We start from the raw sequence: 48,948 nt of genomic DNA, 5'->3' as shown, positions 1-48,948 counted from the left end.
TTTTGAGTAGTTTATTAGAAAAAATGTATGATTTCGTTTGGTTGTTTTAAGAAATATGCTCATATTTGCACCGATATTTCAACCCGTTACCTACAAAGTAACAGAATAAAAATCAAGCACTTACGCCGACCACAGATCGTTTTATAAAATCAAGTACCTGCATATTTGCTTCATCAATTTTCTTATTTCGGAAAGGCTTCAAATAAGTTTCTGTCACGGTGATGGACGAATGTCCCATCGCTTCGGAAATAATACCCGGATGAATTTCGCAATAATACGCAGTCGTAGCCCAGGTATGGCGGGCGGTGTACGAGCTCAACCGGTCTTTGAGTCCCAATGCCTTTCCTAATAATTCCAACTGATAATTAAAATTGCGCAATGCCAGTTGATATTCCCTATACGCCTTTGGCGAACCTTCGTCACTATGAAGAATCGGGAACAAATAAGGCGACTGTTCCTCCCGATTCATATACTTTTGCAAAAGAAACATCGCTTCCGTCGTCAACGTCACAGACAACGGACGTCCCGTTTTACGACGACGATAACTAATCACATTTCCCCGGAGATCACTCTTGCGCAAATAAGCCAAGTCGACAAAAGGCAGTCCCCGAAGCAAGAACATAAGAATGAACAACTCCTGCGCCCCCTTCATGGCAGGAGTGATGGCGTCCGACTGCAACAGACGGGCAAATACCTTCTTCATATCCTCCATATCCAATGCCCGACGGCGGTCTGCCCGCGTACCTGTATATACGGAGCGAAAAAGATGCGGCACGTATGATGCCTTCCGAAGATCGACAGCGCGATTGTAAACCGCACGCAACGTGCGAAGATACGTAGACACCGTATTCCAACTACACCCACGTGCACGAAGACTACCCTCAAAATGCTTCAGCCACTCCGGAGTGATTTCCCGAAACGACAAACGATCGGAACCCTGAAAAGTAAGAATCGCATTCAACGTACTTCTGTATACATGAGCAGTCCCTAAATTTCCACTCTGCTGCAAATCAACAGCCACTTGTTTCATAAACAAAGTAAAACTTTCCTTTTTCATTAAAAATAAATTAATAATTAATATTTACTTTTCCCACATTTTACTTTAGTAAAATACAAAAATATATCTTCAAAAATTTACATACATAAAATCTAAAAAATAAAAACTAAAACATTTACATTAATCATCAAAGTAAATTTCATACATTTGCGCAATTTTTCAAACAACATATTATTTTAACCATTTAAAGTATAAAAAAATTATGAACAACAATGAACCAGCTGCCGAACGCTACAGCATTAATGGATTCAAGTATTTCTCCGAATTGGCGAAGGAGTATTTTCCCGATCTGGCAAACGCTTCTTCCGCCAGCAAAAAAATGCGCAAACGCATTAAAGCAAACAAGACATTGAACGAACAACTGGTTGCTGCGTATTACACCAGCCAAACAATCGATGTCAGTCCTGAAATGCAGCTAATCATCTACCGACACTGGGGACCTCCCCACATTGACTTGCCGACAAACGTTTAGCGCGTAACAGAAAACGAAAACACGGACAAGAAATAAAAGGAAAATCGAACTATATATTTTTAAATATATCATTTATCTTTTATTGTTTATTATGTATTCCACTTTGCGTTCATCACTTTTTTTCAAAACGAAGATAACTACCAATCATACAGCTATTTACAGAAAGAAAAAAGCGTTCCACAAAGCGTTCGGCAAAAATGACCGTTTTTTCACTACAAACAAGACCTTCGAATCCCCCCAAACGAAGGCTTTGTTTTTTCTCCAACAGAAGCTCCACCAGTCACAAACAGAAGCTCCACCAACCACCAACAGAAGCTCCGCCAACCACCAACAGAGCATTCGTTCCATCCCCACTCCTTCCCCGGCTTCATGAAAGAAGAAAAAAACAGCCATTTGCGCATCGCGGCACCCTTTATTCATCCACACCCGTCCGCACGGAACCACACCCCTTGCGCATCGCACAAGAACGGCGTACCTTTACAGAAATTTAAAACGATAACCCAATGAACAATTTCAATTTTGAAGCCATGATGGAACATGGTTTTCTCATTATCCCCAAAGCCCTGCTACAACAACAGATAGAAGACCCGAACATAGAAGCCGGAGAAATAGAAGCGCTCCTGAAAATCCTGATGAAAGTAAACTATTCGGACACGTTATACAGCGACCGGCAGCACAAAGACTACCTGTGCAAAAGAGGCGAAAGCATGTTCAGCTACCGCGACTGGAGCCGCATTTTCCGCTGGTCTGTCGGAAAAACCTTCCGATTCATACACGCCCTTGCCATCCTGGGGATCATCGAAATCGTCCCCCATCCCAACAACTCGTCCCTGCATATCCGTGTCGTCGAATACGACAAATGGGTAGGAGCCCCCGACAGCGGCAAGCAGAAAAAGAAAGCCGTCAACGAGAAGTTCCGCCTGTTTTGGAATGAGTTTCACAGCATCACGCAGCTTCCCAAAGAAAACATCGCCAAAGCGCAACGCGAATGGAAAAAATTAAGCGACAAGGAACAGCAACTCGCCATCGACAAGGTAGAAGATTATTATTTCCACCAAACAAACATCAACTACCTGCTCCACGCCGCCAGCTATTTATCCAACAAAGCTTTCCTAAACGAATACTGATAAAACGAATCCCAATTAAACGAAGACTGATTAAACAAACACTGATTATGAATACCGAAAACAGAGTTTCACCACAGGCTCCCGAAATAGAAGAAGCCATCATCGGCGCCTGCCTGATAGAGCAGAGGGCTATACCACTGATAGCCGACAAGCTGCGCCCCGAAATGTTCTACGTCCTGCGCCACCAACTGATCTACGCCGCCATACTGGCTATGTACCACGCCGGAATGAAAATAGACATCCTCACCGTAAAAGAAGAGCTTTCCCACCGCGGAAAGCTCGAAGAGGCGGGCGGAGCGTTCGGCATCACCCAGTTGAGCAGCAAAGTGGCGACTTCCGCCCACCTCGAATATCACGCGCAGATCGTACACGAGAAATATCTACGACGCGAAATGACCTTGGGATTCAACAAACTACTCGCCTGCTCGCTAGACGAAACGATGGACATCGACGACTCGTTGATGAACGCGCACAACCTGCTCGACCGTCTGGAAGGCGAATTCGGCCACAACAACCACATGCGGGACATGGATGAACTGATGACCGCCACCATGACCGAAGCCGAAGGACGTATTGCCAACAACATAAACGGAGTGACCGGCATCCCTACCGGACTGGCAGACCTGGACCGCATGACGTCCGGACTCCAAAACGGCGAACTAGTGGTAATCGCCGCCCGTCCCGGCGTAGGAAAAACGGCATTCGCACTACATCTGGCACGAAACGCAGCCATGGCAGGACATGCCGTAGCCGTCTACAGCCTCGAAATGCAAGGAGAAAGACTGGCCGACCGATGGCTGACAGCAGCCAGCGAAGTCAGTGCCCGCCATTGGCGGTCGGGAACCGTCAGCCCGCAAGAGCTTGCAGAGGCACGCACGGCAGCCGCCGACCTCAAACGTCTGCCGATACACGTAGACGACAGCACCTCGGTCAACATGGAACACGTACGATCCAGCGCGCGACTGCTGCAAAGCCAACATGCGTGCGACGCGATCATTATAGACTACCTGCAACTCTGCGACATGACAACCGGCCAAAACAACCGCAACCGCGAACAGGAAGTGGCACAAGCCACCCGCAAAGCGAAGTTGCTGGCCAAAGAGCTAAACGTACCGGTGGTACTGCTTAGCCAGCTAAACCGCGAATCGGAAAACCGCCCCGCAGGCCGCCCCGAACTGGCACATCTCCGCGAAAGTGGCGCAATCGAGCAGGATGCGGACGTCGTGATATTACTCTACCGCCCCGCCCTCGCACGAATAACAACCGACCGCGAAAGCGGTTACCCTACCGAAGAACTAGGCATAGCAATCATAGCCAAACAACGCAACGGAGAGACGGGAAACGTATACTTCAGGCATAATTCGGCAATGACAAAAATCACCGAATACGTCCCACCGCTGGAATACATGCTGAAACATGCTAAATAGATACAGATTCACCCCGATTCCATACAATTTTATATTACAATATATAGCTGTATGGAATTTCTTTTTTTATTTCATTATTGATATAAAATAAATAGCAAAATACTTGACTTTCCCTTTCAAATTTCGTATATTTGTAATGTCAACAAGGACAGAAAATATTATTACTTAAACCTTAACTTTTTTAATTGTATGAATGTATTAGTGGAGCGCTATCAGCGCAGAAAGTATGTGAATCAGCCGGATTCACAGATGTTGTATTATGTACGCCAGAAATCGGGTACAGTGAGAGTGATGGACATCAACAAGCTGGCCGATGCCATCGAAGCGAACTCATCGCTTACAGCAGGAGATGTGAAGCATTCCATCGAGGCTTTTGTTGAGCAGTTGCGCCTGTCGCTTACCCAGGGCGACAAGGTGAAGATCGACGGATTGGGCACGTTCCATATCACGTTGAGCAGCGAAGGGGCGGAAAAGGAGAAGGATTGCACGGTGCGCAATATCCGCAGAGTAAATGTTCGTTTTGTGGCAGACAAGGCACTTCAGCTGGTGAATACGAGTCATGCCACTACCCGAGGCGAGAATAATGTCGATTTCATCCTGGCCGGAAAGGGTGACGGAGAAGACGCGGATGGTGGAAACAGCGGTAGCGGTGGAAGCGGAGAAGCTCCGGACCCGGCAGCTTAATCATTAAAAACAGTGCCGCATGGGTATTACAGAGTGATTTCTACAGTTACTCTCCATGCGGTTTCTGTTTTCTTCTACATTTATTTTTTAATTCTCAATTTTCAATCCTCAATTTATTAAAATGCTCGATAAAATCATAGAGATCATTATGACGATCCTGCCCTTTCTGGGTAGTAATCGCAAAAAGCGCAAAGTAATGGCGCAAGAAGTAAAAGAGTTCAGCGAACTGGTGAAAGACCAATATACTTTTCTGATGAAGCAGTTGGAAAAAGTGTTGAAGGATTATTTCGACCTTAGCTCGAGAGTGAAAGAGATGCATACAGAGATCTTCTCGCTAAGAGGTCAACTGGCACAGGCTGCTGCCTTACAATGTATTAATAAGGAATGTGCACAACGTAGTGCAGCAGAGGCATGATAATGATTCAATTAATGCAAATTATGGAACCTGTGCAATTTACAGAACCTATTCAATCTATTTAATCCATTCATGAGAACTATAAACCTGATAGTAATCCATTGCTCCGCTACGCGCGAAGACAAGAGTTTCACAGAATATGACCTGGACGTCTGTCATCGCAGACGAGGATTCAACGGAACGGGTTATCATTTCTATATCCGCAAGAACGGGGATATAAAATCTACCCGTCCGATAGAACGAATTGGTGCGCACAGCCGCGGTTTCAACAAAGAAAGTATAGGTATCTGCTATGAGGGCGGACTCGATTGCAAAGGACAACCGAAAGATACCCGTACCGAATGGCAGAAACATTCGCTCCGGGTATTGATTCTCGCTTTATTGAAAGATTATCCGAATTGCCGGATCTGCGGACATCGGGATCTAAGTCCCGACCTGAACGGAAACGGCGAAATAGAACCGGAAGAATGGATCAAGGCCTGTCCCTGTTTTAATGCTGAAACGGATTGGGATAAAGTCTAAAAAAAAATAGCTTTATTATAATTTAGGCACGGATAACACGGATTTCACGGTTGCTTTGTACAAGCATAGCACTAACCGTGAAATCTATGTAATCCGTGCCTAATCTTTAACTTATGATTTTGCTAGACTACGCGTTATCAAAGGTTGTTTCAAACCGACGCAATATGCTGTCTAATTTTCCAACGAGGTAAAAAGGTAGATTTATCAATTTGAATTCTTTTCCGTCTGCCGTCTTTACCTCATCCACAGCATAAGGCTGCGACCATATTCTGACTGCAACAGTCTGATTAGAGTGATTCATAAAAGAATGTAAGGAACGCAAGTGGGCGTTATGCCCTGATTTGACTTCAATGGGATAAACCATAGAATCCTGCACCCACACATAATCGACTTCTGCATTAGAACCACTTTTATTACGCACCCAGAAACAACGTTTCTGACTGACTTTATCTGTCAGTGTCAACAGTTCTTGCGCTACAATCTGCTCCGCTATCATACCACGCCAAGCATCCATTATATCTTTTGCTCCCAAAACCTCTTTCTGTACTTGTGCCGCATAATTCACCAATCCTGTATCTAACCAGACCAGTTTGGGCATACGCTTTATTTCAGGAGTGGCCGGAACTTCCGTTGCCGTAGTCGGATAAACTAATTCCAGCAACATCGCCTTTTCCAATAAACGAAAAGCCTCTCCCACTTCCCGAGCATTATAAGACGAACCAGCAAATCCTCCTAAAGTTATAATTTGTCCAGCTTTATGCCATCCTTCTTTTAATATAAAGCGAATCACTTCCGGAAGTTGTTTTCCCAAAGCATATTTTTCCACATCATCCCGGTAGCCTTGCAAAAGAGTTTCATAAGTGGACTCCAAGGATAAAATATCCCTGCGCTCCGCATAGAGTTGCACAACTTCCGGCATACCTCCAATCAACGTATAGATATTAAACAATAACATCAAACGATCATGGAAAGCGAGAGTGATTTCAGGCTTATCTAAAACGGATAATAAAGGTTCTTCTCCAACAGCACCCAGAAACTCGCGAAATGAACAAGGACGCAATGCCATATATTGCACCCTTCCCACCGGAAATGAAACACGTACATCTATCAGGTTTTCTAATAATGAACCGGCAGCAATTACATAAATATCAGGTAATTCTTCATAGAAATAGCGTAATAACGCTACTGCCTTTGCTGAATTTTGAATTTCATCAATAAAAAGTAATATAGTTCCTTCATTCCTTATCTTTCCACAATGTGCAAAAAATAAAGGCATCAAATCTTTTAGAGATACATTCAACTCAAACAAGGATGCTGCCTCCCGTTTCTCCAAATTCAAATACAGGTAATTGTCAAACTGCTTTCCAAATTCGTTGACTACCGTTGTTTTACCGACTTGCCTTGCTCCACGCAATATCAAAGGCTTTCTATGCGTATCGTCTTTCCATCTTTCCAGATGAAATAAGATATCTCTTTTAAACATAAACCACAAATTTATTGATTTTCAGCAACAAAGTTATAAAGAATTTCCAAAGATGGGGCAAAATACCATTGATTTTGTTTCAAAGATGGGGCAAAAGTCTATCGTTCATGTTTCAAAAATGGGGCAAAGCCACCTAATACTGTCGTAAATATGGGGCAAAAAGAACGTATTTACAATCAGCTAATCTACAAATTAGACGACTTACCATGTACTAACTCCAATCGTACATCGTAAATCGTCTAATCGTAAATGAACTTAATCGTAAATTATTTTTCTACTTCACGTCGAATGCAGCATCAATCAACGCTTTCAAGTTCAGATAATGACTTCTGTATATTCCACTGGAAGCATTTGCCGCATTGGTCAGGTCTCTTCTAAGATCAGTCAACTGTCCGCGTGCAATAGTCGGTGCTTCAGAAGGGAAATCGAAAGCTACGAGCGAATAACCACCCAGACTTCCGAGCGAACCGGAACTGTTCTTCGGTTTATCAAGCATTCCAATCAACGCATTGACATAAGTCTTTTGCAAACTACGTTGGGAAGCATCCGGTTTCTTTCCTCCTTGCATATCGCTCCAGATACTCTTCTTCAAATCACGGAACAAATCGTTGGCTGTGTATGCCTTCGCTCCGTTGACCAGTTCGTTGTCCGTCATCTTATCAAGTGTGCGGCTGCTAAGCAGTTGTTTCAATGTACTGCTCTGTACACGGTAGATCGAATTGAAAGTATTGATACCAGTTCTTTCGGACAGTTTATCATCCATCAGCCAGGTCGGTGTGGTAAACAGTTCCTTGTTCAGGAAGTCGACCGCTTTCTTCTGAATATCCTTCGGAACATATTCCACCGCTTTCATGTCTGTCTGTTCCACAGAAATCGGATTGTGGTAGATACCGGCCACATTGGTAGCCACATGGCCCATGTACAAGTCGAATTGTCCCACCACATTCTGATACAAACGGACAGCTTTCATATAACCCTCATTCGGTTCATAAGTCCAGTTCATGATTTCAGGCATCACACGTTTCAGGTTTTTGATTCCATACGAGCTTGCCAGCATGGCATCATCTCCCAAATCTTCACTCTGGTTGCGGGGATCGTTTCTGTCGAGTTCCGTTCCGAACGTATAGCGTTTGTCCTCCCGCAGCTTCTCAATGATCCACTTATTCAAGTGAGGTATTTCGGCTTCCGCCGTTTCATATTCAGGCATCCAACGATAGCCCCATTCAATCGCCCATTTATCATACATACCGATACGGGGGAATATTCCCGAACGTGAAACGTTGTCTTCCGGCTGTGCCACATAGTTGAAGCGTGCATAGTCCATGATAGACGGTGTATGACCGTTGGCTTCCACCCATATTTTGTCTCTAAGTTTCTCTACCGGGACGGTATTGGAAGAACCGAAGTTATGACGCAGTCCTAATGTATGTCCCACCTCGTGGGAAGATACAAAACGTACCAGTTCGCCCATCAGTTCATCGTCGAACATCGGTTTGCGTGCTCCCGGATCAATGGCTCCTGCCTGCACGATGTACCAGTTGTAAAGCAGGCTCATCACATTGTGATACCAGTTGATATGCGTTTCAAGAATTTCACCGCTGCGAGGGTCGTGCACGTGAGGTCCGCTTGCGTTCGGAATATCGGAAGGCTTGTACACGATAGCCGAATGGCGGGCGTCTTCCAAGCTCCAGGTAGGATCGTCCGTCGGTGCTTCTTTGCCGAAGATTGCATTTTTGAATCCTGCTTTCTCAAAAGCGGCTTGCCAGTCGTTCACTCCCTGAATAAGGTACGGAACCCATTTCTTCGGAGTGACAGGGTCGATATAAATGATAATCGGTTTCTTTGGTTCCACCAATTCGCCACGCAGGTATTTCTCGCGGTCTTCGTCTTTGGGTTCGAGACGCCAGCGGGTGATATTCGCTTTATACTTCACTCCTTGCGGATTCTCGTCAAAATCCTTATAGCTCACAGCAAAATAACCTACCCGGTCGTCGTGCAATCTCGGTTTCATCGGTTCCTTGGGAAGTAATAGCATAGAGCTGTTCAGTTCGTAAGTCAACGGAGTGGTAGAGGTGGCAAAGAAAGCTGCCAGCAGTTTCTCAAGTCCACTGCCTCCTCCTTTCTTCCGCTGGAAGGTACGCACGGTACGTATTTCGATGTTGTGCGGAAAGGCTTTCAGTGTGTCGATATAACTGGCGTCGTCTACCATGCTGCTCGCTCCGATGTTGTCTTTCACCCGGCTGGTGAATGAAAACATTTCGTTGTCCTTACGGATATAGTCGGTCATGTCGATCACATAGTTGGTAGTTTCTCCTTCTTTACGGACAGTTTTCAGCGGGAAGGTGGCCACAATGGGTTGAACATTGGAGTTCAATACGGCCTGATACATACCCAGTGTATCAGCAGAATGTTCGAGATAAGAGATTTCACGCACGAACAGTTTGTCGCCGCGTCCTTTCTCGAAACGGATCACTTCGTCGCTGATGTAATCTCCCGGATAGCCTACTTTACGTTTCTGCGCGTCTACCGGTGCTTTCACAACTCTGTTCACAATCAAAATATCACGTCCGAAAAGAGAGTCGGCTATTTCGAAGAAATATTTACCATCTACGTAATGCACTTTAAAAAAGCCGTCCATTGTTTTGGCTTTGCCGGTGATTACTTTTGCGTAAGGTTGCAGAGCATCTTTCTTACTCTTGGCAATGGAGTCAGCCTTGGCTTTATCCACCGCTTCCGTCTTGCTCTTCTTTTTCTTCTTTTTCTTGAAGATGTCCGTCGATTGTGCTCCGGCCAATGGAACGATCATTGCCAGAATCATCAGAATTGAAACTAATTTCTTCATGCTTTCTTTTTTAATATTTATATACAGATACAAAGATAATAATTATTCGATACCGGCAATGCCATACATATTTAAGTTGTTGATACTAGACATCTTTTCATTCGGTTTGCCTGAAATAGTATATTCCTGTCCATCAATTGTCAAAGTAAAATTATAGGTATAAGTTAGCCCTGTTTCAAAAGGTACGGCAATCATCATATAACAGGTCTCCAAACTGGCACCAAAATACCCGGCAGTTATCTCGAAGCCGCCATTAGGAAGATTATAAGTAATACTGTTTATCGGAGTACCGGAAATTTTACCTGTCGACAAATCTACAGTTGCTCCATCTTCGTAGGCAATCGGATGGTCACAGCTCACCACCACTTTAGTAAATTTCTTACCGACAAAAGAATCCGGGCATCCCGCACCCGGTAAAGTGATTTGAGAAAACAATGGTTTGAATTCTCCCAAAGAAACAGTTGCAGCAGAATAGCTAGATGTAGTAGCCGAAGCATAAGCAAAGCTATAATTACGATGCGGCATAAACTCTGATTCATAATACTCCTGCACAGCTAAGTTGGGCAAAGCGACAGCCTTATAATCTTGTGAAGCTGCGTTATAGGGCGTATAGGCATAAATAGTGTGATCGCCACCCTTAAATCCTGCAGCAAGTTCGGAAGAAGGATTCAGCGTAATATCTTCAGTCACACGACTATCACGATCATATACTATATACGTTTTACCATCCAATTCTGTAGTAGTAGCCACCGCTACTTCCGACGGAGCATACGGCAAGTTATCCTGCGGTTTGCCATCGGACAACACATATATTCCTATCTTGTCCGCTTCAATCCATCCCTGGCTTCCATGGGAATACACATTATAAGCACCGGAAACAGCAATTTTCCCCACTACGGGAATATCTGCATCTTCTTCTTCACCATCGTCACTGCTGCAACTTACTGAAGACAATACTAAAGCTACACAAGCAGCAAAATAAAACAGTCTATTTTTCATACTTTTCTCGTTTAAATGATTAATTATTTACTGATAGGTTATTTTCTTTTTCCAATTAATATTCTCCTTCATAGTTCGTGCACCATACCATGCCTTTCACATCGCCAAACCCGCTAAAAGTCTTCAATTCCAAATCGGGAGCAAAACCTTCGAAGAGACGTACCATCTGGCTCGTGTTTACATCGATGATGGCGATATCCCCATTTTCCTGCGAAAGTGCCAGCCGGAAATTCGGATCAGTGCTATTTCCCCCATAGCCATAAAACTCACAAACAACAGGACTTCCACTGATGCCGGTGATACGGCTGCCTGCTGTGTAAGCCAGCATATGACTGCGCATCTGCATACTGTATATATAGAGATTCTTATCTCCATCGGTAAAGTAGAAATAAGGGTTCTTTTCAAAATTGGAGGACATCTTAATGACACTTTGCGGAGTCAATAAGGAGCTGCCGCTGAATCCGTATTGATCCGTACCGGTTATCAGGTGAGAGTTATTATCCATGTCTTTTACGGCAAACTCGTGCAAATCATAATTTCCGGTTCCCTGCACGTCAATCAGCGACACGTAGTTTGACCAAAATGTCAGCCCGCCGTTGGAGGCTACATCTTTCTTTTCGTAAGCCCCTATTGCCAGGCAGCGGGTTCCCGCTCCCATATTGTTCACCCGCAACACACCGGAGGGAACTTCCAAATCCTGATCGTATGTTTTGAAGTAGACGATGGCAGGAGTATAAACTGCTCCCCACTGCGGATAATGTGTAATGCCGATAAAACGGGCATTTTGCTCATCATACAAGATACAACGTTCTTCGTCGGCACACCAATAAGTGACGTTGTGGAACGGTGCGAAACAGGTGATACGGCTACCTCCCTCAAACTCATACGGCATGGCGCCGTACTTCCCGTAATAAGGAATCGCTTTATTGTCAGTGCCTACGGCACGGATATACACTTCCCCCTGTTCGGAGCAAATCACGTAATATTCTTCCTTGAATGCGAAGTCCATTATCTTCAAGCCTTCCGGCTCTTTACGGTTTTCAAATTCGTGGGCAAGCCACATGTCTTTTTGCAACGAATTGCCATCTAGCGTGACACTTCCACTACCCTGATTTATCAGGATTTTCGGCAAACCTGACACGTAGGAACCGGAGATAGAGCCTAATACATAATAGTAATAGATCCCGAGCGGGTCTGTACCCAGACCATCTTCGATGATGTTTTCTACATCGTGCGTAGCCCGGAGGCCGGGATTGATGAAAGATAAAGAAGATTTTCCGTCTCCTTTGTTGGAGAGAATCATCCAGCCCCAGTCGAAACTGTTCTTTCCCGTCAAGGTATATTTATTGCTGATGTATGTTTCATTCGTTTCCTTATTGATGACTTTCAGTATCAGTTCGTACGTTCCGCCTTTTTCGAACTGATACTTCAGATGATAACCTGTGTAGATCAGTTCACGGTTCAGATACCATTGAACGGTGAAAAGTTCATCAACATTCCCGATGTCCGTTGAGAAGTTGATGGGCGCATCCATCTCGAAAAGGTCGCCTACCATAAACGTGTAGTCCGATGAAGCGGAGTTCACAAAAGAAACTTTGGTAGAGTTTGTATAGTCATAGTTTCCCAAATCGTCATAACAGCCGGTTATCACGAGAAGCTGCAGGATTGAAATGAATAGTATTGTTTTTCGCTTCATAATTTATTATCAGTTATCGAGAATGGTTTCATACAGCGGTGTCACTCCGTCTGTATCATAATATTGGTAATTGCCTTGCTGCCACTGGTCTTTCCACCAGGCCTTGAAGTCGGCTATCAGGTTGACAAACTCAATACCGGTGTATTTATCCAATGATTCGAGTATCTCACCATCCATGAAAATGATAAAAACACGGTATTTCATATCCGAATAAGTACCCAGATTGGCTGCCGAACTCTGGTTCCACCAAACAGGTTGGGAAATCCGGTCGGTCACTTGAATCGTGACGTGTTTGTATTCTGCCGGACCCACCAGACAGTTTTCCACTGCATCCAGTGAAAGGGTAAGGGTGTAGTCTGTGTTGAGCAGGTCTTCATTGCGATAGACGGTGACTTCGTAGGTGTCTTCCGCCAGTCCGCTATGGAAGATGCCGGAGGTCAAAGGGGCATAGTCGATGCCGGAACGGGCGGTGCTTTTCTCTCCCACTGCGGAAATATCACAGGTGGCATTTTCTTCGAGCAGGTAGCCAAGAAGTGTCATTTTCACTTTCACGGTTCCTTCTCGAAGCAAGGGTGCATCTGTAGCAAAGTTGAATGTTATTTTCTGTGGAGACTTATCGCTCATGTAAGTAAAATAGACGTAATTGTCTCCATTATAAACGTCCAGCTGCTCTTCACTGCAAGAGGTGAGAACGAACAGCAGGCAGAAGATGGTATATGTCAATATTCGTTTCATCTTATCCGGGCATTAGTTGGTTGTTTCACTGGTAGGCAATGGAAGTACATAAGAACCTGTCATGTTGATTTCTCCTTCCTCGTCGGAATCGGGCACGGTGGAGAGGTTCATCCGTTTGTAGGTGTAGAAGGTTCCACCTTCGCCTATCATTTCTTTCCGTATATCGAGCAGTATTTCGGCATCCAGTTGTTCACGGGTGCTGACTGTCAGACTAAGGGTACGTTCAGCTCCACGGGCTTTTCGAACTGTTTCGAGGTAGTTGATTCCTTCGGTTATCTTGCCATTATAGCTACTGATCTCCGCCAGGATATGACAGATTTCACTGAACCGGATCACTGGTATCATCGGATTCTCCATTGCTTCTACTACTGATTCTACGGAAGGGTTATACTTCAGTGTGTAATACTTCGACTGGGTTTCATTGGTAGTCCCGATCAGGTAGGTGAGCCGATAGTCGGTATATACGCCCGTATTGTCCGAAGCAAACAGGGAAGGGATATTTGCCAACGGCAAACGGGTGGTTGACGAAGAAGAGGAAGAGCCCCATACGGCCTGTTCATAATCCGTAGCCAGCTGTTTCTTGTACAAGCCGAACAATATGTCGTGGGAGACTTTTGTATATCGGGAATTGAGATTGCAGGTAATGTTCTCTCCTTCTGTAAAGCCTATCCACCGTTTCTGCTGGTAATAGGTGTTGTAAAGTTCTTTGGCGGCTGTCTCGGCATTCTTGTAGTAGGCAGGACCGGCATAGATGCAGACACGGGCTTTCAACCCCAGCAATGCCAGATAGTTGAAGCGGATGCCACGATACCAGAAGAATGCTCCCATATCGTCTATATAGGAACCGGAGTTGAAGCGGTAGCGGGCATTCCATTCGGGAGTAGGTTCGTACATTTGTGAAGCGTACATCGCTTCGGGATGGTATTCGGTGTCAAACTTACGCAGAATGTCTTCCGCTTCGAGCAGGTCTTTCAGGACTTTCTCGATAAAATCGGTAACGGTACATTTTTCTACCACTGCGGCTTCGTATTTATCGCGGTAAGGAAGATAGGCGCCCGAAGGATTGGTTGCCGTTGCAGGAGCAAACAAGCGAAGTAGGTCAAAATGCATCATGGCTCTTAATGACAAGGCTTCGGCGTAAATGAGGTTTTTCTCTTCTTCTCCGTATTCGAACAAAGAGATGTCCGTGGGCCGGATGTTCTCGATGAGCTTGTTCAGGTTGGCTATCACTTTATAGCCTTTTTCCCAGATAGCTGTCACGACGGGTTCGGTGTCGACCGTGTTATAGATAAGTTCGGAAGCGTCGGCATACATCGGAGAGATGGTTCCCGCCTTTTGATTGTATTGCTGGGAGATGGCACTAAGGAATCCCCAGCTTAGTTGCTTACCGTAAAGTTCGTCGGACGCCAGATTGGTGTAGATACCATTCAGGGCATTCCGGTAGCCGAAACCGGTGGAAAACAGATCGTCGTCGGCTATCGCATTTTCTGGTGTTACGTCCAGCCAGGCATTGCAGGAAACGGCTAACATTCCTGTCAGGGCTATTAGTATATGGCTGATTAGTTTCTTCATTTGTATGGTTAGAATATGATGTTAGTAGTCAGATTGAATGAACGCGAATAAGGATAATCCAGTCCCCGTTCCTGACGGATGGTAGACCAATAGAACAGGTCGTTCATCGTGAACGAAAGACGCAGGCCGGACAGATGGAGTTTCTTTAATTGTTCGGGACGGAAATTGTAGCTCATTGTCAATGAACTCCATTGCAGGGTATTGTTTTTCTGTACAAAACGCGAAGATGCGCCGGTGGTGACATTACGGTCACGAATATCTTTCATGGTGGTTATGTCTCCCGGTTTCTGCCAACGGTCGAGCAATACCCGCTTATCTACATTGTCATTTTTAATGTCGGCATTCTCTACATAGGAGACGAGGGTATTGTTGTAAGCATCTCCACCAAAAGTATAGAGGAAAGAAGCAAACATGGATAACTGTTTATAGGACAGGGTATAACCGAATGAGCCTTGTCCCTTGGGAGCTGTATCGCCAATAATGGTCCATTCGTCGGCAGACCATACATCGGTAACGTCACCATTCCGGCGAAGGTAGATTTCTTTGCCGTTTGTGGGGCTGATTCCCAATGACTTCATCCCGTAAATAGAGGTCAGAGAGGCTCCTTCGTAATATTTCAGGTATGTTTTAGCATATTTTGAATCGGAGCTGCTTTCGGGGTTATATCCGCTGAACAGTTCTTCCACTCTTTTATTATAGTCGCGCATTGCCTGGGAGATTTCAATAATCGTGTTTTTGTTTCTTGCAAAGCTGCCGTAGAGCTGGAAGAGCCAGTTTCTGTCACTGTAAAGTCGTGCCCGCAGTTCCAGTTCGACGCCGGTGTTTTTCACCTTTCCCATGTTTTCTTTGTAGGAGGTGAATCCGGTAGAGGAAGGGATGGTATAATCGGTTATCAGGTCGATGGTACGCTCGTCGTAGGCAGAGGCTTTCAGATAGATTTTATCGTGCCACAGTCCGATTTCAACTCCATAGTCGAGGGTGTATTTACGTTCCCATTTCAGGTTCGGATTTCCCATCTGATAGAGGAATACACCGTAGCCTGTGGGATACCAGCTGTCTGTTTGCAGCTGATACATATCTTTGGCCGAATAGAGGGAGAAGTTGGTCTTTCCGGTCAGTCCGTAGGAGACACGGAACTTCAACATGGAAAAGAGTTCATTCGACTTCATAAAATCATAATTATGAATGTTGATTCCTGCTCCTGTTGACCAGAACATGGACCATCTTTTATCGGAACCGAATTCGGAAGAACCGTCGATACGTCCTGTAAGGTCGGCGAGATAGATATTGTTGTAGGTGTAGTTGGAAGTGAGCAAGGCTCCTACCAAGCGGGTGGTATTATCGGAGCTGCTGGGCTTTCCGTATACTTCTGCCGCATAGTTTGAAGAGACAAGGTCGCCACCCGGAAATCCCCGGTAACGTGTTTCGGAAGCAGTGCTCTGCGTTTGTCTCATGTTGGAGGACAAGCAGATATTGAGATTGTGTCCCTTGAAGGTATTGTTGTACATGAGTGACAGGCTTCCGTCTATCACTGTTCTCTTTTGTGTGGATTCTGTTTTTTCACCATTGATGTTGCCTGTACTGGCTGAATAACTGGCCGATGCGGGATCTTTGTACAGATCACCGGTAGAATTTCTCATCAGGACGGAAAACTGACCGCGCAGACGCAGACCGTCGGTGATACGCCAATTCAGACTAAGATCATCGGTTACTTCATCATAACCGGAATGGTCGAAGCTGTTGTAGAAGTTGATTTCGTACAGTGGATTTACTTGTGTGCCGCTAGCCCCGTCGAACTTTTCGAGACGGCGCACATAATCGCCATTTTCATCATACAGACGCATATAAGGAAGTAAATGGGAGTAATCGCTGAATGAATTGAAGGGGACATCTGTACTTTTGTTATAAGTGTAGGTCACTTTGTTCTTTATTTGTAGTCCGCCAATGCGGTAGTCTACATAAAAAGCGGCATTGGCATTCTTACGGGAAGAGTGTTTCATCACTCCTTCCGTTCCTCTGAATCCCAGTTCCACTCCCCAGCGCACGTCGTTTTCTCCACCGTCTATGAAAACGGAGTGCTTATGGTTCAGAGCCGTGCGTAGTCCTTGAGAAAGCCAATAGGTATCGACACCTGTCAGTACATTATTGAGTCGTTGGTAGTAACCGTTGGTATAGGGGTCTATTTCCGGGGTGTTGCTGTCATATAGTCCTGCCAGGCGTTCGGTTTCCAGCTTCTCACGGGCGTTCATCAGATTGTAGGAGGATAAATCCGGCAGTTCGGCAGAAAGTACTCCGGAATACTGTACACGGAACTTTCCGGCTTCGGGCGCACGCCGTTCAATGACAATTACTCCGTTGGCCGCACGTGAACCGTACATGGCAGTGGCGGCAGCATCTTTCAGGATATTGATGCTGTGGATGCTATTCATATCGAGGTCGTATATCTTTTCTACATCGACTTCAAAGCCGTCCAGTATGAAGATAGGCAGGTTGGAATTACCGCTTAGCACTTCCCGCGAAATGGAGGAGGTGGAGGTCTGCCCAAGTGTCGTTTCTCCGATACCGGTCTGACCACGCAAGACGAATTGAGGCAGGCTGTTGGGATCGGAACCAGCAGCCAGATTCTCCTGTATTCTGAAAGAGGGATCGAAAGTCTGAATGGCCGAAATCAGGTTGTTCGGGTTGACTTTTAACAGGTCTTCTTTCTCTATCTTTGTGGTATTTCCTGTGAAACTTTCTTTCTGTATGGAGTTATAGCCGGTTACAATCACTTCCTGAATACTTTCGGTAGCTTCTACCATCTGCACATCGACTTTCTGCCGGGAAGTGACTTTGATTTTACGGGTTTCAAAACCGATGTAAGAATAGATAACCAGACCGCCTTTTTCGGGCAGGGTCAATACATAGCAACCGTTTATATCGGTAATTACACCAGTAGAATGACCATCCAAACGAATCGTCACTCCTACCATCGGTTCTTTAGAGAGTTTCTCAATCACCCGGCCATAAACATAATTTCCGTGTGGAGGAAGAAGATATGTCTCTTTTGAATTATTTTTGTTTTGGGCTATTGCATTAGTAGATAGTGATAAAATGTATACAAACAATAAGATTCTATTCAAAGCCCCGGAATTTAGCTTTTGCATAACGGATATATATAGTTATTACACCCGCAAAAGTATTCTTATATGATAGACGGAGCAATCACGAATTTTAGGTATTTTACACAACTATTATACCAAAATATAATTAAAGCAAAATCTTTTTGCTTCTGTTTAGGTATTAATCAATAGCAAAAAGAATAACTGCATCATTTATCCTCTATCAAAAGGCAAATGATGCAGCTGTCGGTTATATCTGTTTTTTTTATAATGCCAGACGGTATATCTCTTTGCTGTCCTGTTTCGCTAATTTGACATAGTTGCCTACCAATTCACCTTTATTCCGGTGCAGACTATCTGCAAGGCGGTCGATGTCGGGATTCTCAATGCCAAGTTCTTTGAAGGTCACAGGCAGGCCGATGGAAGTAAAGAAGGATTTCAGACGGGAAATTCCTTCAAGGGCTACCGCCTTTTTATCGTCTGATTCTGCCACTCCCCACACTCGGATGGCGTATTGGGCTATCTTATCCACATTGTGTTCTGTCATCCATGTCATCCAGGCAGGGAAGATTACGGAGAGTCCGGCACCATGAGTCACGTTATAGATGGCGCTGATTTCATGTTCGAGGAAGTGGGAAGCCCAGTCCTCTTCACAACCTACACCACAGGTTCCATTGTGGGCGATCGTTCCGCACCACATCAGATTGGCACGGGCTCCGTAGTTTTCAGGTTCTTTCATGACGGTGGTTGCTTCTTTGATGATGGCAAGCAGTGTACCTTCGCACAGGCGATCGCCTATTTCTACATCTTTCGTGTTGGTGAAATAGCGTTCCATGATGTGTGCCATCATATCGGCAATGCCGCAGGCGGTTTGGAAAGGAGGAAGTGTGTAGGTCAGCTCGGGGTTCATCACGGCAAAAACAGGACGCAATACACCGGGAGCACGGAGGCTTAATTTCTGTAAGCCATCGACTTTCGTGATGACGGTGTTACCGGAACCTTCGCTTCCGGCAGCAGGAATCGTTAACACAACGGCTACTTTCAATGCTTTCGTCACAATGGCTTTTCCGATGTAGAAATCCCAGAAATCTCCGTTGTAAGGAACTCCGGCTGCAATGGCTTTCGCCGTATCAATCACAGAGCCACCACCAACGGCGAGCATCATGTCTACGTTTTCTTTCCGGCAGAGGTCGATTCCTTCATACACTTTCGTGTCTATCGGGTTAGGCTGTACACCGCCCAGCATACAATAGGGAATACCTGTTTCCTGCAATGATTTCTCAACACGAGCCAATAATCCGCTGCGTATCACAGAGCCACCACCATAAACAATCATTATTTTGCGTGCACCGTATTTCTGTACTAACACTCCGGTCTGCGCTTCCGTATCCCGACCGAACACGAATTCAGTAGGGCTGTAAAAGATAAAATTATTCATTGTCGTTTTCTTTATAGGTCTTTTCGTCAGTCTTTTCTATAGATCCAAATAGAACTCCTTTGACAAGTTTTTCTATAAGTTCTTTTATAGAGCCCTTCATAAGAGTCTTTATAGATCAGACAAAGTTATAAATTTAAGCAGAATATCTTTCTTTTGATTGTTTAAAATTTCCTACTTTCATTAGTACAAGTCCGATTACAATCCAGACCATTTCGCGTACACGGGTAATCAAAGCGGCATAGACTCCGTAAGCTCCGGAAAGGGAAAGGCCGCCTACGGCGAGGGCAAAGCCACCTTCACGACCTCCCAATTGCATAGGCAGGAAAAACAGCAGATTAGCAAGTAAAGAAGAGAAAGCCGCAATCAAGCAGCAGTCGGCAAAGCTGACATGGGTGGTCAGCACGTTCAGTATCAGCCATATTTCAAGACAACTGACTACACGGGCGATATATTCCAGTAAGAGGGCGCTATAAAAGGTTTGTTTCTTTTGTTGGTGGAGAAGGGCAATTTGTTTGTCTATATTCTCCAACTTCTCTTTATGCGCATTTGCAAAATGAAATACTTTCTTTTTCAGAAAAGGAATACGACCACCCATACGGACAAAAGCCACAGCCATCCCCTGCCGATAGCCTTTCATAAAAAGAATAACAATCAGCAAGCAAAAGACAGTAATAGCTCCTAAGATTATCCCCATCATCCACCCCACCGGATAGAGACAAACGTAAAGCAACACTGAACTTAACCAAAAGCAAAAGTGGGAAAAGATATGCATCATCACATAAAGAATCACGGAAGAGGTGGCGCGTTCTATTCCTATATAGGGTTTCAGCTCCATAATACGATATGGTTCGCCTCCCATCAGCCCAACAGGAGTCACGTAATTAAGCGCAAAACCTGTTACTGTGAATTTGTAGAGCCGGACAAATGAAAACCCCGTCTTACCACCACTACGGATGATGATGTACCACGATACTGTATTAATAAGGTAGACAAACAGCCATAGCAACAAAACCAAAGGTAAATATACCCCTGCACGCTTCAAATTCAGCCAAAGCTCCTGATAATCCATATCAAAAGTGAATATCATTATCAGAACGGCAATGATACCAAAAGCGAGAAATATATTACGGTACTTGTTCTTCACTATTTGTGAGACTTATATCTATTTTTTATATGGGTATATATCTGCTTTTATATGAGTATATACTTGCTTTTTGTATGGGTATATATCTCACTTTATTCACATATAATCTTACTTTATATACGTATAATATCTTTCGAAGAATCTTTTGAACGCCGGGATTCTCATCAATATGTATTCGAATACCAGCCAACCGATTAACGCGCAAGAGATGCCAAGTAATACATCAATGATATAATGATGGCATGAATAAATAGCTGTTCCCCAAATGCCGACCATGATAATAGAGAAAAGAGTAACCACATACCACCTGCATTTACCAATAATGGCATACACCAATGCAACTACCATATAGGCCGCGTGCAGTGAAGGCACTGCCGCAAAAACATTAGCATTACGCCCGTAGATAGAATCAAAGATGGTTACTCCGAAGAATGCATCAAAGCGTCCCAATCCTGCAACATTACCCGGTGTGTTTAATATCGGTTCGAAACCGTAGTTGATGGCATACCAAGGCGGAGCGGCCGGATGAATATAATAACCGGCAAAACCAATCAAATTGACAAACAAGAATACTAACGCAAAGCGAAGGTAGGTTTTTCTTTCCTTCTTGAAATACAGGCAAAGACCGAACAGGATGGGAACGGGAACCCAACAAAGGTAGAAGATTCCGGCAAAAACGTCCGCTATCGGCCAGTTGTGTGCAGCGAAGTATTCGCAAGGAGTAACCAGAAGACCATTATCCATTACTCCGAAAAGAGACTTTTCGAGATTATACAGTCCGGCCACATCAATCGGGTTCACTTCGTAGTTGGGGCAAATACGCATCCAGTCATACGAGATTCCAAAAATGGCGAAAGGTAACAGGGCCACAGCCAACTTACGAGTAGGTAATCCGGCAAAAAATAAAACTAAATAGAGTACCGCCATTAACAGGTGCTCGGAACGAAGCCCGATGAAGATACTTGTCAGCAAAAGGAAAAGAGCCATAATGACTGTCACAGTCAGGGCTTCTCTCTTCGACGGCATTTGAATATTCTTTATCATTATAATGTTTTGATTAGACAACTAGACTATTTACTATTGGACTATTTACGATGTACTATTTAGGATGTACGATGTAAATAGTAAATCGTCCAACAATAAATTAATTCATTCTTTCATCGCTTTGTAGCAATGTCTCACACGAGCAAATGCCGTGATATTGGCAAACAGGGCAACAAAAGCCAGAGGAACAATCATAATCAGGATTGGTTCGAAAACGGTGATATCTTTGAAAACGCCACAGAACAAAGCTCCGAGACTGGTCAGCACTACGCGTTCCGGACGTTGCATGAATCCGACTTTACATTCAATTCCTAAGCCTTCGGCACGGGCACGCACGTAGCTTACCATCAGTGAGCCGATTAGTGCCACAAATGCAATGAGTGCATAAAGGAAATAATCTTTCATTGATAAATAGTAACAGATACCAAAGAAAGTCATCAATTCACTGTAACGGTCGAGTACTGAATCGTAAAGCGCACCGAACTTGGAACTCATGTTGCCTAGGCGAGCTACACGTCCGTCCATCATATCGAACAGTCCGGCAAACAAAATCACACCTCCTGCCCAGCCGATAATGGCCAAATCGTTCTGTCCGCCATATATGCCGGCATATACAAACATACCTGCCGCTACTACATTCAGGATAAATCCGGTAGTGGTGATAAAGTTAGGAGTGATTCCAATTTTAATCATTCCGCGTATCAGGGGATTGATAATCTTATAAATCAACTGTTGTAAATAATCTCTGTAATTCATCTGTTTAAATCTGTTTATAGCTATTTTTATCTAAATCTTCTGTTTTCTCAATCTGTATATATCTAATTCTTTCGTTTTCTCATCAGTCTTTTCAATCCGTTTTTCAGTTTCTTTTTCCGAACAAACTTCTTATATCTATATTCCGGTAAACAAAAAAGCGTTGCATATTATAGTTCCAGAACAGTGCCACGATGACTGCCACTACCACTTTAGGAATAATGAAAAAATCTCCGAAATACAGGCTAAGCGTGTCGCGTACCCAGGGAATCTTCGCTAATGATTCCGTCAGTGCATACGTACCCCACGTGTTTAACCAAACGCTGCAAATCCATACAAGGATAAATTTTACGGCAACGTGTGTTTTCTTTCCTTTCGATTTAAAAGTCCATTTATAGTTGATAACACAATTAACGATTCCTCCATAGATAGCTCCCGCCAAGGTAGCATATACATAGTAGACATCAAACAGCCTGACTAGAAGAATCGTAACGAGAAAGTCTGCAATAGTTGCCATTTGAGCAGAAAGCTGCGCCCTCAAGAACATGAAGATGCCGCCTTTCTGGGAAATCATCCGTGCAACTTTTTTCAGCCAATCACCCATCTCGCTCCCACTAACAATATAAAACTATACACTCCCGCCAAAACATCGTCCATCATGACCCCTACCCCACCTTTCAGGCTTTCCATACGACGTATGCCCAACGGTTTGGCTATATCAAAGATGCGGAACAAGGCAAAAGCCGCAATCACGTACCAAAACCATTTGTCATCATTGGGAACAGCCAACAACGGTATCCACACTCCCACCATCTCATCTACTACCACACGCGAAGGATCTTCTCCCCAATAAGTCTCCAGCTTATCGGCAGCCCAAATGCCGGCGAATGTAAATACAATCACCAAAGCGGCAGTCAGCCATAATACCCAAGAGAAAGGAAGGAGAAAATAAAGTGCAATCCAAATGATAGAAGCCAGTAACGCCCCAGCCGTGCCGGGAGCAAAAGGAGAAAAACCGGAGCCAAAGCCCGTGCCTATAAAAACAGGTAGAAAGGGAGGACGCTTCATTTATTACTAATTACTAATTACAAACTACGAGTCGGTTGTGTCACGAGTCCCCCAACGAATGGGGAATTTGTACAATAAAAAAGTAAAAGTTGAGGTTGAGCATCCACCAGTCTTTATAGGATGGTAAATCTCAATCTCAACTTATTATTTGGGGTTACTGATTAAGCTAAGTAATCAGGTTCTTTTTCACCAATCATGTTACGCAATGTCTGTTTTACCATTCTCCATTGTGTAAACAAGTCGTGTTCGGGCTGATGTTCGAAATCGTGCATCGGGCTCTTACAGAAGAATGACAACCAAGTCTGGATGCCACACATGCCTGCACGCATTGCCAAGTCGCTGAACAACACAAGGTCAAGAGCGATAGGAGCTGCAAGGATAGAGTCGCGGCAAAGGAAGTTCACCTTGATTTCCATCGGGTAGCCCATCCATCCGAAGATGTCGATGTTGTCCCATGCTTCTTTATTGTCTTTGCGGGGAGGATAGTAGTTGATACGTACTTTATGATAAACATCTCCGTAGAGATCAGGATATTTTTCTGGTTCGAAGATAGTGTCGATTACAGACAGCTTGCTGACTTCTTTTGTCTTGAAGTTGTCCGGATCATCGAGCACTTCACCGTCGCGGTTACCGAGGATATTGGTAGAGAACCAACCGTTCACACCCAGCATACGGGTTTTGAACATCGGAGCCAATACGGTTTTCATCAGTGTCTGACCACTCTTGAAGTCTTTTCCGGAGATAGGTACATTCTTTTGTTTAGAGAATTCCCACATAGCAGGAGTATCCACACACAAGTTAGGAGCACCCATCACGAACGGAGCGTCTTCTGCAATAGCAGCATACGCGTAACACATACTCGGAGAAATCACGTCTGTATTGTTTTCCTTCATTGCTTTCTCTAAAGCAGCGAGTGACATGTGTTCGTCAGACAGCGGAATGTAAATTTCAGTACTTGCAGCCCAAAGCACCACTACGCGTTCGCAGTTGTTAGCAGCTTTGAAGTCGCGGATATCCTGACGAAGTTGTTCTACCATTTCCCAACGGGTAGCAGCCTTCTTCACGTGTGTACCGTTCAGACGTTTTGCCCAGTTGTGATCGAAAGCAGCCGGCATCGGTTTGATAGCTTCCAACTCTTCTTTTACTCCATTCAGGTCTTTTTCTTTCAAAACCTCGGCGTACATAGCAGCTTCGTATGCGTTGTCCGGGAAAATATCCCATCCTCCGAAAACAATGTCTTCCAAATTCGTCAAGGGCACAACGTCCTTGATGAGTTTTTCTTCGTTGTTCTCCATGCGCATTGTGGCTAACTGTGTAATAGATCCTATCGGTTTTGCCAGTCCCTTGCGAGAGGCTAGTGTACCTACAATCATCGTGGTAGCTACCGCACCACCCACTCCGACTACCAAGACGCCAAGACGCCCGGTAGCGGGTTTAATTTCTTGTTTCATTTCTATTCTATTAAAATTAAACTAAAATTGATGCAAAAATAAGATTAATTAATTACTAATACAGTCTTTATTTGTCATATAAACATTGCAATTAGCAGGATTTAACTTTTAAAAGGTCATGTGGAGACTTATTCTCAAGCCTGATCTGTCAATCCCGGGCGAATCACGATAAGTGAGCCTCCAGATATAGTCCAAACGTAACACCTTGAAAATGTTTTCAATACCGACACCCGCCTCCACATAAGGTGTTTTTCCCATTGTTTGTGTGTTCTCTATCGGAAAAGCGAACAAACCGTCGCTCAAAGCCGGATTGTTTTTATCGCTCAAATGTCCATATAATCCACGACAGGAAACTATTTCCCTCCATTTAAGTTTTTTCAACAACGGCACCCGGTTGAACAACCATCCGTTGAGGAAATAAGTAACATCCCACGAGAAATACTCATCGTTCATAAACTCCATCGCATTCATCAACGAGTAAGATTCCGGTTGGATGGTATAAGAAAGGTTGGCATTAGGCATGATAAGCAGCGGGAAAGGTACTTTATCCCACACTTTACCTGCTTTTAGTATAACGTCCGTATAGCCGAACGCGGAAAACCAGAAGCGTTTCTGAATACCGGCTTCGGTATGATTGTAGGTGTAATCGCTGCCCAACACTCCTTTTCCGGCAATGGTATGAGACAAGGTAAACACCGGTGCATCCAACGATACGGGAAAACGGTTCCATTGGGTCTGGAAGAATTTCTCGTTCGGAGCATAACGCAGTTTCAACTCTGCTGCACTGACAGAGAAATCTTTTACCGGGGTGTAGGTATCTCCTTCTTTCTTTAAAAAAGGAATCAGGTAGGAGGACTCATCTTGCCGTGTACGCGCTGTCAACTGGAAAGAAAAGCCGGAATAAAACTCATTGGTATAGGTCATCTCCGCCTGCCGGAAATAGCCGATACGGTCATCCTTCTCACGTTTCAAGGCCAGGAACACATTGTCTTTGCTTGTATACAGGTAATTTTGTCCGTACTGGTTCACATCTGATTCGTAACGCAATTTCAATGAATGGATAGGAAATTCATTGGCGTATTCTTTCTTCTTCTTGAAAGAATATTCCAGTTCCGCCAATCCTTTCACTCTTTCATCTTTAAACCCGTAAGCCACATATCCTTTGCCAAACAGGTGCGGATTGAGCCAGGCGGTAGTCATACCTCCGGCACGGATACGGGGGCCTTCCAATGTGTTACCGCTGATAGTGGCATTCATCGGGCCGATATAGAAAAGTGGTGCTTCTTTGGAGGTGGGAATATATCCCGTAAAGAGAATGGAAAGCACTTTCTCCGTCCAGTAATACACCGGATAACTGCGTAATTGTGTCATCAGGCGGTCTACCGAGTTTTCCTGCTGGGAGATGGCGGCTTGCGGACGATTCTCCGCCCAGAATGATTCGGGACGCGACAGGGCTTCCGTCTCTTCAATAATACGTTCGGGTTTGGTGAAGGCTTTGTCGGCTTCAGCAGTCGGCGTAAAGGTGTAGTTGCTGTAATCCGCTACCCGGCGGGCAAAAATACCGTCCTGTCCTTCGGTCAGTTTAAACTCAACAGTGATACTTTCATGATCGAGCAGGCGTGTGCCGTCTTCAGCGCGCTTAAATTCCTGTTCGAGCAACATGTAGTCTACAAAGTTCAGGTTTATCTTTTTGGGAAAGTTGAATACGGCACGTTTAACAAAGTAGGTAGAGTCGAGCGTCACATACAGGTGTCCGTTGAAACCGAAAGACTCGGAATTAAAAGGCGTGAAAGCGAGGTCTGCACAAAGCTCTCCGGCAATCTGCAACGTGTCCATCAGGTAATATTTATAAAAGCCTGTGCCGATACGGGACAAGGGACTGACAAACTTATTCGTAAACAGGGAAATGTTGTTTTCGTAGATATCGACGTCTTTGAAGACTTCATTGATGGCTGCCTGCATCCCTTGTTTAGAGAGAAACTCATCGACACCGGCCTGTTTGCGTCCTTTCACCCATTGCTTCTCGGAACGGGGAGATTTCCGGTAATAGTCTGTGGCAAGCAGTTCACGGGCTGATACCGTCAGAATCGGTTTACCGGTAACGGCAGAAGTATCTACATATTCTGTCAGGAAATCAAATTTACGATATAGCCATTTTTTCTGTTTCTCTTCATCGAAGTTATTCAACGCAAAGGTGGTCTTTTCATAACGTTCGCGTTGCCAGAAGTCTTTCTCGTAGGGAGAGTAGTTGTCACGGCTTTCAATCATGCGGCGGACAAATTCTACGGCGGGATTATCTTTCTTCCGGTAGTGCTCACGTTTGGGTTTGACTACCACTTCACCAAGCGCGTATTCGGTAGGCGCAAGTGCTACTTTATAGGATGCATTACGGGCAGGGCGAATGGTGCGGACATAGTCATTATATCCGATTACAGAGATTACAAGCACTGCTTCGGAGCGGTGGGTTTTGAAGTAAAAGCGTCCGTCGCTTCCGGTAGTAGTTCCTTCGGTCGTGTCTTTTAAGCGTACAGATGCATAAGGCAAAGGTTCTTTGGTCAGAGAATCAGTCACCACCCCTTGTACCACATACTGCGCACTGAGCGGAATACTGATAGCCAATAAAAGAAAGAGCGTCAATGTGCCTTTTTTCATTAATCTCATACCTTAAATCCTATTGAATTGAGCGGGGCAAAGGTAGGAGTGATTTCAAGACAAAAAAAGGTCTATTTGACGGAAGAAATGTTCTTATTTGACACAATTAGGGGAAAGTAATACGGAATCGGGTCAGTCCGTCGGCATAGGTTCGCAAAGAGAATGTGCACCCATGACGCATCAGTACTTCGCGAATAAAGATGAGTCCGATTCCCTGACCGTTCGGTTTGGTAGAGAAGAAAGGACTGAACAGTTTAGCTTCTGTTTCTTTGCTGATTCCCTGACCGTTATCTATCACTTCAACAGTAGCCGGAGCGAGGGTGCGGACTATTATTTCCCCATCGGCTTCAATGCTTTCCGCTGCATTTTTGATGATATTTACGAGTACTTGCTCAAACAAAGCGGCATCCAGCATCACATCTTTCAGACTTTCGTCTATTTCCATGCGGAGTGTGATGCGACGGTCATTACACATTCCTTCCATAAACCGCTTGCAGGTGAAAACCAAATCATTCAGATTAACAGAAGAAAGTGTCGGTTCGGGGATTTTCACCACATCGGCAAAACGAGTGATGAAACGACTCATCGAGAAACAACGGTCGGTACATACACGCATCACGTCGCAGATGTCTTCCATTCCTTCTTCGCAGGAAAGGGCTTGTTCTACCGTATCCAGTGTGGAAGTAATGCCGGCAGTCGTGTTGTTCACTTCGTGGGCAATCATGCGAATCACTTTCTCGTATGCTTTCTTTTCCGCTTTCATCACTTCGTCGGTGAGGGTTTCTACCAAGTAGAAGGGATGCTGAAATCCACGATCAATGAAAGAAGAATGAGTACACCGGTAGATATTCGAGTCGTTCAGACGGACGGTTACCTTCTCTCCTTTCGGGAGGTTGGCTAATTCCACCGCTAACGGAGAATCAATCTCTTTCATCTTCTTGCCTTGTACGTCTTCCAAACGAACACCCAGCATTTTCAGAGCCATCGGATTCAATTCCGAAAGGTCTTCATCAAGGGAAGTTATAATCACTCCCATCGGAGAAGCTTTAATCAGCAAATCAAGAAAATTATTCTGTTCACGCAGGCGGAGACGTTCATTCTTGAGTTGTTCCATCATGCGGTTGAAGATATTCACCACACGATCGGCCTCATATTGGCCTACAGGACTAAGACGACTACTGAAATCCTGCTCACGCAACAGTTCCATACCGCTTCCGATTGTATTCAACGGCTTCACAATCTTACGATAGAAAAAGGTCAGATAAATGAGGATGAAAAGTATCAGCCCCTCCCCTATGTAGAAAAAGATTGTATTCAGTTGACTGGAAAGGAACAGCAATACACTACCTAATGCCAGCAGCAGAAAGACTAGTATGTAAAAGAATCCTTTTATACGCACGTTATCTGTGGTTAACGGTTAATCTTAATATTATTAGGCACGTGCCTAAATTTATCACATTGTTATATTATATTTTTCGAGACGACGATAGAGTGCTGCACGGCTGATACCCAATGCCGTAGCTACCTGACTCAAATTTCCTTTGTAACGGTCCAACGCCTGAAGAATGGTCTGGCGTTCTATTTCATCCAAAGTCATACCGGCCAGAGCTGCGCCTTCGGTCACTCTTGCGTCATCGTGGCGAATATACTGCGCATCAAAATCGGAAGCATCAAGCAGCGGTTTACCACTTACCAGAATGGTACGTTCCACCAAGTTCTTCAATTCACGAATATTCCCCGGATAGGGCAATCGGCTCAAGAATTGCAGGGCATCGGCAGAGAACTCCGTACGGGGCAATCCGTTGGTTACCGCCTGACGGTCGGCAAAATGACGTGCCAGCAAAGGAATATCTTCACGACGTTCGCGCAGGGCCGGCAGTTTCACTGTTATCAGATTGATACGATAGAAGAGGTCTTCACGAAAAGTACGTTCGCCTACCATTTTGCGCAAATCGGCATTGGTGGCTGATACTACCCGGATATCCGTCTTGCGCGGACGGCTGTCGCCGAGCACTTCAAATGTCTGATCCTGCAATACACGCAGTAACTTCACCTGGCACGAAGGGTCGAGATCACCTATTTCATCCAGGAAAATCGTCCCTTTGTTTGCCATTTCAAAACGTCCGATACGGTCTGCGGAAGCATCGGTAAAAGCTCCTTTCTTGTGCCCGAACATTTCACTTTCGAACAAGCTTTGGGAGATACCTCCAAGATTCACTTTCACAAAGGGATGTTTGGCACGCTGACTGTTGATATGAATGGCCTCGGCTATCAATTCCTTACCTGTCCCGCTTTCCCCTGTAATGAGAACAGAGGCATTGGTCTTTGCTATGCGGGCAATCGTATTCAACACATCCATCAATCCCTGGCTACGCCCGATGATGTGGCTGCGGTCGAAAGAATCGCTCTGTTCCTGCGTTGGTTCCTGTGGAGTGCCCGAAAGTTGGAATGCCGTTTCGATGCGTTGCAACAAGGCAGCATTATTCCAGGGCTTCGTTATGAAATCAAAAGCTCCTGCCTGCATTCCTTGCACAGCAAGTTGGATACTTCCCCAAGCAGTCATCAATATCACCGGTGTTTCGGGACGGAATATTTTTACTTGTTTGAGTAGGGTCAAACCCTCCTCACCCGTTGTAGAAAGAGTGAAGTTCATATCCATCAGGATTAAATCCGGAGCTACGGAACGTACCACTTCCATAGCTTCCCGTGGACCGGGAACGGTCTGTACTTCATATCCTGCCCGCTTCAACATGAAGCTAAGCGAAGAACGCACTGCGCTGTCATCGTCAATTATCAGAATCATAGTTATATTTGAGTTTTGCCCAGTCAATTAACAACTTTGTCTCACACTCCAAAGGTACTAATAAATAGTTTGCTACCAAATGATTGATATATAAATCACGGAATGCACGCTTCAATAATACAAGTTACGTAATAAAGCTGTTTTCTTATTATTGTATTTAAGATTTTCCACTGCACTAAATAAAGATTTTCAGTACAGTAATTTATAATTGTTTATGCAGTCGAGTAATTATCCAGTTACAATGGGACAAAAGTCACCTTATAGAGTGATAAATATCATCTTATAAGATGACTATTGGCACTCTATAATATGACCACCTGTCTCCGAAAGGATTAAAACTCTTAAGATACGAAATTAATTCGTAAAAAGCAAGAACGGAATAGAAAATAATACTATTTACTGCAAGTTCCTCCATAAGATTCAAAAGCTTTTTCCTACCCTTTCTATTGCCGGATGATTTCATCAAAATCAGCTTCAAGTTCGGTATTGGTACGAAAATCCCATAGCGTCAGACTGCGAATCTGATAATAGTAATACCAATAATAATAGAGTTCGGAAATATGTTTCTGTCTTGCCTCATCTTTAGAGTTCTGCGCATCATTCAGGTCTAAGGTATTAATTTTGCCTATCAGGAAAGTTTCAATACTGGTCTTATAACGTTGCTGTGCAATTGCATCGGCTTCCTTCGCTATGTCCAACTGCTGTGCCTGATTATTGAAATGCTCCACCAACAGAAAAATGTCCTGATTGAAGTTGATCTGTTCCTGACGAATTTTTGAAAGCACTACATCCCGGTTGCTCTTGGCTACCCGGACTTTCCCACGGCGTTTTCCCCAATCGAGAATCGGAATCTTAACGCCTACCTGAACAATCTGATTATCCTGCAGGTTCCTGTAAACGGCCGGAAAATTCCGGTTCTCACCCGTATATCCTACGCTTGCAAACAAATCGACACTACGCAAATTTCCGCGTGCGGTAGCTACCTCATAGTCGGCTTCCAACTGGCGGCGACGGATATTCTGTGCAAAAGAATTACGTTCCAATGCTTTATTTAACACCTGATTGTACTCCATCCTCGGGCCATCCACAGCTTCGGGAAGAACCGGGTTTAGTACTTCATCCTCTCCTACTCCCAAAAAGGCACGGAGCTGGAACATCTTGGCATTGAGATCACTCTCTGCTTCCGTCAATGCTGCTTTCGCATTCAAAGCGGAGAGTTTCAACTGCAAGAGTTCATTCTCGGAAATCTGCCCCATTTTGCGTTTGGCAAGGGCTACTTCATAAAGGTGGTCGGCATTTGTCTGGTTCTGTTTCGCCGTGCCAAGATTTTCTTTTGCCAACAAAAGATTAAAGTAATAAGTGATGGCACGCATCGTCACTTCTTCGGTAGCAGTGATAAAAGCTGCTTTCGCTTCGGCATAACGAACCGGTTCGATGCGTCTGTTCCACTTTATATTATTGACTCCAAAGATGGGTTGTGTAAGTTGTAATGTGACAGGAACCGACATAAAATGCCGGTCTCCTCCGGCTCCCAATTGCTTGATATAGTCGAGAGAGGAAGTCAGCGAGAGTTTACCACCGGTAAGCCAGATGTTTTGATCGATAGAAAGATCACCGGTAAGCCCCAATGTGTTATTACGGACGAAACCGTAAGAACCGTCCGAATTTTGATAGGAACTATACGATTTGTTATAATTGGGCAGGGTTCCGGTCAAGTTGACTTCCGGCAGAAGATCAGCACGAAAGGTACGAAATTCCCAATAGGCCGTTTTCAATTCATTCAAGGCAACAGCAGCGTCAACAGATTGAATACGCGCCATAGCAATAGCTTCATTCAAGGTTATTTCCCTTTCCTTCTGTGCCGACAATGCCAACGGCAGGCAAACGGCAGCAAGAGCAAACAATATACTTTTCTTTTTCATTATACACAGTATTTTCCACTATGAGAGAATCAAACGATGTGCCAAAAAAGTAAAGTTTTTATTATCAACAGATTAGAAAATAAGAAAAGTGTCCATTTTCGGACACTATGCCCAAAAGTGAACGTTCGATTATTCGCAGTAGTTAGGAAGGCGCACAGTGAAACGAGTGCCTTTACCTACTTCGGAGGTGACGGAGATGGTACCATTCAGACGTTCGATGATGGTCTGACAAATACTTAATCCCAAACCTGCTCCTTGGGTGAAATTATCGACTTTATAGAATCGTTCGAATATATGACGGATACCTTCTTCAGAAATACCGACTCCGGTATCCTCCACAAAGATGCGGGTGTAGCCGGGAACCTCATCATCTTCATAGCCGAAAGTAATGAAACCGCTGCTCGTAAATTTAGCAGCGTTATTTATCAGATTATTCACGACTTGCTGCAAGCGTACATTATCTGTCGTGAGATATTTCTTATCACTTTCGGGCATACGCAACACCAGTTCTACTCCCGGTGGCATATTCAAGCGTTGAGAATCATGGACGGTCTTTAATAACAGCGGCAGGTTATGCTCGGCGAACATAAATTCCATGGTTCCCGATTCGATACGTGACAAATCAAGAATATCATTAATCAAAGCCAGTAACAGGCCGCAATTCTTATTAATGGTTCCGATAAACTGGGCAATCTCTTCGCTTGTAAAACCACTCGTATCGCTTAGCAAATCGGAGAAACCTACAATCGCATTCAACGGAGTCCGAATCTCGTGACTCATGTTGGCAAGGAACGCCGATTTCAGTTTGTCAGCCTGGAGGGCTTTATCACGAGCCTCTCTCATCTCCTGCTCGGCAGTCTTATATCGCTGGATACTCTGGCAAACACCTAATATATTGTACAATGAATCTTGTGTCAATCCCGTGATTACGGAAGAACGATATTCCCACCATTCATACTCTCCGTTGACATTCCGCTGACGGAAATTCAGACGGGTATTAGAATCTTCTCCTGTCAATGCTCTATTAAATAACGGACTTATTTCCTTCAAATCATCAGGATAGATAGTGCGATCCATTTCATCACGGGAGATGGTAGTAACCGATTCATCGTATCCAAGACGTTTCAAGAAACCTTGCGGGAAAATGAAACAGTTGGTTTCCATATCAAACTGCCACGGATAGATGGAGCTTTCGTCTACTGCCATATCAAAGAAACGCTTCTGCATTTCTTCATTCGAAATATTCCGTGCGGAAAGTGCCATACCGGTAATCGTATCCTTTGAACGGATCGGGACTATTTCCCCCGACACCGGGAAGTATTTATCACTATGCACTTCTTTCATGAAAGCTCCCTGGGGTATCTTCACACTTTCTCCTTTAGCAGCTACCTGCTTCAGCATAGAATGAAGAATATCCTGACCGTTATAATATATCTTGAAGATGCTGCCTGCCATCATTCCTTCATAAAAACGGCCCCCTGAATCATACGGCAAATGCAGCATTTGTAATAAGGAGCGGTTTGTGAAATGAATGTGCAAATCGGTATCATACGTTATCACACCATCACGGATGGAATGAAATACATTATCAAACTCATTACGCTGTTCCACAAGTTTATTCTGCACGAGCAGACGGGTCTGTGCCTGAATCCGTCGTTTGGACTCACGCCGGTTGGCACGCATCAACCACACGATAGAAGCTATCAGCAACGCCAGGATAGACGGATAGAGCAGTATAAAAAGGTATTTATATTTTTCCCAATACGGTTCGTTGACGATGGTTCCGCTAGAGGATACTTTATCAGGGTCAATATGAAAATAATCCAACTGTTTATAGTCATAGATGAATCCCTGCGTGATTTCTGTCACTCCTATTTCTTGGGGAGATGTACCTTTTAAGACTAAAGCAGCCCTTTGAGCTGCCGATAATGCTGAAGCATAACTATCGGAATCGTATGCACAGAATACGCCATTAGTTAACCCCACATTCTGACTCGAAAATACGGGAGCTTTTGAGTTTTTGCCAACGAATGAAAGGAAAGGCGACCATTTAGGAGCAACCACCAGACGTTCGTAGCTGTTACGAGGGTAACAAATAGCAGCAATGATGTGACTCGTTGTATGATTTTGGGTATTATAGACTTTCATTCTATAATCCGGATTGTCTTTTTGAAAGATTTTCCACTCTTCTTCAAAATCTTCAAGGCCTTTGTTACTCAAAAAGCTGTTATCTATCACACATACCACTTCTTTCCGCTGGGGAAATATCTTTTGCGCCTGACGCAATATGACATCAAAATCCGGATTGGCAGTGAACCCGCAAACATTGGGATGAGTAGCAATCAGCTCCATATCAGGATACTTAATGCCGAAAAACACGACCGGTATCTGCAAAGGCAACGAATCTCCACAGGCAAAAAGAGTATAGAAAGCTTCATCACTTGCTGTTATAATCAAATCGGTCTGCCTGTCACGAGCACGCTGACAAAAACGACGCATAATTACTTTCTCGGAGTTGAATGCCCAAAAATCGGCATCAAGATACTCCGTTGTTATATTCACCTTCAGGCCACTTTCTTTAAATCCTTTGACCAACCCCTGATTAAGGTCGCTATGCCAAGGAGTCTGTGAGGTGTATGACTGTATAAACAGGATATTGTATGTACGTTCCGCTGCTGCCGCCTGAATAAGAACAGCAAAAAACAGAACGATAAGCAAACAATAGTAGCGTCGATTCATATAATTAAAGCCTGCGGTGTTTTCAATATTATGCCGACAAAGATACGTTAATTATATTGAAAACAAACAGATAGCCCAAGTTTTTTATTCTTCGCGCAACGCCTCGGCAGGGTGTATGCGAATTACCTGACGAGCAGGAAACCAAATGCCAACGAGAATCATTAAAGACATCAGGAAATAGGTTATGACAAATGTAATAAGAAAACGCACTACTCCCCACTCCATATACCCTTCAGTCAACTCCAGATGGCCGATATTATAACAGATGACGGCGGCAGGCAAAGCAGCCAGAGTCAACAATAGCAATCCTTCTTTATTTAAACGTTGCCAAAGCTGCATCCGGCTGGCCCCGACTGCTATACGAAGCGCAGACTCGGCACGACGGTGCTGCGTACGGAACCAGAAGGTGCCGACAATACCCAACAGGATATTAAGCAATAAGAAGCCCATCATCCAGAAACGTACCTGTACCTGATTATAACTTCCTTGCTGGAAGTCATTCCGCAGATCTTCATAATCATGCACTTTCAGGATGAATAAGTTACCGACACTCAACTGGTTGGCGGACAATTTCATCAAATGTTCCGCAAAGTCTCTGGAAGTCCCCGGTTTCACCCGCAGACAAACTTCTACACTCGAAGGATAAAGTTCATCGTCAAGTTCGACCATTATCTTTTCAGGAAATTCAATGGCTACATACCGATCACTGTAGTTAGGCCAAAAGTCATTGTAACGCACCTTCTTCGAAACTCCCCCTATCTTGTACACTTTCGTAGAATCATCCACATCGACCATTTCTTTACCCAACAGCGTACGATCGCCTTTATAATCTTTGGGCCAGAAATTTTCACCAACAACGACATTGCCATTCTTTAAAGCTTGCACCAACGGCTGATAACCACGCCCATCAGCACTTTGATAACGGAAGACCTGAAAAAAGTCAGGGGTTACCGAACGTCGTAGCGGATTACTAACCAATGTATCGATACGTAACATACTACCGGAATTACTCCCGATATAGGGACGCGCATTATTGGATATTGAAACGGCCTCCACTTCCGGCAATCTCCGGAGACGATTGGTCAACTCGATAATATCTTGTCCTAAAGATGTACTCTTTTGCTCTTTCGAAAGATAAGAATTACTCTTGTCGTTTTTCAGGCTTAGCTCCAAATAATACGTATCGGTAATATCAAATCCTACCGGTTCGTAATAAGTACGCGCTGTCACATACGTCCAGTCGACCACATACCACAGGACCACAAAAACAATTAATAGTTCTGACCACAACCATCCGTTTGACCGGCGCTCGTTCCATATTTGTTTTAATAGTTGCATTTTCTTTAGAATTTAGATGAGTTGAAGAATTATCTTTCGTTGATGGCATCCACAATATTGGTGCGAGTTACTCTCCATGCCGGAATGGCGGCACTTAATAAATTGAGTAGGAAGCAAGCCAGAAATGCCAGCAGGAATACGGTAGGATCGAACAGTAAGTCGACACACATGGTCCGCAAATCTTCCACCCCATTGGATACAAAGTCTACGGAGAAAAGCATTCCTCCCAAAAGGAAAGCGGCGACATAACTTAATACCAGTCCGAGAATTCCTCCGAACAGGGAATAAAGCATATTTTCGGATAGTACCTGCATCATAAGCTCCCGTCTGGGGGCACCAAAGGCTTTTCGCACTCCTATTTCGGAGATACGCTTACGCATGCGTGACAAAGTAAGTCCGGATAAGTTGACGGCAGGAACAATCAATAAGACAAGTAATGTCAGTATGTATTGCCGTACTGCTTCTTTCACAGCAGGAGGATTGTTGGCGGAATAGCGTTGCGCGGCTACGAAATAAGTATCAGGCTGTCCGCGATAGAGTAAATCGAAATTGGGATGCCCTGCCATAAAGATAGCCCGCAAGCGGTCTGCCTCCTGACGAATAGCCGGAAAATCGTCTCTCGATTTAGCCAGTATATAGACGGCAGTCATACCCATGATATTGTCATCGCCCCAAGTGGCTGTGAAGGCACTTGTTGAACTCAAAGGAATCCAAACTTGCGCATAGGCGTATTTCGCCAGTTTAGAGACCGGACGTACCACTCCGCAAACAATATAAGCCGAATGATTCAGAAGGAATGTTTTTCCAACCACTTCTGACGTTCCGAACAAATGGCGAGCCATATCTTCGGAAATCACAGCTTTTGCTGCTCCGGCATCAAAATCGGCATTATCATACGGTTTACCGGATAGAAACTCAAATTCAAATATTTTCCAGAAAGCATCGTCTGTTTGCAACACACTACAACTTTCCATCTCACCTGCCGGTTTAGCAGCCAGCATTGTTTCCTTCCAGATATTGGTAATAGAAACAACTTCGGGAGTTGTCATTGCTTTGAAACAAGCCTTTGCCGTATTGTATCCGATAGGGCCATTGCTTTGCCAATTCACGTTGGACTTACTTTGAAGTCCGGCAAACCGGAAAATAAGCATCCGGTCACGATGGGTTTCCGGTGCAAAGGGAGCAATAGTCGCACGTAAAGTAATCACAATTACCATTATCATAGCAATAGCCAAAGCTGTACCAATAATGGAAATAGATGAAAGCAGTTTATTTTCTCCCAACAGATGGAATGCTTGTTTAAAATAGAGTTTTATCATGATCGTTACCAGTATAGAGTTCAGTATATTTCTTACTCGTCTTTTTTATTCTTCTTCGATTAGGTTCCACAGAAGTTCGTCAAAGAACGTTCCATATTAGAAATTCCATCCCTTCTTTGTTATATCCTTACATTTCAGGTTTTTGTAATTGATTTTACCAACACCATCCTTTTTAAAGAATGCAGTATCAGTCTTACCCGATAAAGTGATATTACCTACTCCATCCACTTTAGCCTTGATAAGGCCACAGTCAACATTCATTTTCATATTGCCTACTCCGTCGACATCGAGTTTCAGTTCATCGCAATGAAGATTTTTCACGTTGCAATTTCCCACTCCATCAAGTTCGAAAGCTATATTTTTAAGATTCAATTTTTCCTTTGCATCAAAGTTCCCTACCCCGTCGATTTTCACTTTACTCAAATCGGGAGCAGTGATGTAAAAAATCAGATTCTTGACATTCTTTACGTTCTTCTCTTTATAATCGATAACCAGTGTGCCGTTCTTCACCGTTACCCGGGTTTTCTCTACAAATTCAGAAGGCCCTCCCAAACGGCAGGTACATTCTGCCGATTGAGCGAAAATAATATTTCCGACAGATTGCAGGTTGATGGCAAAGAAGTCGCCTACATTATAATCTTTACTCACATTTTGTGCCGATAGCGAACAAAAAGCAACACTTAACAGGACAGCTATCGCAACGATAAAAATATTCTTTGTCATGGTGGTTTTTAATTTAGAGAGATATTAATCTATTTTCTATTTAGTTTTATGTATAAAACGCAGGTTCTACTGCACCTGACGTCCGTCAAAGAAACGGATGGTACGCGAAGTCTGCTTCGCCTGTTCTTCATTATGGGTAACCATGACGATGGTGCGTCCGTCTTCTTTATTCAGTCGGTGAAGCAGTTCCATTACTTCGGCTCCCATCCTTGAATCCAAGTTACCTGTCGGCTCATCGGCAAGGATTATTTCAGGATTACCGATAATAGCACGGGCAATAGCTACACGTTGGCACTGACCACCGGAAAGTTGTGTAGGAAAATGTCTCATACGATGGCTTAACCCTACTTTTTCCAATACCTCTTGTGCCAACCTCTTTCGCTCACTACTGCCAACACGGCGATAAAGTAAAGGCAACTCCACATTATCCGTCACATTTAACGAATTAATCAAATGGAAAGACTGAAACACAAAACCAAGCGTTTTATTACGGAAAATTGCCAATTCTTTGTCCTTCATTCCTTCGGTACGTATTCCATTGATTTCCACTATTCCCATGGTAGGTGCGTCAAGTAACCCCATTATATTCAACAATGTAGATTTTCCGCACCCGGAAGGTCCCATTATACTTAGGAATTCTCCACGTTCTACCGTCAGATTCACATTTTCCAACGCTACCGTTTCAATCTCATCAGTACGGTAAATTTTGGAAAGAGAGTTCAATGTTATCATAATTTCTAGTGTTTAATTTATTTAATCTTCAGCTTATTCTTGTTCTTATATGCACTCATATCGCTTACCACTACCCTGTCACCCGGTTGCAATCCACTCAAAACTTCTACATATTCAAAGTTTGAATCGCCCAACTGTATCTTACGTTTGACCAGTTCATTGTCAGAGTTGCAGACAAACAATTCGTATTCACCACGCCCCACATAGAAAGAGCCATTGGCAACACGCATCACATCTTCCTTCACAGCATTCATCACATAAACATCTGTTTTTAATCCGGAGCGCAGACGGCGGTGATTATCTTCCTTCAACTGAACCGTGAATGATATGACGCCATTCTTGGATAATGGTGTTACACTGCTGACCGTTCCTTCCAGTTTATCGCTTCCTATCTTAACAATTGCTTTTCCTCCAGCTGCCACACGGTCGCCATACGTATCAGCAATCTCACCTTCCACCTTAAAATGACTTAAATCGGAAATGATAGCGACTTGTCCGCCTTCGGAAATCTGCGCACCAATCTGGTTATTAATATAGGTAAGAATAGCTCTGCGCGGAGAACGGATTTGCGCATCATCCAAAGTACGTTTCTTTTCGGAGAGACTCTTACGGAAGATATTAAAATCAAGTTCCTGTACTTTCAGTTCGGCAGCAGCCACCTCCTTCTCATTTTTATATTGTTGCCGGAGTTGTTCGTATTCTAACTGGGCAACATTATAGCTCAATTCAGCCTGGCGCACTTTATCCGTTGTTCCCGCACCGAGACTGTCCAGATAGTGTTCATTTCTCAACTCCACCTTCATCCGGCTTAATTTCATAGCCGAAACTTTAATCTGCATCGCCATATCGGAAAGCTTCGTCTGATTATTGACACGAAGCTGATCGAGCTTATACCGACGCATCTGCTCTTCGTCCAGCAACTTTTTATATTCGGTTTCCGTACTCTGAAGATCTAGTTTCAGAATCGGAGTACCTACATCTACGCTATCTCCTCCTTTTTTATAAACTTCAAGAATACGACTGTTGATTGGAGAATTGATTATTTCTTCAAATGCAGGAACCACCTTGCCGGAAGCACTGACACTTACCTCAATAACTCCTGTATCGACTGTGGAAAAGACAAGATCTTTTGCCTCCACTCCTGCCCTTAGTACAGATATAAGTACACCAATGACAACAATACTTGCCACCCCGATGGATGAATAACGAATGATCTTCTTGTTACGTTCTTTCTGACGTATTTCTTTAGGAATTTCTCTGTCCATATCTGATCGTTTACGATTTTATCATGTATCAATTTAGCATTTCATATACCAAATCTATGCCAAAATCATAAGTAATTGATAAATAGAATGTAACAAAAAACAAAGGGTGTCCGATATCGGACACCCTGTACGAATTTACTGTTCAGAATATGAATCTATCCACCTGTCGGCGGAAGGTCAGTATACCTGGATAATGCCGGATTGTCAACTACGGTATAATGACTTCTCATTGACTATTTTTTCTCTTGTTCGGAAGCTTGCTGAATCTCCTGCGGAGAGTGTTGCTTCGGTTCCTGTATCAGTTCTTTTCCCCAATGATTAGTCTCCTCCAGCTTTTCACGATCACGAATCTCTTTTGCTTTACGGGCATAGACAATCATACGCATAGACTGATCGTAAGTGAAATAATTCCATACCCAATTCAAGAGTACAATAACCTTATTGCGTACCCCAAGAATAGAACGCAGATGAACAACCAGCCACATCACCCAGGCAAACCATCCCTGCATCTTTACTTTACTAAACTCTGCTACGGCACGATTGCGCCCGACGGTCGCCATCGAACCTAAATTGCGGTAATGGAAAGGTTTCATTTCCTGTCCCTTCTCCATACGAATTAGATTCTTTGCCAATAGTTCTCCTTGCTGGATCGCCACTTGTGCCAGTTGAGGATGCCCGTTCGGGTAATTTTCATCAGCCAACTGAATACATTGGTCGCCAATAGCAAACACATTATTCATCCCCTCTACACGGTTGAATGAATCGACTTTAATACGTCCTCCACGCCCAATCAGAGAGGCATCCAGATTGCCGATAGTCACACCGGTGACACCACTCACCCAGATAAAAGTACGCGTGGCTATCTCGGTACCATCTTCGAGTACTACTTTATGGTCACGATAATCCACAACACGTTTATTCAACAAGATATTTACTCCCATTTCACGGAGAAACTGTTCAGCATGTGCAGATGATTCTTCCGACATTCCGGCAAGCAATCGCGGCCCGGCTTCAATCAAATAGATGTGCATCAGACTGCTGGACATATCAGGATAATCATTCGGCAAGACAAATTTCTTCATCTCGGAAAGTATTCCGGCTACTTCTATCCCGGTAGCTCCACCTCCCACAATTACAATATTCAATAACTCTTGTTGTTCCTGCTTCGTTGAACAGGTCAGCGCTCGTTCCAGATTAGCCAGAAGAGCGTTTCGCAATCCCATCGCTTCTGACACATTTTTCATCGGCATGGCTTCCTCTTCGATATGTTTATTACCGAAATAGTTGGTTGTAGTACCTGCTGCTAACACCAGATAGTCATATTCTGCTTTTCCGATGGAAGTCTGTATCATATTCTTTTCCGGGAAAATGGCACGTACTTCCGCCATACGGAAAAAGAAATCTTTCCGATGCTGGAATATTTTACGGAAGGGGAAGGATATGGAAGTTGGCTCCATACCAGCCGAAGCCACCTGATAAATCAAAGGAGGAAACTGATGATAGTTGTTTTTATCTATCAATACGACTTGAAAGCCTGACTTTTTCAGCTTGTTAGCCAGTTTCAAGCCACCGAAACCACCGCCTACTATGACGACACGTTTCTTATTACTTTTTGCAATGTTTAGACTCATATTCTAATCATGTTTTATCAAGATAATAACACATGAATGAGTCATTAAGTTTCCGAAATTCGAAACTTTTGAGAGAAGTCTCTACCGCAGACGCAATCTATCTCCGATTTCCGGAACATACTCACCATCCTTACGATTCATCTTATACAGATTTTTGAGGCGGATACCATATTTTTGAGAGATGCCATGCATGGAATCTCCATCTTTCACAACATATACAGTATAAGGTTTGGAAGCCTTTTTCTTCTTGCTCTTCAGGTAGATGATATCTCCTTCCATCAAGGTATAATCACGCTGCAAGTCGTTGTACTTCACAAGTTTCCTCCAACTAATATCGAATTCCTTGCCTAAATCTTTAAAGGTATCACCGTTGCGGGCTACCACATAAGCGATATCATTAGCGATATACACCTGATGCGGGCTCATCAACCAAGGATTCTTTTTCAGCTTCCGTTCCGAATATACACCCTTACGGTCGTATTTATACAAGTCATAATCTTCGATAATCGTAATCAGACGGTTAGCATAAGAAGGATCGGTAGCATAGCCTGCTTTTTTCAGTCCACGCGCCCAGCCTTTATAATCGGTGATATCCAGTTTGAAAAGAAAAGCGTAACGGGCACCTCTTCTAAGGAAGTCGGAATGATCTTCGTAAGAGTCACGCGGATGCTTATAAGCACGGAAACATTCGTTGCGCGCATCATCATCATGACGAACCGTACGTCCCCGCCAACTGCCACCACACTTAATACCAAAGTGGTTATTACTCTTTCGTGCCAACTGGCTATATCCGGCACCGCTTTCCAGCAATCCTTGCGCCAACGTGATACTCGCCGGAATCTTATGAAGCTTCATCTGTTCAACAGCCAAATCACTATACTTATTTATATACTCGACGTAACGGGCATTCCGTTTCTGTGCCTGCACTCCTACGGCAAAGAAAAAAACAACGGTTAAAAAGATAAGTCTATGCAGTTTATTCTCCATTTTTATTCAGATGTGAATTAGATGGCACAAAAATCTGAAAAATAATTGGGATTATCAATCTCTTTCCTAACTTTGTAACATTAATTGTAGAAACCAATACCCTGACGTATATGAAAGACCTCACAATTACCGCTATTATTAAAGTATATCAATATGATGAGTTGAATGAGGGCGATCGGTCACTTATAAAGACTGCCATGGAGGCAACAGCTCGTAGTTATTCTCCGTACTCCCATTTCTCCGTAGGTGCCGCTGCGCTATTGGGCAACGGGACAGTAGTGACAGGAACCAATCAGGAAAATGCGGCCTATCCGTCGGGGCTTTGTGCAGAACGTACTACCCTATTCTATGCCAACTCCCAATATCCCGACCAATCGGTTGTCACTCTTGCCATTGCGGCACGAACGGAAAAGGACTTCATCGACCATCCGATTCCTCCCTGCGGTGCTTGCCGGCAAGTGATTCTGGAAACGGAAAAGCGTTACAAACAACCCATCCGCATCCTATTATATGGCAAAGAATGTATCTACGAAGTAAAAAGTATAGGCGATCTACTGCCGTTATCATTTGACGCATCAGCAATGGAGGATTAATTATGTTACAACAATATCACACGAAACTAAAAGGAACACTCGCACTTACAGACTCTTATCTGACAGAAAAAACACTGCAAAAAGAAAAAGGGCTTTATAAATTTATATGGGTACGCAACGGAAGCATCACGGTAGAAATCGACCATCAGGAAATGACGCTTACCCAAGATGAAGTGATTTCACTCACTCATCTGCAACACCTCGAATTTAAATCGATTGATGGTGAATACCTGACTTTATTGTTCAACAGCAATTTCTATTGTATCTATGGCAACGACCATGAAGTGTCATGCAGCGGCTTCCTGTTCAACGGTTCATCTCACCTGATCCGTTTCACACTGAACGAAAAAGAACGTAAAGAACTCGACACTATTACCGAAGCACTGGAAAATGAGTTCACCGTTTCCGACAGCCTGCAGGAAGAGATGCTGCGCATCCTGCTGAAACGTTTCATTATCCAATGTACCCGGATTGCACGTCATCGCATGAATATCACCCGTGAAAAAGAATCCGGATTCGAGATTGTCCGCCAATACTATAACTTGGTCGACGAGCATTACCGGACGAAGAAACAGGTGCAGGACTATGCCGATATGTTGCATAAATCTCCCAAAACACTATCGAACATCTTTTCTACCTGCAAACTGCCTTCGCCGCTTCGGGTTATCCACGAACGGGTGGAAGCGGAAGCTAAACGTCTCCTGCTTTACAGCAACAAAAGCGCCAAAGAGATTGCCGATATTCTGGGATTTGAAGACCAGGCTTCTTTCAGCCGTTTCTTCAAAAATATGACCGGACAGAGCGCCGTGCAATTCAGAAACACACAGGAAGGGAAAAATTGACAAGGCATACGGAAGTATTGCCATTTTGGGGGTAGTGGAAATGGACGACCTTTGCGACATAAGATAAATCCATTAAAACCCCAACAAAATGAAAGAGAAATTGATCGTTTTACTGACCTTCACTTCAAGTCTGAAAAGTTTTGGTATGAAATTTATCCGCATTGCCATCCTGGTAGTATTTGTATGGATAGGCGGATTGAAGTATTTCCATTATGAAGCCGACGGGATTGTTCCGTTTGTTGCCAACAGTCCTTTTATGAGTTTCTTCTATGCTAAAGGTGCACCCGAATACAAAGAACATAAAAATGCGGAAGGTGCTTTTGTCCCGGAAAATCGTGCATGGCACGAAGCAAACCGCACTTATACTTTCTCTTACGGACTGGGAGCTCTTATTATGGGTATCGGCATACTGGTATTCTTGGGAATCTTTTTCCCAAAAGTGGGATTGGCAGGCGACACCCTCGCCATTATCATGACGCTCGGCACACTTTCTTTTCTTGTCACCACCCCGGAAGTCTGGGTTCCCGACTTGGGAAGCGGAGAATTCGGTTTCCCATTACTATCCGGTGCAGGGCGGTTGGTGATTAAAGACATCGTGATCCTAGCCAGTGCCGTAGTGTTATTATCCGACTCGTCACAACGCGTACTCAAAACACTTAAAAAAGACTAAGACAACCACTAAAGAGGATTCTGACTTCTTGCCATTGCGGAACAAATCGTATTTTCAGACTGTTATATAGTCTCATACAAATCGTTAATACAAGAAGTTATGAAACAATATGATGCAATTATTATAGGATTCGGCAAGGCAGGGAAAACCCTGGCTGCCGAACTTTCCAACCGCGGATGGCAAGTGGCCATCGTAGAACGTTCCAACATGATGTATGGAGGAAGCTGTCCGAATGTAGCCTGTATCCCAACAAAGACGCTGGTGCATGAAGCCGAGGTTTCCGCTTTGCTTTACCACGATGATTTTCCGAAGCAGGCGAATATGTACAAACAGGCCATCGGCCGAAAGAACCGCCTCACTTCCTTTCTTAGGAATGATAATTACGAAAGACTAAGTAAACGTCCTAATGTGACTATCTATACCGGAACGGGGTCTTTCATATCCGCCGATACCATAAAAGTGGAACTTCCCGAAGGAGAAATCGAACTGAAAGGAAAAGAGATATTTATCAACACGGGATCTACTCCCATTATCCCTGCAATAGATGGTATTCAGCAAAGTCAGCACGTATATACCAGTAGTGCGCTTTTGGACTTAAGCGTACTTCCTCATCACCTGATTATCATAGGTGGAGGATATATCGGACTGGAGTTCGCTTCTATGTATGCCGGTTTCGGCAGTAAAGTGACGATACTCGAAGGAGGAAACAAATTTATGCCTCGTGAAGATCGGGATATTGCAAACAGCGTCAAAGAAGTGATGGAGAAGAAAGGTATTGAAATCCATCTGAACGCTCGTGCGCAGTCTATCCATGACACGAATGACGGAGTGACACTAACTTACTCGGACGTATCCGACGGTACTCCTTATTATGTAGATGGAGATGCCATTCTTATCGCAACGGGACGTAAACCGATGATTGAAGGATTGAACCTGCAAGCAGCGGGTGTAGGAGTTGATGCCCACGGAGCTATCATCGTAAACGATCAGTTACGCACTACTGTTCCTCATATATGGGCAATGGGAGATGTGAAAGGCGGATCGCAATTTACATATCTCTCGCTGGATGATTTCCGGATTATCCGCGATCAGCTCTTCGGCGACAAGAAACGTGATATCGGAGACCGTGATCCTGTGCAATATGCAGTGTTTATTGATCCGCCATTGTCACATATCGGAATCAGTGAAGAAGAAGCTCTGAAAAGAGGATATTCATTTAAGGTTTCCCGGTTGCCGGCTTCCTCCATCGTCCGTACCCGTACATTGAGACAGACTGATGGTATGCTAAAAGCTATCATCAATAATCATAACGGGAAGATTATGGGCTGTACTCTATTCTGCGCCGATGCTTCAGAAATCATCAATATCGTAGCTATGGCGATAAAGACAGGCCAGACGTCTACATTCTTGCGCGATTTTATCTTCACGCATCCCAGTATGAGTGAGGGATTAAATCAACTGTTTGATGTATAAGAATAAGAAAGAGTATAACTCACTTCTAAAACAGAGCCTCTGAATAGGGTAAACAGAGGCTCTATTTGGAGTAATCGGAGGCTCTGAATGAGGTAAACGGAGCCTCTAAATAAATGAAGTTCATTCTTTTTCAGTCTTAATAGAGTGAAATCTAATAGAAAGTGTTATCTTTGCAGCCAAGTTAAACTATATACCTACCACAATGAGAATTACTAAGTAAGACAACACTTCTAAGTAAACATCACTTTTCTTATATGCTTTTTCTATTTTGTTAAGCATCACGAAATCCGTGTTGTTTAGCCAGTATTGTGTTTGTCGTTCCCCCTATCCTGTGTTTTTTTTCACTCTATTTTCAACCTCAAACCCAATAGATCATCATGTCTATCAGTATCCAACAAATCAGCTATATCCATCCGGATAAAGAAGTATTATTCAGTGACCTCAATTTCGCCATCAGTAAAGGGCAGAAATTGGGATTAGTCGGTAACAATGGTTGTGGCAAATCTACTTTGCTACAAATTATTGCCGGACAGTTATCACCCTCTTCCGGTGTCATTGTCCGCCTGGACGACCTATATTATATCCCGCAACATTTCGGGCAATATGATTCACTGACCATTGCACAAGCTCTTCAAATAGAGCGTAAACAGCAAGCTCTGCACGCTATCCTGGCAGGAGATGTCTCAAACGAGAATTTCACCATTCTAAATGATGACTGGAATATCGAAGAACGTTCCATCGCCGCTCTCGATTTATGGGGATTAGGACAGTTTACGCTATCCTACCCGATGAATCTGCTTAGTGGCGGCGAAAAGACCCGCGTATTCCTGGCAGGTATGGACATTCATCATCCATCTGTCATACTTATGGATGAACCGACCAATCATCTCGACTCTTCCGGCAGACAACGTTTATATGACTGGGTAGAGAAATATCGTTCCACCCTGTTGGTGGTAAGTCATGACCGTACTCTGCTCAATCTTCTCCCCGAGATTTGCGAACTAGAGAAGCATCAAATCAATTATTATGGCGGAAATTACGAATTCTACAAAGAACAAAAAACGCTGATGCAGGAAGCATTGCAACAACGTATTGAAGAAAAAGAAAAGGCACTACGTATTGCCCGTAAAGTGGCTCGCGAAACGGCCGAACGCAGGGACAAACAGAATGTACGCGGCGAAAAGAGTAATATAAAAAAAGGAGTTCCACGCATTGTATTGAACGCACTCCAAGGGAAATCCGAGAAGAGCACTAGTAAACTGACTGGTGTCCATCAGGAGAAAGCCGAGAAGTTAACAAATGAACGTAACCAGCTTCGAGGTTCGCTCTCTCCGACTGCGGCATTAAAAACCGATTTCAACAGTTCCTCGCTTCATACCGGGAAGATATTAGTGACAGCAAAAGAGATTAACTTCAGTTATCATTCCAATTCGATTAACAATGATATTCTGACGAATGATGAAATAAATTCGTCTGACACAGGTTATCATCCCAATCCGAATAGCAATGATATTCAGGAAAATAGTATCTCAAAACAACAGCTTTGGCAAGCTCCTGTCAGCTTTCAGCTAAAGAGCGGAGACCGCCTCCGTATAGAAGGAGCCAACGGTAGCGGGAAAACAACTCTATTGAAATTAATCACCGGCCAACTTCAACCACAGGAAGGAACCCTGACACGGACGGACTTTAGCTATGTCTATTTGAATCAAGAGTATTCGATCATTGACGACCGGAACAGTATTCTTGAACAGGCTTACGCTTTCAACAGCCGGAATCTGCCGGAGCATGAAATAAAGATTATTCTAAACCGTTACTTGTTTCCTGCATCCGAATGGGACAAATCCTGCCGGAAACTTAGTGGTGGTGAGAAAATGCGTCTCGCTTTCTGCTGTCTGATGATTAGTAACAATACCCCTGATATGTTTATCCTGGATGAACCTACCAACAATTTGGACATACAAAGTATTGAAATTATCACTGCTACTATCAAAAATTATGCAGGTACTGTGATAGCAATCTCACACGACAATTATTTTATTCAGGAAATTGGTGTCGAACAATGCATTTTATTGAGTTAGTCTATTGATATTTTATCCAGGGCAACCGCACCAAAATTTAATTCATATCCGCACAGTTCTGAATAAAATAATGGAGTATTCTGGAAACGTTGTGGTAAATCTGAAAAAGATGATTGAGTTTTTAAGATTCCCCGTTATCTTTTTATTATAA

At 43.9% G+C, this 48,948-nt stretch carries 39 protein-coding genes; 11 read left to right on the top strand and 28 right to left on the bottom strand.

The window, feature by feature from the left end; translation table 11 throughout:
- Nucleotides 1-112: 112 nt before the first annotated feature.
- Nucleotides 113-1,057 carry a site-specific integrase gene (locus LPH68_RS15570; protein WP_004314322.1) on the bottom strand — a complete coding sequence of 315 codons (945 nt, stop codon included), beginning with the start codon at nt 1,055-1,057 and terminating at the stop codon, nt 113-115.
- A gap of 202 nt (nt 1,058-1,259) precedes the next feature.
- Between LPH68_RS15570 and LPH68_RS15565 the strand changes: the two genes are divergently transcribed.
- Nucleotides 1,260-1,529: a DUF4248 domain-containing protein gene (locus LPH68_RS15565; protein WP_004300655.1), complete on the top strand. Its 270-nt coding sequence runs from the start codon at nt 1,260-1,262 to the stop codon at nt 1,527-1,529.
- A 156-nt stretch (nt 1,530-1,685) separates the two neighbouring features.
- Here the strand turns inward: LPH68_RS15565 and LPH68_RS15560 are convergent, their stop codons facing one another.
- On the bottom strand, nt 1,686-1,949 hold the full coding sequence (locus tag LPH68_RS15560; RefSeq protein ID WP_004314321.1) for a hypothetical protein: 264 nt from the start codon (nt 1,947-1,949) through the stop codon (nt 1,686-1,688).
- An 83-nt stretch (nt 1,950-2,032) separates the two neighbouring features.
- Between LPH68_RS15560 and LPH68_RS15555 the strand changes: the two genes are divergently transcribed.
- The 5 genes from LPH68_RS15555 (at nt 2,033) to LPH68_RS15535 (ending at nt 5,704) form a co-directional block, all read left to right on the top strand.
- Nucleotides 2,033-2,656, top strand: coding sequence for a hypothetical protein (locus LPH68_RS15555; RefSeq protein ID WP_004314320.1), 624 nt, complete (start codon nt 2,033-2,035; stop codon nt 2,654-2,656).
- Nucleotides 2,657-2,703: 47 nt separating this feature from the next.
- On the top strand, nt 2,704-4,083 hold the full coding sequence (gene dnaB, locus LPH68_RS15550) for a replicative DNA helicase (RefSeq protein WP_192923066.1): 1,380 nt from the start codon (nt 2,704-2,706) through the stop codon (nt 4,081-4,083).
- 189 nt (nt 4,084-4,272) lie between these two features.
- Nucleotides 4,273-4,767: an HU family DNA-binding protein gene (locus LPH68_RS15545; RefSeq protein ID WP_004314318.1), complete on the top strand. Its 495-nt coding sequence runs from the start codon at nt 4,273-4,275 to the stop codon at nt 4,765-4,767.
- Between the two features lie 121 nt (nt 4,768-4,888).
- Nucleotides 4,889-5,182, top strand: a complete 294-nt coding sequence (locus LPH68_RS15540) for a hypothetical protein (protein WP_055235366.1) — start codon at nt 4,889-4,891, stop codon at nt 5,180-5,182.
- A gap of 72 nt (nt 5,183-5,254) precedes the next feature.
- On the top strand, nt 5,255-5,704 hold the full coding sequence (locus LPH68_RS15535; RefSeq protein ID WP_004314316.1) for an N-acetylmuramoyl-L-alanine amidase: 450 nt from the start codon (nt 5,255-5,257) through the stop codon (nt 5,702-5,704).
- Nucleotides 5,705-5,831: 127 nt separating this feature from the next.
- Here LPH68_RS15535 and LPH68_RS15530 read toward each other — a convergent pair whose 3' ends face one another.
- The 26 genes from LPH68_RS15530 to LPH68_RS15405 all read right to left on the bottom strand — a co-directional run bounded on the left by LPH68_RS15530 (nt 5,832) and on the right by LPH68_RS15405 (nt 43,141).
- Nucleotides 5,832-7,187 carry an ATP-binding protein gene (locus LPH68_RS15530; RefSeq protein ID WP_004314315.1) on the bottom strand — a complete coding sequence of 452 codons (1,356 nt, stop codon included), beginning with the start codon at nt 7,185-7,187 and terminating at the stop codon, nt 5,832-5,834.
- A 274-nt stretch (nt 7,188-7,461) separates the two neighbouring features.
- Nucleotides 7,462-10,029 carry a zinc-dependent metalloprotease gene (locus LPH68_RS15525; protein WP_230296975.1) on the bottom strand — a complete coding sequence of 856 codons (2,568 nt, stop codon included), beginning with the start codon at nt 10,027-10,029 and terminating at the stop codon, nt 7,462-7,464.
- 42 nt (nt 10,030-10,071) lie between these two features.
- Entirely contained in the window at nt 10,072-11,028 is a 957-nt protein-coding gene (locus tag LPH68_RS15520) for a fimbrillin family protein (protein WP_004314313.1), read from the bottom strand.
- A gap of 55 nt (nt 11,029-11,083) precedes the next feature.
- Nucleotides 11,084-12,724 (bottom strand): PKD-like family lipoprotein, encoded by a 1,641-nt coding sequence (locus LPH68_RS15515; protein WP_008016860.1) that lies wholly within the window; start codon nt 12,722-12,724, stop codon nt 11,084-11,086.
- Nucleotides 12,725-12,733: 9 nt separating this feature from the next.
- On the bottom strand, nt 12,734-13,459 hold the full coding sequence (locus tag LPH68_RS15510) for a DUF4843 domain-containing protein (protein ID WP_004314272.1): 726 nt from the start codon (nt 13,457-13,459) through the stop codon (nt 12,734-12,736).
- A gap of 12 nt (nt 13,460-13,471) precedes the next feature.
- Nucleotides 13,472-15,031, bottom strand: coding sequence for a RagB/SusD family nutrient uptake outer membrane protein (locus LPH68_RS15505; protein ID WP_004304210.1), 1,560 nt, complete (start codon nt 15,029-15,031; stop codon nt 13,472-13,474).
- An 8-nt stretch (nt 15,032-15,039) separates the two neighbouring features.
- A complete protein-coding gene (locus LPH68_RS15500; protein WP_117809071.1) occupies nt 15,040-18,177 on the bottom strand; it encodes a SusC/RagA family TonB-linked outer membrane protein in 3,138 nt (1,045 codons plus the stop codon).
- A 220-nt stretch (nt 18,178-18,397) separates the two neighbouring features.
- Nucleotides 18,398-19,570, bottom strand: a complete 1,173-nt coding sequence (locus tag LPH68_RS15495) for an iron-containing alcohol dehydrogenase (RefSeq protein ID WP_008644673.1) — start codon at nt 19,568-19,570, stop codon at nt 18,398-18,400.
- A 133-nt stretch (nt 19,571-19,703) separates the two neighbouring features.
- The gene (locus tag LPH68_RS15490) at nt 19,704-20,714 is read right to left on the bottom strand and encodes a lysylphosphatidylglycerol synthase transmembrane domain-containing protein (RefSeq protein ID WP_008644672.1); all 1,011 of its coding nucleotides are present in this window, start codon (nt 20,712-20,714) and stop codon (nt 19,704-19,706) included.
- A gap of 108 nt (nt 20,715-20,822) precedes the next feature.
- Nucleotides 20,823-21,740, bottom strand: coding sequence for a phosphatase PAP2 family protein (locus LPH68_RS15485; protein WP_004326585.1), 918 nt, complete (start codon nt 21,738-21,740; stop codon nt 20,823-20,825).
- Nucleotides 21,741-21,863: 123 nt separating this feature from the next.
- Nucleotides 21,864-22,514, bottom strand: coding sequence for a CDP-alcohol phosphatidyltransferase family protein (locus LPH68_RS15480; protein ID WP_004304216.1), 651 nt, complete (start codon nt 22,512-22,514; stop codon nt 21,864-21,866).
- A gap of 103 nt (nt 22,515-22,617) precedes the next feature.
- Nucleotides 22,618-23,085 (bottom strand): GtrA family protein, encoded by a 468-nt coding sequence (locus LPH68_RS15475; RefSeq protein ID WP_008644671.1) that lies wholly within the window; start codon nt 23,083-23,085, stop codon nt 22,618-22,620.
- Between the two features lie 14 nt (nt 23,086-23,099).
- Nucleotides 23,100-23,579, bottom strand: coding sequence for a phosphatidylglycerophosphatase A (locus LPH68_RS15470; RefSeq protein WP_004326579.1), 480 nt, complete (start codon nt 23,577-23,579; stop codon nt 23,100-23,102).
- Nucleotides 23,580-23,740: 161 nt separating this feature from the next.
- A complete protein-coding gene (locus LPH68_RS15465; RefSeq protein WP_004300682.1) occupies nt 23,741-25,030 on the bottom strand; it encodes an inositol-3-phosphate synthase in 1,290 nt (429 codons plus the stop codon).
- A 108-nt stretch (nt 25,031-25,138) separates the two neighbouring features.
- Complete coding sequence (locus LPH68_RS15460) at nt 25,139-27,691, bottom strand: DUF5686 and carboxypeptidase-like regulatory domain-containing protein (protein WP_151922890.1); 2,553 nt, start codon at nt 27,689-27,691, stop codon at nt 25,139-25,141.
- Between the two features lie 97 nt (nt 27,692-27,788).
- Entirely contained in the window at nt 27,789-29,081 is a 1,293-nt protein-coding gene (locus tag LPH68_RS15455; protein ID WP_032843282.1) for a PAS domain-containing sensor histidine kinase, read from the bottom strand.
- Between the two features lie 54 nt (nt 29,082-29,135).
- On the bottom strand, nt 29,136-30,485 hold the full coding sequence (locus LPH68_RS15450; RefSeq protein WP_230296974.1) for a sigma-54 dependent transcriptional regulator: 1,350 nt from the start codon (nt 30,483-30,485) through the stop codon (nt 29,136-29,138).
- 443 nt (nt 30,486-30,928) lie between these two features.
- Nucleotides 30,929-32,407, bottom strand: a complete 1,479-nt coding sequence (locus LPH68_RS15445) for a TolC family protein (RefSeq protein WP_004300692.1) — start codon at nt 32,405-32,407, stop codon at nt 30,929-30,931.
- A gap of 129 nt (nt 32,408-32,536) precedes the next feature.
- On the bottom strand, nt 32,537-35,146 hold the full coding sequence (locus LPH68_RS15440) for a PAS domain-containing sensor histidine kinase (protein WP_061447531.1): 2,610 nt from the start codon (nt 35,144-35,146) through the stop codon (nt 32,537-32,539).
- An 84-nt stretch (nt 35,147-35,230) separates the two neighbouring features.
- Nucleotides 35,231-36,484 carry an ABC transporter permease gene (locus LPH68_RS15435; RefSeq protein ID WP_151923856.1) on the bottom strand — a complete coding sequence of 418 codons (1,254 nt, stop codon included), beginning with the start codon at nt 36,482-36,484 and terminating at the stop codon, nt 35,231-35,233.
- 29 nt (nt 36,485-36,513) lie between these two features.
- Entirely contained in the window at nt 36,514-37,803 is a 1,290-nt protein-coding gene (locus tag LPH68_RS15430) for an ABC transporter permease (RefSeq protein ID WP_151923855.1), read from the bottom strand.
- A 96-nt stretch (nt 37,804-37,899) separates the two neighbouring features.
- Nucleotides 37,900-38,526 carry a GIN domain-containing protein gene (locus LPH68_RS15425; protein ID WP_004311326.1) on the bottom strand — a complete coding sequence of 209 codons (627 nt, stop codon included), beginning with the start codon at nt 38,524-38,526 and terminating at the stop codon, nt 37,900-37,902.
- 66 nt (nt 38,527-38,592) lie between these two features.
- Nucleotides 38,593-39,258: an ABC transporter ATP-binding protein gene (locus tag LPH68_RS15420; protein ID WP_004314289.1), complete on the bottom strand. Its 666-nt coding sequence runs from the start codon at nt 39,256-39,258 to the stop codon at nt 38,593-38,595.
- A 17-nt stretch (nt 39,259-39,275) separates the two neighbouring features.
- The gene (locus tag LPH68_RS15415) at nt 39,276-40,523 is read right to left on the bottom strand and encodes an efflux RND transporter periplasmic adaptor subunit (protein WP_117610451.1); all 1,248 of its coding nucleotides are present in this window, start codon (nt 40,521-40,523) and stop codon (nt 39,276-39,278) included.
- A 233-nt stretch (nt 40,524-40,756) separates the two neighbouring features.
- Nucleotides 40,757-42,154 (bottom strand): NAD(P)/FAD-dependent oxidoreductase, encoded by a 1,398-nt coding sequence (locus LPH68_RS15410; RefSeq protein ID WP_008644650.1) that lies wholly within the window; start codon nt 42,152-42,154, stop codon nt 40,757-40,759.
- A gap of 81 nt (nt 42,155-42,235) precedes the next feature.
- Nucleotides 42,236-43,141 (bottom strand): glucosaminidase domain-containing protein, encoded by a 906-nt coding sequence (locus LPH68_RS15405; protein ID WP_004311330.1) that lies wholly within the window; start codon nt 43,139-43,141, stop codon nt 42,236-42,238.
- A gap of 110 nt (nt 43,142-43,251) precedes the next feature.
- Here LPH68_RS15405 and cdd point away from each other — a divergent pair, with 110 nt between their 5' ends.
- From cdd to LPH68_RS15380, 5 genes are all read left to right on the top strand, one after another.
- A complete protein-coding gene (gene cdd, locus LPH68_RS15400) occupies nt 43,252-43,734 on the top strand; it encodes a cytidine deaminase (protein WP_008025756.1) in 483 nt (160 codons plus the stop codon).
- Nucleotides 43,735-43,736: 2 nt separating this feature from the next.
- A complete protein-coding gene (locus LPH68_RS15395) occupies nt 43,737-44,576 on the top strand; it encodes an AraC family transcriptional regulator (RefSeq protein WP_004314294.1) in 840 nt (279 codons plus the stop codon).
- Nucleotides 44,577-44,664: 88 nt separating this feature from the next.
- Nucleotides 44,665-45,246: a DUF417 family protein gene (locus LPH68_RS15390; protein ID WP_117809080.1), complete on the top strand. Its 582-nt coding sequence runs from the start codon at nt 44,665-44,667 to the stop codon at nt 45,244-45,246.
- A 99-nt stretch (nt 45,247-45,345) separates the two neighbouring features.
- Nucleotides 45,346-46,719, top strand: coding sequence for an FAD-dependent oxidoreductase (locus LPH68_RS15385; protein WP_151923854.1), 1,374 nt, complete (start codon nt 45,346-45,348; stop codon nt 46,717-46,719).
- Between the two features lie 377 nt (nt 46,720-47,096).
- Complete coding sequence (locus tag LPH68_RS15380) at nt 47,097-48,797, top strand: ABC-F family ATP-binding cassette domain-containing protein (protein ID WP_230296973.1); 1,701 nt, start codon at nt 47,097-47,099, stop codon at nt 48,795-48,797.
- Nucleotides 48,798-48,948: the final 151 nt, after the last annotated feature.

This window comes from Bacteroides sp. 1_1_30 (assembly GCF_020982715.1).
GTDB classification, from domain to species: Bacteria; Bacteroidota; Bacteroidia; order Bacteroidales; family Bacteroidaceae; genus Bacteroides; species Bacteroides xylanisolvens.
Note: the sequence above shows the minus strand (reverse complement) of the source record. Positions and strands in the feature narration are given on the sequence as shown.

Excerpts from the sequence above, each read along its gene's own strand:
- LPH68_RS15515 (WP_008016860.1), bottom strand. The coding sequence starts at position 12,724 with ATGAAGCGAAAAACAATACTATTCATTTCAATCCTGCAGCTTCTCGTG.
- LPH68_RS15540 (WP_055235366.1), top strand. The coding sequence starts at position 4,889 with ATGCTCGATAAAATCATAGAGATCATTATGACGATCCTGCCCTTTCTG.
- LPH68_RS15425 (WP_004311326.1), bottom strand. The coding sequence starts at position 38,526 with ATGACAAAGAATATTTTTATCGTTGCGATAGCTGTCCTGTTAAGTGTT.
- LPH68_RS15505 (WP_004304210.1), bottom strand. The coding sequence starts at position 15,031 with ATGAAGAAACTAATCAGCCATATACTAATAGCCCTGACAGGAATGTTA.
- LPH68_RS15385 (WP_151923854.1), top strand. The coding sequence starts at position 45,346 with ATGAAACAATATGATGCAATTATTATAGGATTCGGCAAGGCAGGGAAA.
- LPH68_RS15440 (WP_061447531.1), bottom strand. The coding sequence starts at position 35,146 with ATGAATCGACGCTACTATTGTTTGCTTATCGTTCTGTTTTTTGCTGTT.
- LPH68_RS15390 (WP_117809080.1), top strand. The coding sequence starts at position 44,665 with ATGAAAGAGAAATTGATCGTTTTACTGACCTTCACTTCAAGTCTGAAA.
- dnaB (WP_192923066.1), top strand. The coding sequence starts at position 2,704 with ATGAATACCGAAAACAGAGTTTCACCACAGGCTCCCGAAATAGAAGAA.
- LPH68_RS15520 (WP_004314313.1), bottom strand. The coding sequence starts at position 11,028 with ATGAAAAATAGACTGTTTTATTTTGCTGCTTGTGTAGCTTTAGTATTG.
- LPH68_RS15465 (WP_004300682.1), bottom strand. The coding sequence starts at position 25,030 with ATGAAACAAGAAATTAAACCCGCTACCGGGCGTCTTGGCGTCTTGGTA.
- LPH68_RS15420 (WP_004314289.1), bottom strand. The coding sequence starts at position 39,258 with ATGATAACATTGAACTCTCTTTCCAAAATTTACCGTACTGATGAGATT.
- LPH68_RS15410 (WP_008644650.1), bottom strand. The coding sequence starts at position 42,154 with ATGAGTCTAAACATTGCAAAAAGTAATAAGAAACGTGTCGTCATAGTA.
- LPH68_RS15565 (WP_004300655.1), top strand. The coding sequence starts at position 1,260 with ATGAACAACAATGAACCAGCTGCCGAACGCTACAGCATTAATGGATTC.
- LPH68_RS15525 (WP_230296975.1), bottom strand. The coding sequence starts at position 10,029 with ATGAAGAAATTAGTTTCAATTCTGATGATTCTGGCAATGATCGTTCCA.
- LPH68_RS15535 (WP_004314316.1), top strand. The coding sequence starts at position 5,255 with ATGAGAACTATAAACCTGATAGTAATCCATTGCTCCGCTACGCGCGAA.
- LPH68_RS15480 (WP_004304216.1), bottom strand. The coding sequence starts at position 22,514 with ATGAATTACAGAGATTATTTACAACAGTTGATTTATAAGATTATCAAT.
- LPH68_RS15460 (WP_151922890.1), bottom strand. The coding sequence starts at position 27,691 with ATGAGATTAATGAAAAAAGGCACATTGACGCTCTTTCTTTTATTGGCT.
- cdd (WP_008025756.1), top strand. The coding sequence starts at position 43,252 with ATGAAAGACCTCACAATTACCGCTATTATTAAAGTATATCAATATGAT.
- LPH68_RS15380 (WP_230296973.1), top strand. The coding sequence starts at position 47,097 with ATGTCTATCAGTATCCAACAAATCAGCTATATCCATCCGGATAAAGAA.
- LPH68_RS15545 (WP_004314318.1), top strand. The coding sequence starts at position 4,273 with ATGAATGTATTAGTGGAGCGCTATCAGCGCAGAAAGTATGTGAATCAG.
- LPH68_RS15510 (WP_004314272.1), bottom strand. The coding sequence starts at position 13,459 with ATGAAACGAATATTGACATATACCATCTTCTGCCTGCTGTTCGTTCTC.
- LPH68_RS15435 (WP_151923856.1), bottom strand. The coding sequence starts at position 36,484 with ATGCAACTATTAAAACAAATATGGAACGAGCGCCGGTCAAACGGATGG.
- LPH68_RS15445 (WP_004300692.1), bottom strand. The coding sequence starts at position 32,407 with ATGAAAAAGAAAAGTATATTGTTTGCTCTTGCTGCCGTTTGCCTGCCG.
- LPH68_RS15530 (WP_004314315.1), bottom strand. The coding sequence starts at position 7,187 with ATGTTTAAAAGAGATATCTTATTTCATCTGGAAAGATGGAAAGACGAT.
- LPH68_RS15430 (WP_151923855.1), bottom strand. The coding sequence starts at position 37,803 with ATGATAAAACTCTATTTTAAACAAGCATTCCATCTGTTGGGAGAAAAT.
- LPH68_RS15415 (WP_117610451.1), bottom strand. The coding sequence starts at position 40,523 with ATGGACAGAGAAATTCCTAAAGAAATACGTCAGAAAGAACGTAACAAG.
- LPH68_RS15470 (WP_004326579.1), bottom strand. The coding sequence starts at position 23,579 with ATGAAGCGTCCTCCCTTTCTACCTGTTTTTATAGGCACGGGCTTTGGC.
- LPH68_RS15395 (WP_004314294.1), top strand. The coding sequence starts at position 43,737 with ATGTTACAACAATATCACACGAAACTAAAAGGAACACTCGCACTTACA.
- LPH68_RS15500 (WP_117809071.1), bottom strand. The coding sequence starts at position 18,177 with ATGCAAAAGCTAAATTCCGGGGCTTTGAATAGAATCTTATTGTTTGTA.
- LPH68_RS15570 (WP_004314322.1), bottom strand. The coding sequence starts at position 1,057 with ATGAAAAAGGAAAGTTTTACTTTGTTTATGAAACAAGTGGCTGTTGAT.
- LPH68_RS15495 (WP_008644673.1), bottom strand. The coding sequence starts at position 19,570 with ATGAATAATTTTATCTTTTACAGCCCTACTGAATTCGTGTTCGGTCGG.
- LPH68_RS15555 (WP_004314320.1), top strand. The coding sequence starts at position 2,033 with ATGAACAATTTCAATTTTGAAGCCATGATGGAACATGGTTTTCTCATT.
- LPH68_RS15475 (WP_008644671.1), bottom strand. The coding sequence starts at position 23,085 with ATGATTTCCCAGAAAGGCGGCATCTTCATGTTCTTGAGGGCGCAGCTT.
- LPH68_RS15560 (WP_004314321.1), bottom strand. The coding sequence starts at position 1,949 with ATGAATAAAGGGTGCCGCGATGCGCAAATGGCTGTTTTTTTCTTCTTT.
- LPH68_RS15485 (WP_004326585.1), bottom strand. The coding sequence starts at position 21,740 with ATGCCGTCGAAGAGAGAAGCCCTGACTGTGACAGTCATTATGGCTCTT.
- LPH68_RS15450 (WP_230296974.1), bottom strand. The coding sequence starts at position 30,485 with ATGATTCTGATAATTGACGATGACAGCGCAGTGCGTTCTTCGCTTAGC.
- LPH68_RS15405 (WP_004311330.1), bottom strand. The coding sequence starts at position 43,141 with ATGGAGAATAAACTGCATAGACTTATCTTTTTAACCGTTGTTTTTTTC.